This is a genomic window from Campylobacter ureolyticus (genome assembly GCF_027277485.1).
Lineage (GTDB): Bacteria > Campylobacterota > Campylobacteria > Campylobacterales > Campylobacteraceae > Campylobacter_B > Campylobacter_B ureolyticus_B.
Genome location: NZ_JAPXGQ010000010.1, coordinates 1 through 57671, shown reverse-complemented (window position 1 = coordinate 57671; position 57671 = coordinate 1). Strand labels below are relative to the sequence as shown.

Genomic DNA, 57671 nt, shown 5'->3' with positions numbered 1-57671 from the left:
ATGAATATGTTTATTTTCCAAACTCCAGCCAAACAAAAGCATTTTTTAGTAGAGAGACTCCTGATCCAATGCCTGAGTGTAAAATTACTGCAAATCCTGTAAGTATCGAATTTAATGAGTTTAGAAAACCTGTAAAAATGAAAAGTTTTAAGGTTTTTGAAAACGAAAATGAGTTTAAAAATAGTAAAATTTTAACTAAACAAAATGATCCAAATTCTATTTTTAATGAATTTCAATTTGCATTTTTTTCAAAAGATGTATTTAAGTTTAATCAAGATTATAAAGTTTTATTTTCCTACATTCAAGATAATAAAGAAAAAAACTTAGAATGGAGTTTTAAAACATCATCGCCTAAATTTCCATATTTTGTTGTAAAAGATGGTGATAAAATAGGCGTTGAGGCAAATAAATGGTATAGCATATTTTTTGAGCCCAATGATTGCAATGATGTTTTTACAAGCTACAAAACAACATATAGGTTCATGAAAAAGCCACTTATTGAGTCAGTTGATACAAATTTAATAAATATAAATTTAAGTGGTTCAAAAAATGCAAAACTTACTATAAAAACAGATAATGGAAAAAAAATAACTGTCTATATCACAAATAGTTCTGGTGGTTTTTTTATAAATAAACTTTATTTAGGCGTTATTTTAGTTATAATTTTAGCTTTATTTTTTATAATTAGGAGAAGATAAATGCAAAAAATGTGGGAAGGAAGATTTAAAGAGGCAAGTTCAAAACTTTTAGAAGACTTTAATGCTTCAATTAGTTTTGATAAAACTTTATATAAAGAAGATATTAACGGCTCAATAGCCCACGCTACAATGCTATGTGAATGTGGCATTTTAACAAATGATGAAAAAGATAAAATTTGCAATGGGTTAAATCAAATTTTAAATGAGATTGAAAATAACAAATTTGAATTTAAAATAGAAGATGAAGATATTCATATGGCTGTTGAAAAAAGACTAAGTGAAATTATCGGCAAAGAAATAGGTGGAAAACTTCACACAGCAAGAAGCAGAAATGATCAAGTTGCACTTGATTTTAGGATGTTTGTCCTAAATAAAAACAAAGAAATTTCTAATTTATTGCTTAAATTGATAAAAACATTAAATGAGATTGCTAAAAAAAATTTAAATACTTTAATGCCTGGCTTTACCCATCTTCAACATGCTCAACCAGTTAGCCTTGCGTTTCATCTATTAGCTTATGCAAATATGTTTAAAAGAGATTTTGAAAGATTTCAAAATAGCTTTGAAAGAAATAACTTTTTACCACTTGGAGCATGTGCATTAGCAGGAACACCACATCCAACTAATAGAAATATTACAGCAAAATTATTAAATTTTACTGCTCCAACACAAAATGCAATGGATAGTGTGAGTGATAGAGATTTTGCTTTAGAAATTTTATTTAATATAAGTGTTATTTTTATGCACACTTCAAGACTTTGCGAAGAGCTTATTTTATGGAGCTCACAAGAGTTTAAATTTATTGAGATAAGTGATAGATTTGCGACAGGCTCAAGCATAATGCCACAAAAGAAAAATCCTGATGTAGCTGAGATAATACGCGGAAAAACAGGTAGAGTTTATGGAAATTTAATATCACTTTTAACTACTATGAAGTCTTTACCACTAGCATACAACAAAGATATGCAAGAAGACAAAGAAGGAGTTTTTGATAGCGTAAAAACAGCTACTTCATCACTCATAATATTAAATGAGATGCTAAAAACTGCTCTATTTAAAAATGAAAATATGAATAAAGCTTGCCAAATGGGACATTTAAGCGCAACTGATCTGGCCGATTATCTAGTAAGTAAAAAAAATATTCCTTTTAGAGAAGCTCATTTTATAACTGGCAAATGTGTGGCATTAGCTGAAAGCAAAGGAATAGATTTAAGCCAAATTTCACTTAAAGAACTACAAAGTGTTAATGAAATTTTTGATAAAGAGGCTTTAAAAGTTTTAGACTTACATAACTCAAAAGAAGCTAGAAAAAGCTTTGGTGGAACAGCAAATAAAAGCGTTTTAGCTCAAATTGAATTTATAGATGAGTTTTTAAAAAATAGTGAAATTTAAATTTTTACGAGCAAATTAGAATTCCAAGAGTACTTTTGGAATTTTAATTTGATAATTTATTTGAATTTTTGTTTAACTCTTTTTTAAAATATCTGTATTCGCTTATTAAATTTAAAGGTATAGATAGCCAAATTGATAGTGGTAAAAATATAGCGACAACAACACATAGCAATGCCATAAAAAACCCAAGTTCTTTTCCCTTAATAGCATAATTATCATACAACAAGCCAATGTATAAAACAGCCATAAAAATCGTTGAAAAATTTATATATAAAAATGACTTAAATAGCGGAATTTCATTTATTAACTTGTAAAATTTATCCACTACTGAGATGGAACATAGATAAATAAATATACATGCTAAATAAATGCTTAAAGATATATATAAATTATTTAATGTGTATAAATTTATAAGACAAATATAAATTGGTAATAAATTTAGCAACATACCAAATAAATACTTTTTTGACAACTTATAATCATAAAGATAAAATGCTTTTAAAACTAAAATTATAGAAAAAAATAAAATATATATTTTATAAAAAACAGCTTCAGATAAAGATCCTATTAAAATGTCAACAATATCTATTTTATTATAGTTATATCTATTAACACAATCCAAACCACCAAAATACATAGCAAAAGCCATACCAACTAAAAATATAATAGCTTGAACTTTAACTAAAAAAATTCTTTTTTTAGTTAGCAATATTTGAGATTTTTCATTTAGCATCTTTTTCCTTTTTACGCCACAAATTTATAACTTTTAAAATTATAAATCTTTTTAGTTATTATTTGGTTGTAAAAAACATTACAATTAAAAATTTTATTTGCTTATATTTAACTCTTTTTTAAAATATCTATATTCTTTTATTAAATTTATTGGGATAGATAGCCAAATTGATAGTGGTAAAGTAAACCAAAAAATAAGCATGACTAATACAAATACAAATGTTTGTTCTATAAAAATTATCCCGAGTTTTGATAAACTATTTAATATCTCTACACCATACAATATCAACATATAAATTTCTAAGATATTTATGAATATAAATGACCTAAATAAAAATATTTCATCGATTGATTTATAAAATTTATACATTAAGCATACTGAGATAGCGTATATAAAAATACAAATTAAATACAATGTACTTACTAAATAAAGTGAATCATATGGCGTTTTATTGGTTGATATAAATAAACAAAATGGAAAAATATTTAAAAATAAAATCAATAAATATTTTTTTATTTGTTTCAAATTTTTAAAATAAAATAATTTGCAAAATAAAATCAAAGATAAAAATATAATATATATTTTATAAAAAATAGCTTCAAAAAAAGATCCTATTAAAAAGTCGAAAACACCTATTTTGTTATCGTTATAGCTATCAACACAATCCAAACCACCAAAATACATAGCAAAAGCCATACCAACTAAAAAAATAATAGCTTGAATTTTAACTAAAAAAATTCTTTTTTTGGTTAGTGATATTTGAGATTTTTCATTTGTCATTTTAGTTCCATTGCACTACAATTTTACAACTTTGAAAGTTATAAAATATTTTTATCTATTTTATCTTTTAAATTTTTTATAAAATTTTATAGTACCGCCAAGTATTTATATAATAAATTTTAGATGATAAAATAGCCCAAAAAGGGCTATTGAATTTACATCATTACAGGATATTTTGTATTTTCAAGGAAGTATTTTGAAGCTCCACCTAAGAAGATTTCTCTAATTCCAGTATTTGTGTCAATGCCTGCTACAATCATATCAACTTCGTATTTATCAGCTGCTTTTAAAAGTGCTTGACCTGGAACTTTGCCTTCTGTCTTTACGACTTCAAAATTAGGATTAATACCATGAATATCAAGATAGTTTAAAATTCTTCCTTTTGTTTCATCCATTCCATCTTGTAAATAATGTTGAGAAGTTATACAAAATACCTCTTTTGCATTTTTAATGATTGGAAGTGCATTATGCAATGCTCTTGCACTTGATGTGCTACCTGTTAAGCTGAGTAAAATTCTATCTGCTTTAAACTCGGTCATTTTTCTTGGAAATGCAATAGCTGGCTTACCACTTTTTACAACAGAAGCTTCAAAAGTGCCTGTTATAACGCCATGCGGAGGAACTGCGGCCACTACTAAATCACAATATTTAGAGTGTTTTTCAACAAGTTCAGACCTTGTTCCAAGCATATTTCTTAAAAATGCACTATTTTTAGTGTGCTGATCCTCACTATATGTTATCCCAAGCTTTTTGCATTCCTCTTTTACAATTTTTTCATTTAAACTTTGCTCTTCAGCGAGTTCCTCTTTTGCAGTTCTTAAAAACTCATCAAGCATTATTCCGCCCCTAAGAGTCATTCTAGTATTATAAACAGTCTCAGGATCAAGCTGGCAAGCAATAATGCTAAGATGAGATCCAAAATACTTATTTATAAGTAAAGCTGCATGAATTCTCTCTCTTAGCTCTTCTCCGCCACCGATTGGAAAAAATAACTTTTTAAAATCCATATTAAATCCTTTTTAATGTATTTTACTTATTCTACTTTTTATTTACTAACAATGCCCTTAACTTTTAAATTTGCTTATTTTTTAAACAAGCTTTAAAGATATTTTGTTACCTTTTTGCCCATCTACTGCAACTTTTACTATATCGCCCTCTTTTAGTTCATCTTTTATATTTGATATGTGAAGCAATCCATCAACCCCATCTCTTAAACTAATAAATACTCCAAAAGGCATAACGCTTTTAACTTCACCTTCAAATTCTTCACCTATTTCAAATTTGATATTTTTTTTATGATCTTTTTTTGGGCCTTTAAATTTATTATCTTTTTTTACAATTTCAAGAATCTTTTCCTTTGCTTCATAAACTAAATTTTTATTTTTACCGAGAATTTTCACTTCGCCGCTATCTCTATCAAGATCAATTGTAACTAAATAATCATCAACTAAGCTTTTTATTGTTTTTCCACCTTGTCCGATGACATCTACCATTTTGTTTGGATCGATATTAAAAATTTCAGTTTTAGGCAAAATTTCATCATTTACCTTTATTTTAAGATCAGCTTCATTCATTAGATTTAATATATGCTCTCTTCCTTCTTTTGCCTGATAAAGAGCTTCTTTTAAAACATCAAGGCTAATTCCACCAAGCTTTATATCCATTTGAAGAGCAGTTATACCATCAAGTGAGCCAGCAACTTTAAAATCCATATCTCCATCATGATCTTCAAGTCCCATAATATCGCTTAAAATAGCATGTTTTCCATCTTCGAATATAAGTCCCATTGCAATTCCTGCAACTAACTTATAGGTATTTACTCCAGCTGCTCTTAGAGCTAAAGATCCCCCGCAAACTGTTGCCATAGAGCTAGATCCATTACTTTCAAGAATTTCACTAACCAGCCTTATAACTTCTGCATTTTCTAAATCAACACTTGGAGCTAAAGCTCTTTTAGCTAAATTTCCATGGCCAAGTTCTCTTCTTCCAGGACTTTTTAAAGGACTTGCTTCGCCGACACTAAATCCTGGGAAATTATAATTTACCATAAATCTCTCGCTTAGCGGTTCACTTTGAGTTAAAACATCACTTATTTGAGCATCATTTTCACTGCCAAGTGTCGCAACTACCAAGGCTTGTGTTTGACCTCTTGTAAAAAGACAACTTCCATGAGCGCTTGGAAGAATGTTTGTTTCAATGCTTATTGGTCTAATTTCTTTTAAGCCTCTTCCATCAGCCCTAACATTTTCATTTATAATTTGACTTCTTACGATTTTTCTTTTGTATTTGTTTAAAACAGTTGAAATAACTTCTTCTTTCCAGTCCAAATTTAGTGCCATTTCACCATTTGATATTTTTTTGACTATTTTGTTAAGCTCGGTTGCTCTTTCGCTTTTTGCCATTTGGTTTATAGCGAATCTAACCTCATCTTTATAATTTTCATCAATAAATTTAGCTATCTCCTCATCTTCCATTTCTGGATTTAACTCCAAATCCAATTTAGTTTTTCTAGCATCTTTAAAGGTATCTTCATAAATTTGACTTCCATTTAATATGGCTTTTCCAGCAAAATCTATAGCCTTTACCATCAATTCTTCATCAAATTCATTCATATTCTGATTTGGAGTAAAATTTAAAGCATCAAGTGGATCGTTGGAAATTTCTTTTTTATCATTTTTTTGCGGGATTGAGCGCATTTCTATCATTAAAAGCTCATCTTTAACACCTGCAACATAAAGATCCAAGACACTCTTATCGAGTTCTTTATTTGTAGGGTTTAAAACAAACTCATTATCTATCATAGCAACTCTAACACCACAAACTGGTGCATCTACAGGAATATCACTTAGATACAGCGCCATACTTGCTGCATTTAGTGCCATAACTTGCAAATCAACTTCGCTATCAGCTGATAAAACAAAAACAACTATTTGGGTAGGATAAGCATATCCTTTTGGAAAAAGTGGTCTTAAACTTCTATCAATTATCCTTGAAGTAAGTGTTTCAAAATCCCCTGGTTTAGTCTCTCTTTTAATATAACCACCAGGAATTTTTCCTGCTGCGTATTGTTTTTCTATATATGAAACAGTTAAAGGTAAAAAATCTCCTTCTACTTTTTCATCTTCTCTTGCAACAGTTGCTAAAACAACTGCATTTTTAATTTGTAATAAAACAGCCCCCGCGGCTTGTTTTGCAACCTTATCAACATCATAAATTTCTAAATTGTTATTTATATCTACTCTATAACGCATGTTTCTTCTCCTTCTTTTTGTAACGGTAAATAATACGGACTTGTCTCTAAAATAGAAATAATTTTTTGTGGTGATAACTCAATCTTTTCTTCGTAATAAAAATCAACATTTACAAAATTTGTAATGTTTCTAACTGTGTAAATTTGATCTACCATTGAGTTTAAATTTGCTACCATATCACTTGCTATAAGTGGTGTTGCGTAACTCAAAGATTTTGGATTTAAACCAATAATTGACTTTAAGCAAACCAAAGCTGTAACGCCCGATTCACAACCTTCATCCAAAAGTAAAATATCTCTATTTTGAAAACTTTGTATTAATTTTCCTTTTCTATATTTATAAATATTTTTTAAAATACTTTCTTCATATTTTCTGTTTGCCTCTCCATAAACATAATCCATGCTAATATTAAATGAATTAACAAGCTCTTCTAGGTAAACAATTTCTTCTGTTTCACTAACCATACCTATAACGCAGTCTTTATTTAATGGAGAGTAAATTTTTTCAGTAAATAAAAATTCATAGTTAAGCTTTAACATTTTTGCAAGCTCATCAACTAATAAAACTGAAGCTAAAGATGGCACGATTATCAATGGCTTTGTTCTTAGTATATCATCAACTGGCAAGATATCATACAGTGCCTTTGCTGCCTCAATCTGATCTTTAAAAATTAGATTTTTTCTTGGAATTATCATTTTGATATATCTTTATCATAATCTATATTTTTAGATACATCATATCCAACACCACCAAAAGGATAGAAATTTATAAAAAAGTAAAATGCTCTTTTTCTGTTTGCTTTTTTATAGTAAAAATTACTTGAAGTTTTTGGCTCTAAATCCTCTTGGTAAACAAATGTGTAATTCCAACATTTTCTATTGCGAGTCAGACCCAAACGCCACATTTTACTATATGAACGCTCTAAATCATACTCATATTTAGCAAAAAGCTTGTAAAAATATGGTAAATTTAAAGATGTATCTAAAATCAAATAATTATCTTTATCGTATTTTTCAAATCTTTTTATATTTTCATACGAGTGAGAAAGTCTGGCACTAAAAGTCTTGTCTGAGTATCCAACATAGCTTTGAACTTTTTCAAAGCGTTTATTTTCATTTGAGTACTCAAATTTATTACCCAAATTTAAACCATTTGAAAAGTACAAATCAAGTCTATGAATTAAATTTCCAAATTCTTTATCTTCAAAATCATATTTTTGTTTTAATGAGTGACGAAGAAATTTTCGACCGTTTTTATTATAAAGATACTCTGTAAAATTTGCCATTAAATTTCTTTGGGTATAGTCTTTGCCTAGCTCGCCCAAAAAATTATCTTCATAATAAAGTCTATTAGCCATATCTTTTAAGGCATTGCTATTTACAATATTTTTATCTTTATCATAGTTATATTTAAATTCTTTAAACAATCTTTGATTTATATCGCCACTTTGATATCCTGGAATCAAGTATGAAAGATCTAAATTCATCGTATGAAAATAGCTTTCATACGATTTTGCAATATCTGTACCAAGAAAAAATTTATGGTAGTTATTTACATAATCGCTACTTTTGTCCTTGTAAAATTCACCATTTTGATATATGTAATTTTTACTATAGTCAATATGAGTTGCATAAAGTGCTTCTGTAAATTTGAAATTTAACCAATCATTAAGTATTGGAGTTGTAAAAACAAGTGGAAGATTAAACTCATATTGTTTGGCTGTGACACCAACTTTTCTAGTGTAATTATGAGCTTTAAAATCAGTCGAGTAAAGCAAATTATCTAAAAAAACAGAATTTGCAAATTTATGATAATGTAAAGTTGGAAGCTCTTGTAAGGTATCATCGTTTTTAAAATTATTTTTACTATTTAATTTATCAGTATCGATATAATATCTTGCATAAGTTCCGAAATAATGTTCATCAGTTGTTAGATAGTAATTAAGCTTTGAAGTAGCAAGTGAATCTCCATCTTCATTGTTTCCACTTTTTTCTTTTAAATCATAATATTCCACATCGTTTATATTAGTAAATCTAATCCATAAATTTTCTTTAAACTCTCCATTTACTAAATACCCTAAGAGCTTGCTTCTATCGTAGTCAAACTCATATCCATGATGTTTTTCGTTTTTATACTCTAATCTTTCTTGCGCTCTTTTAAAATTATCAAAAACCCCACCTCTAATTTCTCCATAAGAATAAGGCGAATCAGCAAATCTAAAAGTAGCATAAATTCCAAATCCGCGAGTTGTTCTAACCTGTGGGTCAAGTTGTAAATCCCAACTTTCATAAGGAGCAAAATAAATTGGTTGTTTATAGTAAAACCCTTCTTTTGAGATATAGCCAATTTCTGGTATTAAAAGCCCTGTTCTTCTTGTTTTATCAGTTGGAAAACCAAAGTATGGAAGATACAAAACTGGAACATTTCCTACATAAAAAACAGGATTAAAAAGATGCAAAAATTTAGTTTCTTTGTTTAATTTCCCACTAGTATATTTTATCTTCCAGTCAGGATTATCTATATTGCAGCTCGAAACAACTGAGTTTTTTGTTCGGTAGTATTTTTGATCAGTGCAGCTTGTTTTGTTTTGCATCCAAATCTCAGCTTCTTTATCCATCATAAAATTTTCTTTGGCAAAATTTTCTTTATTTTTTAAATCTAATTTTAGATAAGTTGTTTTTGAGGTTTCGTTTTTACCTTTAAGTAAATTTACATTTCCAAAAAACTCAGCAACTTCATTTTTTTCATCATAAATAGCCATATCAGAAGTTACTAAATAATCTTTTGAATACATTATAACATTTCCATTTGCATGGATTTTTGTATCAATTTTTTTTACATTATCTGCTAAAAACTCTACATCCTGAACATTGGCGCAAATAGATGAAATTATAAAAAAGATTAAAAAAAATATTCTTTTATTCAACATTTACCACCAAAGTCTTAGCTACTTTATCGTGCCAAGTTTGTCTTAAAGGATCAAAAAAAGCCCAAGCAAAACCTAAATAAAAAATCGCCTCGCTAAAAAATCTAACTAAGGCTCTTGAAAGCGATGCCCAAAAGCTAGGATTTTCTTTATCTTGGTTTATACACTTTATCTTTAAAGCCTTTTTGCCAAGAGTAGCGCCATAATAATAGATAAAAAAAGTGTGGTAAATAAGTCTTATCACAGTTTGAGGCACCAAAAAAAGAGGTGCAAGATTTGCAATATCTTCAGGTGTTGAGGCATTTAAAATTTGATTATAAAATATAACTATTATCAAAAAAGATACTATAAGCTCATCTATTAAAAAAGCAAATGATCTTTTGCCAAATGAAGCAAGACTTACTTCATCATTCATTTATTCACCTGATAGGCTATGTCACTTCTATACTGCATGCCATCAAATTTTATTTTTTTGCAGAGTTCATAAGCATTTTTAGTAGCTTGCTTTATGGTATCGCCTTTTCCAACACAAACTAAAACCCTACCGCCATCTGCATAAAGCTCCCTATTTTTAGAACTTACCCCTGCGTAGCAAATATGAGAATTTTCAGGTATTTCTTCTATTTTTATAAGTTTTTCAGGTGAACTTTTATATGGATAATTCTGGCTTGCCACCACAACACCAACTGCAAATTGATCTTTTAAACTTATCGGTTTTAATCTTCCAACTGCTGCCTCATATAAAATTTCACTTAAATTTCCATCTATCAAAGGCATTATAACCTCACACTCAGGATCACCAAATCTAACATTAAATTCCAAAACATAAGGCTTGTTATCAACAACCATAATTCCCACAAAAAGCACTCCACAAAATGGAGAACCTTCTTTTTGCATACCACTTAAAGTAGGTTTTACAACTTCATTTTCTATTTTATTTATTAATTCTTTTGTTGCAAGAGGAGTTGGAGCATAAGCACCCATTCCGCCAGTATTTGGCCCCTCATCTTTATCTAGAAGTTTTTTATGATCTTGAGCTACTGGCAAACTTACAAAATTTTTACCATCACAAATTGCGAAAAAACTTAGCTCAAAGCCATCTAAAAACTCTTCAACTACAACTTTTTCTCCAGCATCGCCAAAACTTTTACCCTCAAGCATCTCTTTGGCTGCGTTTTTTGCTTCATCTTTATTATTGGCTATTATCACGCCTTTTCCAGCACACAATCCATCTGCTTTTACAACAATCTTGCCATCCATTTTATCTATAAATTTTGAAATTTCATCATAATTACTGCTACTTAAATACTTTGCAGTTTTTATGCCGTATTTTTGTAAAAAGTCTTTCATGTAAGATTTACTTATCTCAAGTCTAGCAGCAGCCTTGCTAGGCCCAAAAATAATTAAATTGTGTTTTTTAAAAATATCAACAACGCCTTTGCCAAGAGGCATTTCAGGCCCTGCAATTGTAAGATCAACGTTGTTATCTACAGCAAATTTTGCTAATTTTTCATAATCATTTATTTCTATATTTTCACCTAAATTTATAGTAGCACCATTTCCTGGGGCAAAATATATCTTATTTACAATTTTTTCTTTTTTAAGTTTTAAACCTATCGAATACTCACGCCCACCATTTCCAATAATTAAAATATTCAAACCAAGCTCCATAAATTTAGTAAAACCCAAGTGGTCGATGCATAGTTTTAGATTCGGCCCTATAAAAGCCAATCTTGCAAATAGGAGCTTTTTTTAGGTTGCAAATTCTCACTTTTTCAAGCTTAAACAAAATCACATCGCACCAAAAGCTCACATCTTCGCCATACTATTAGTGTTGGACCCTCATTTTTAACGCTGTCGATCCACTCAGGCAAAGAAATTATAACAAAAAAATACTTAAAAAATAGTTGCGTTTAATGATTTGTTAAATTTTTAGCTAAATTTATGCACTCATCTATACTTTGCTTTTGTGAAATAATTAAATTTTTGTGAGATGATAAAAGCTTTGCGGTGGCATTTCCAATTGCAACTATTTTATAGTTTTCATCTATTTTTCCAAAGTTTTTTATAAAACCTTCAACATTTGAAGGAGAACTAAATATTAAAGTACTTCCAAGTGGTGGCTTTAAGCTTTCATCTAAATTTAAAAACTTATTTTTATATGCAGTTATTTTTGTAAGAATTGCTCCATTTTCACTAAGGATCTCACCAACATCTGAAACTGTTTTTTCAGCTTTTAAAAATAGAGTTTTTTTACCTTTTAAAAAAGAAGCTATTTCATTTGCAAATTCATTTCCGTGAGAATTTTTCGCTGTATAAATATCACTAAATCCATACTCTAAAGCCTCTTTTGTAGAACCATCACCTATACTAAAAACTTTTAAATTTGCTTTTTTTATGTTGTTAAATTTTAAAGCCTTAATAGAGTTTTTTGAAGTAATAACTAAAGCTTCAAATTTATTTAAATCAACACTAAATTTTAAAAACTCTATTTCACAAACTTTTAAATTTTTAACTGCTTTCTTTTGTGTGTGAGATATGAGATAAATTTCATCCATTTATTTTGCCTTTTTTATTAGTTTTTACAGCAATATATGAGCTTATTATAGATACAATTAATAAATTTAAACTTACACTTAGCCCAAAGCTACAAACTGCAGAAGTATTGCTAAATGAAAGCATAAAAAATGAAAGAATTGATGTAAAGCTAGCTGTTACTATGCCAAAAACTCTTTTTGTAAAATCAAGATAAGAATTAAAAGCAAAAAGCATATAGTCAATTCCTGCTGCACTTGCCAAAATAAATCCAAAAATCGCAAAAATATCTATATTTTTACCAATAATTGTAAAAATAAATGCGGCTATTACCGAACTAAAAATTATGTAATATACTATAAAAAATGAGTTTTTGATATTTAAAAAAATGGCAAGAGCTATAAAAGCCACAATAAAACCAAATATTTTTATAAAAATAGCATCTAATTTAACTAAATTTAAATTTTCATTAATATCGCTTAAATAATCTACATAATCTGCATTGAAAGTTTTTAAAATTTTATAAAATTCATCATTTTTTATAAAATTTGAAGCTTTTATTATCTCCTTATTTTCTATAAAAAATTGTTTTGGATTTAAATTTAAAATTTCAAATATATCATTATAGTAAAGTATTTTTTCATTTATAACTTTATTAAATTCACCTAAAATATCTTTTTCGTCAAATCCTAAATTAGTATATAAATTCAATGTGCTTATATCGTTTTTTGCCATTTCAAACTGATTTTTTATCAATAATTGAGTTTTTTCATCGTTTATAAAATTTGTTATATACAAAGGATCTTTAATCAAATTTTTAGCCTCTAAACTCTTAACCAAATCAAAAGAAAATTCTTTATCGACTAAAATAAAATCACTTTTTATATTAAGCTCTTTAGCAAAAACAACTGTATCATTCATCAAGGTCGCAGGTAAATTTGCATACTCTTTAACATTATCTTTTAAATTTGGATTTAGAAAATATATAAATAGCGACATCAAAATAAATATAATAATACTAAATTTGAAATTTAAGTTAGTGTTGCTTAATATAAAAATATATTTTTCAAAAACACTTCTAAAAAAAATTTTATTTTTAAAAACTGTATTTTCAACAAAATCCACAAATTTAAAATAAGTAATCAAAAATGAAAATATCAAAGAAAAAATTGAAATACAGGCTATTTGATGTAAAAACTTCATTGGTGAAAGAAAAAATAAAGCATAACCAAAAGCTGTAATAAAAAGGGCTGTTAAAAATAAATTTCTAAGAGATTTTATACTATTTTTTCTACAAGGTGTATTCAAATTTGCACTCAAAAAGTGCATCGTAAAATCAACAATAAGCCCAATTAAGCTAGTTGATATAACAAGAGATAAAAAACTCAACTCCTCTAATAATATTAAACTCATTCCAAGTCCACACACAAGGGAAAAAATCACTATAAATATAATATAAAAAGCTCTAAAATTACTAAATGCAAAATATATAAAAATTCCTGTTAAAATAAGTGAAACTATACCAAAAATTGAGCTTTCTTTTTGTGCTGAAATTTTAGAATACAAACTATAAATTTGAGATGAGCTTACATAAACTTCATTAAAATTTTTAATGTTTTTATAAAAATTTAAAAGTTTTTCTTGGTTAAAATCATCTTTTAAATTATAACTTAACAAATAATAATTTTTTGTTTTTAAAAATCCTGTTTGAATATCAAAATCAGCATTTGTAAATTTTGGGAAACTAATCATTGAAAAAAAATCATCTTTTAAATTTGAACTTGGCAAATATAATTTTTTAATTGAATTTTCAAAAAAAACTCCATCTTTTAAATCTTTTAATTCATTAAATAGCACCAATTTTAGATCATAAATTTGATCTAAATCCATTGTATTTTTTTTAAATAAATTTGATGAGATTGCTAATTCACTTATTTTATAAGCATTATCTTTATTTTTTACTAATATGTTAAAAGTATTTTTAGTAGAATTTTGCAAATTTTTAATTGCAGCTGTTTTATATGATGAACTATCAATATCTAAAAGTGAAAAAAAATCAGTTTTTATTTTATGAATATTTAAAACAATACTTGCAGAAAAAAATATAAAAGTTATTATAAAAAATATATTTTTTTTCATTTTATATTAAAAAAATTATATATAGTTTGATCGCCATTTGATTCATTGAGAATTATTTTTTCCACATAGTTTTTACCATAAATTTCTATATTTTTAAAAATTTTTGCTATTATGCCAGTTGGTTTTAATACCACTTTCCAGCCATCTTTAAACTCTAATTTATAATCAAAATTTTGTTTTAATTTATCAAAATTTAAAGTAAAAATATTTAAAAAAAGCTCTTCGTCAAAATTTGAATTAATTTTAATGAAATTGCCATCTCTATACTCAAAAACTCCATCTTTATTAACCTTTATGCTTGCCTTAAAAGGCTTAGTGGTATTTTGCTCAAAAGTTTTATCATAAATTTTAAAAACGCCTTCACTTTTTATTGGATTTTTAAAAGATGCTAGAACTTTAGTTTGATTAAAATCTCCACTTATATCACTAATTTTAATCATACTTCTAAGTTTATCTTCATCGCTTGAATAAGAATTTACTAAAAAAATTAATATTAAAAAAATTTTTTTCATAATATACCTTTGATTATTTTTTTTAAAGTTTGTGGTGGAGCATAACAAGTTTGCATATTTTTTATATCAATACAAGCTTGCGAAGTTGTGGCTTTGCAGATGTTGATTGAATCTTTTTTAATTAGATATGAAAACTTTAAAAAACTCTCTATTTCTAAAAGAGTAATTTCTACTTCAAACTCATCACCGAAAAATAAAGGATTTATAAACTTAAAATCCATTTTAACTATTGGATATGCAAAACCATCGTTTTTCATCTTTATGTAGTCATATCCAATATCTTTCAGAAAATTACATCTTGCAACTTCTAAAAATTTAACATAATTTCCATGCCAAACAACATTTAAGCTATCTACGTCATAAAACTCAACTCTATTTTTATAAACTTTTTTTATCATCTTTACTCCAAAAGTCATAAAAATTAAACCACATACTTGGAAATTTTTTACAATTTTGTTCTAATAATTTTACATATTTTTCCAAATTTGGCCTTATATCTTTTTTTTCTATTTTTTTTGAAATTTCATCTACTTTTACATGATAAATTCCATCTTTTTTTATACACCAAAGTAAATTTACAGGGCATTTTAAAAGATATGCTAAATCAAATGCCCCAGTTGGAAACAAAGCATCTTTTCCTAAAAAATTAACTCTTAAAATTCTGTTTGAATCAATCGGCACCCGATCAGCCATAATGCATAAATGCCCGCCAGTTTGTAAAAAATTATCAAGCTTAATCATCTTTTCAATGTCTAAATCTTTAACTTCAAAAATTTCTATTTTTTTAGAGCTTATTTTATTTATTAAAGAATTAAATTTAAGCATATTTTTTGTATGAGCTAAAATCGCTAATTTTACATTATGTTTTTTATCGCTTAATGCCCTTGCTATTTCAACATTACCAAAATGACTTGCAATTATTATTGAACCATTTTTAGGCAAAACAAGTTTTTCTAAAAGATTTGTTTCATTTTCCAGCACTATATCTTCAAATTTAATTTTTCCAATCCAAACAGCAATTTTATCTGTGATACTAAGTGAAAAATTATAAAAATTTGAAAAAATTATTTTTAAATTTAAATTATCATATTTTAAGTTTTTATAAAAATTTTTTATGTTGTTTCTTTCATCTTTGCTAAGTGCAAAATATATTAAACTAATAGAAAAAATAATTGGTTTAAGTAAAAAGCTAGGAGAAAACTTTACTAAATAAAATGTTATTTTCAGTAAAAAAATAGTTCCTTTTTCTTTTTGATTATACCAAGGCATTTTTTAACCTTTTGAATAAAAACTTTGGTAGTGAAAAAAAACATCTCGCATGCATTTTACTTATTAAAATATTATCTCTAATCATTTTAAAATGTGAAATACTTTCATAATTAATCATAACCTCAACCCAGGCGAATTTATAATCAAATTTAAAATAATTAATCAAAACTTCTATGTCAAATTCCATCCTATTTGACTTGGTTTTTTTAAAAATTTCCTCATTTAGCGGATAAATTCTCATGCCTATCATTAAATCTTTAAAATGTCCCCCAAAAGTATTTATAAAAGCCCAAAAATTGGTAATTTTTCTACCATAAACTCTTGCTTTTGGAGCTGTTTGATTATATTTTCCATAACCACAAATTACAATATCTTTATTATTTTTATAAATTTCTAAGAACTCATCTATTTTACTTAAATCGTGCTGCATATCTGCATCTATTTGAAAAGCGTGAGTATAGTCATTTTTTATAGCATAATTAAATCCTGTTTTTAAAGCAGCACCTTTTCCTTTATTTTTATCATGTTTTAAAACCTCAATATCTAATGTTTCAAAATTAAAATTATCACTACTTCCATCATCAACTAAAATAATTGGTAAATTATATTGTTTTAAAATTTTGCATAGCTTTGAAATCTTTGCTGGATGATTATAATATGGTATCAAAAAACAAATTTTATTCAAATTTTACTCTTTCTTATCTTCAAATTTAACTCTTGCACTAGCATAAATTTTATCTCCTTTTATCTGACAATTAAAAATATTTTTATCTTTTTTAATTGTTAAGATAACTTTTTCAAAAGGTCTAAGAAGTGCTGTAAATTTAATATTTTCAATTGCTTTTATCATATTTATATTAAACTCTAAACTTTCTAAAGCATCATATATAAAGCCTATTTCAATAAATCCAGGAGTTATTGGAAATGTATTAAAATGTCCTTCATAAAAAAAAGACTCTTCACTTGTGTAAATTTCAAACTCAAATAAAGATGAGTTTTCATCTATTTTTTTATCAGTTATTTTTTTAATAAAAGGCGTTTTAAAAGTTTTGAAAATATTTAAAAAATCGTCTTTTTTAAATTTTCCATTTTCATTATAAGGAATTTCTTCTATTATTTTAAAATGTCTTAAATTTGTTTTAAAATCGTTTTTGCTAAGAGCTTTTAGTTCATCCACAATAAACTTTTTTCCACCTTTTAAAAATGCTTTTTTTCCAATATTACTCAAAGTTATAATGGTAGAAACTCTATTATCATTATTTAAAATTCCACATTTTGCATCGCTTATAAACTCATGAGTTTTTAACAAATTTTCAGCATCATCAAGATTAAAACGTACATCATTTAGTTTAACTATTCTATCTAATCTACCACTCAAAATGAGTTTGTTCCCATCAACTTTACCAACATCGTTACTTAAAAAATCTTTGCACCACATAGAATTAATAAAAAACCTATCATCTTCTTTGGTGCAAATTTCAACTTCGTCAAAAATTTCGAATTCGTCTTCAAATTTCCTAGCAATTACACCAGTTTCACTACTTCCGTAAATTTCCATAATTTTTATATTGTATTTTGAAATAAGGTTTTTTCTAAGATCGTCATTTAATTTTGATCCAGCACTTATCATAAATGAAATTTGGGCTAAATTTGGTAAATTATTGTGTCTATGAATAGCTTTTAAAATAGTTGGTGATGTTATAAAAATACCATTTTTAAAATTTATTTTTTGCATAATTTCTGGATAATTTAAGGTTGTTGAATAAATTTTTCCACCACTTATGAGAGGTAAAAAAACTCTAAAAGTAAGCCCAAAAAGATGTAAATGTGGCACACTTGAAAAAAAAGTTTTTTCTTTTAAATTTAAAAATCTGTCTAAAGCTTTAGCTTCATTAATCATTTGATAAAAAGTTTTTTTTATATTTTTACTTTTTGAACTACTTCCTGATGTTTTAACAAAAAATTCAAAATTTTCATCTAATAAAAGCTCATCTTGCGTGTGAACTAAATCTATCTTTGCAAAATCAGCGTCATTTAAAACATATCCTTCGTTTGCATTTATAAAACATTTTGCCTTAGCATTGCAGGTACCAAAAAAGGCTATAAAAAATTCATAAATATTATTTAAATTTATTGAAATTTCTTTTATTTTATTGTCATTTAACCATTTTGAAAAAGAAACCGATAAAGCAAATACTTCTTTTAAACTTTTTTTTTCTAAAATAAAATAAAGTTCTTTACTAAACACCTTTTATAAAAACCTTTCTAAATAAAATTTCTCCAAAAAACAATACACCGACTAAAACATAACTTATAAAACCACAATAAATAGCCCAAATATTTTTATCTATAAAAAATAATATCAAACTTAAAAAGCCATTTATAGTAAAAAATATACACCAAATTTTAGTCAAATTTTTTGTGTAAATTAAAGCTTCCTTTGTAAGATTTGGGTTTTTTGTTTTAGCAAATTTAGTTATTATACTTTCACTTTTTAAGCTATTAAAAAACAAAATAAACATAAATAAATTTACCAAAACTGGATAAAAAAAAGCAAAATTTCTAAAAAATGAGACCAAAATAAAACACATAGCTATTAAAAAATAGCTATTATTTTTATCAAGATACGCTTTTAAACTCCAAAGCACAGCTAAAAAAAGTGCTATTATAGGCAAAAACTCACTTTTAAAAACTACACCAAATGGATAAATTACACTAAAAAAAGTCAATATTATTTGATTAAAGAGCCTTGTTTGCGACTGCTTCAACAATATCTCCAAGTGTGCGAACATTTTTAAAATCATTTGGTTCAAGCCTATAGCCTGTTTTTTTCTTTATACTGTCTATCAAATCAATCGCATCAATACTATCAATATCTAAATCTTCATAAATTTTTGCATCAAGTGTAATAAGCTTTTCATCAATTTCAAAAAGCTCTATTAAGTTTTTCTTTAGAATTTCAAATATTTCATCTTTATTCATCTGTCTTTCCTATTTTTTTCTATAAATTCATTTAAATTTTTAGGATTTTTAAAAATTTCTTTCAAATCAGAACTCTTTGGATCTAAGGTAATTCCATAAGTTTTTGAAATTCCTAAGCCAAGTTCTAAAGCATCAACGCTATCAAGTCCTAAACCATCATTAAACAAAGGCTCTTCATCTCCTATATCATCAGCCTTCATATCTTCTAAATTTAGGCAATTGATTATAAAATTTTTGGTTTCTTCTATCATTTAAACTCCTTTTTATAAAATTTATTAATTTCTTGTGTAAGAATTCTAACTCTTAAAGTATCTGGTTTGTTAGCATAAAATTTTTCCAAATCAATCTCACTGTCTATTTTAAAGTCGTATTTTACCTTTATTTTTGGGGTCTCATACCATTTTTGGCCTTTTTTTAAAGACCTTGGATTCATAGTTAAAGTTGTGATTATTAAGTTCTTAGCACCTTTTATAGCGATAAAAAAAGCGGCTTTATGCATCAAAATTTCATCTTTTGTTCTACTTCCTTCTGGAAAAACAATCAAACTCTCTCCACTTTTTAAAGATTTGATGCTATTTTCTAAAAATAAATCATCATTTAAGATATATCCACTTGCCTTAATCGCTGGATATAAAAATATATTTTTTTTAAGCTCTTTTTTAACCACGCAATTTGCATTTTTTACTTTTGCTAAAAAAAATACAACATCAAGCAAAGATGGATGGTTGCAAATTATCATAGAATTTAATCCATTAAGATTTTGCAAAATATGATAATTAGAACTTTGATAGCCAAAAATCTCAGTACATTTTAAGAAAAAATTCCATGAAATTCTCACTAAAAATCTACTAAAATTTTTAACAACTATAAATCTTTGTAAATTTAGTAAAATTATTGGAATAAAAATCAAATTTCCAAATAAACAAATAATGCCAAACAGCAAGAATAAAAATCCAACGTTAACAACTTTCACAGTTGAGTCCTTAAAATTTTTTTCAAATCCTCTATTTCATAGTTTTTTAATTTATCCAAATCTATAAGAAAACCATCTCCTTTTTTAACCATAAAACCAGCACAAATAAAACTATCTTTAAATGGCACTTCCTCATAACAAACAACACAAATTTTTTCAAACTCATTAAGCTTTGAATATGCACAAGCAAAAGCATCACGCACGACAAATTTTGAACTTATAGCAAAAATAGGAGAATTTGCTTTTTTCATAATACCAAAAGTTGCAAGACCAGAGTTTAAAACAGATAAAGAAAACGATGTTGGAGATACAAAATTATCTATACTAAGCTCTTTTAAAAGAGATATGCATCTTGAAAACTCACCCTGGCTTGATGAAAAAATAAATGCTAAATCATCATCAATTTCAAGACCATTTAAAACTGTAAAGATAGACTTTGCTGCATTTCCAAGGCGTCTTTTTTCAAGCGGTTTTAATCCTTCTAAATTAAAACCGCTTTTATCATCGCAAAATTTAATATCACAAATATCAAATTTTATCACTTAGCAATATCTCCTCTTAATGTCACTCCTGCCATTATAGAACCAACTGCACATTGAAATTTATCTTTTGAGTCATAAGGTTGTTTTTTAAAATATCCTGTTAAATTTACAACTTTTGCTCCACCCTCTTTTACGGCTCTATCTTGAAAAGTTTTTAAAGCAGATAAAAGTACCCATTTACAAGCTTCTTCATCACTTTTATTTACAGAGTTTGTTTTTTTATTTGCTTGCAAATTTTTGGCAATAATATTTGCTTTTGTTCCGCTTCCAAAACTTAGTTTTATGTTTGGATCAAGTGCTTCTTTTGCCTCTTTTGAGTTTAAAACATCGCTAATTGGAAGATATAAAATCTTATCTTTTGCACTCAAATTTGTAAAACCAAAAGCTATAAAAATAGCTAAGACTAACTTTTTCATTTTTTCTCCTTTATTTTAAATTTCCTTGCAGTGAAACTGTTGTTACAAATTTACCAACTGCACATTGAAATTTATCTTTTGAATTATATAATTGATTTTTAAAATTTCCTTGTAAATTTATAACCTTTGCTTTATTTTCTATTTTTGCTTTTTCTTCAAAAGCCTTCAAGACTGCTATAAAAGCGTATTGGCATGAAGTTTTATAGTCTTTATCTAGTAAAACATGTTCTTTTTTTAAAGTATCATAAATTTTTCTATATCTACTGGTTGCTTTTGATATTTTTAGTTGCTCATCATCCAATGTTTTATTATTATAAAATTCAAAATCTACATCATTTTTTAAATATTGTTTTGCGAATTTTGAATTTAATGCCTCTTTTATATCGTGATAAAAAACTAAGTCCTTAGCATTTGCAAAATTAAATATAATAAATATTATTAAAAAAATCTTATTCATTTTTATCCTTTAAAATATTTTTTAAATATCAGACTTGTATTTACACCACCAAATGCAAAATTATTACTCATAACATAATCAGTTTTGATATTTGTTATATATCTTAAATAGTTTAATTTTGCACACTTCTCATCAATATTCTTTAAATTTATCGTTGGATAAAATAAATTTTGTCTCATCATCTCAATGCTAAAAATTGCTTCTATTCCACCACACGCTCCAAGAGTATGGCCTAAATAACTTTTTGTGCTAGAAATTGCGATATTTTCACCAAAAATTTCATTTGTTGCTTTGCTTTCAGCAATATCACCTAGAGTTGTAGCTGTCGCATGGGCGTTGATGTATTTTATATCTTTGGGGTTTAAATTTGCTGATTTTAAAGCCAAAGCCATAGCTTCTTTCATTGTATTTGGATTTGGCTGAGTTATATGAGTACCATCACTTGTACTACCAAATCCAACTACTTCAGCTATTGGCACAATCCCTCTTTTTTTAACACTCTCTTCACTTTCAAGCACCAAAAAACCAGCACCTTCTCCAAGCACCAAACCATCTCTATCTTTGTCAAAAGGACAAGGAGTTAAATTTGGCGTGCTGTTTTTTGTGCTTGTTGCATAAAGAGTATCAAAAACATAAGCTTCACTTGGGCAAAGCTCCTCAGCACCACCTGCTATCATCATATCAATAAGTCCATATTTAATGGCTTCAAACGAATATCCAATAGCATGACTTGCTGAGGTGCAAGCTGAACTTGTTGGAATAATCCTACCTTTTAATCCAAAAAATAGAGCAATATTTGCAGCGGTGGTGTGAGGCATCATTTTTATATATGTATTTGCATTGCAATCACTTTCACCCTCTAACAAAAGCCTTGCCATAGATGCAACTGCATCAGTACTTCCTGTACTTGAGCCACTAGCAACACCCATTCTTCCATCTTTGATTTCATCTCCTAGTTTTGCCATATCAAAAGCCATAGAGCTTGCCTCAACACTAAATTCACTAACTCTTCCCATACTTCTAGTTTGTTTTCTAGTCCAATTCTTAGGATGAGTATAATTTAAAATAGGAGCTGCAAGACGAGTATTTAAATCAGAATATTTATCCCACTCATTCATAATTTTAACGGCATTTTCTTTTTTTTCTAAAGCTATTTTATTATCTTGCCATGATTTTCCAAAAGCCGTAATTAGTCCATATCCTGTTACAAAAACTCTTCTCATTTTTATCCTTTTATATCATTCCACCATTTACACCAACGACTTGCCTTGTTATATAGCTTGCCTCATCGCTTAACAAAAAATTTACCAAACCACTAATATCTTTTGTTTTTCCAAATCTTCTCATAGGGATAGCCTTTTTTATCTCATCAAGTGGCAAATTTTCATCTATCATATCAGTTTCTATAAGTCCAGGAGCGATAACATTGACAGTTATATTTCTACTTGCAAGTTCAATCGCCAAAGACTTTGCAGCACCTATTAAGCCTGCTTTGCTTGCAGCATAGTTACTCTGACCACGATTGCCCAAAACTCCACTAACTGAGCTAATAACAACAATTCTTCCTTTTTTAGCCCTTGCCATTGGCATGATAAGTGGATTTAAAACATTGTAAAAACTGCCTAAATTTGTATCAATAACACTTTTCCACTCATCGTAACTAAGCCCTGCAAAGGTGCCATCTTTCGTAATTCCTGCATTTAAGACGATACCATAAAATGGCTCTTGAAATTTACTCAAAGCTTCTTTTGCCTCTTCGTAGTTAGAAACATCAAAAGTTATATAACTAGCTTTTAATTCATCTGCCAAACCTAATAGCTTTTTACTCTTGCTTCTTCCATGCAAAACAACTTCATAGCCACTATTTTTTAGCTTTCTAGCAATTTCTTCACCTATACCCCTGCTTGATCCAGTTATTAAAACTTTATGCATTTTTTATCTCCACTAATTTTTCTTTATCTGGGTTAAACACACTAATAGTTGCTTTTGCAATTAATAAATCCCCTACACTACACTCACAATCATAAACTCCAAATCCACTCTCATCTTGCATTGAAAGTTTTGCATATGCTAATACCTCATCTGCTATTTTTAAAAATGGTTTAAAAATTTGAAATTTTCTACATCCTATTAAAAATGCTAAATCTTTTGAATTTGTTTTATCGTGATAGCTTTTGTATAACCCAAGACTTTGTGCCATTATCTCAATTAACCCATAAGTATAAAACTTACCATTTCTTAAAAATGGAGAATCTTTAATAACGCTTTTTGTTTTAATTTCACTTTCACTTACAAAAATTATCTCATCAACTAAAATCATAACCCCACTATGAGGTAATAAATTTTCTAAATTTTGATTTATTTTAATATCAAAACTCATTTTTCTAGCCCTACTATCATTGCAGCATTGTCTCCACCAAAAGCAAAAGATAAACTCATAGCATTTTTTATTTTATTTTTAATTGGAGTTTTTAAAAGATTAAATTTAGGCAAATTTTCATCAATTTTTTCTATATTGTGAAAAGGTAAAATATTTTCCTCAGATAAAAGCTCTAGACAAATTCCTATTTCTATCGCACCAGCTGCACCTAAAGTATGTCCAATTATTTGTTTTATTCCACTTGCTGGTGTATTTGGCAGTGTTAAATTTATCGCATTACTCTCCATTTCATCGTTTGCTAATGTTCCAGTTGCATGTAGATTTATATAATCAACTTCATTCAAATTTGCTGTTTTTAGAGCATCTTTTATAAGTTTTGCTTGAAAAAAGCCATCATTTCTTGGAGTTGTTATATGAAAAGCATCACAATTGCTGGAAAAACTTTTTATTAAAAATGGACTTACTTGTTCTTTATCAAGCAGCATAAAACAAGCACCCTCGCCTAAATTTGTACCTTTTCTATATTTTGAAAAAGGCATACATTTTTCATCTGATAAAATAGACAAACTATCAAAACCAAACAAAGTAAGTGCATTTAAACTATCAACCCCACCAACAATAGCAGCTTTACAAATACCAGATTTTATTAAATTTACACCTTCATTTATAGCCTTAAGACCAGAAGTACATGCAGTAGAAATAGTATAACTTACATTATTTAAGTCAAAAAGAGTTTTTATAAACTCACTTGGATTATAAAGTGCATTTTTTTCTATTTCAAATTTAGATCTATCAAACTCCCCTTTTTTGAAAATCTTAAAATTTTCATCAACACCGCTTGTTGTTGTAGCTACAACAACTCCAATATTTTCTTTTCCATATTTTTTTATAGTTTTATTAATCTCGTCTTTTATTTTCAAAACTGTATTAAGTGCTATTTCATTAGTTCTTGAGTGCATTGAGCTATCAAATGAATTTGGAATTTTTTCAAGTTTTTCTTTTATTTTAGAAACCATAAACTCTTTATTTAAAAAACTTTCTTTATACAGTGAATTTTTATTATTTAAAGATGCATTAATTATATCTTTTTCATTACCAATTCCTGTTAAAATTGCCGGTTTTGAGATATAAATTTTCAAAACTCATTCACTTTACAATTTAATTTTTTATCTTTAAAATCAAAATTTAAAATATTTTTTTTTATCATTTTAAGAGTATAAAAAAATAAATCATCAAATTTTGAGCTAGGTGGAAGAAATTTGGTATTTTTGAATTTACCATTTTTAAAAAGTTTTTGAGATATTGGCGTCATCATACTATCAAAAATTGCAAAATTTTCACCGTTTTGATTAACTATCATAATGTAATTTTGATTTTTGCAATTTAAATTAAAAGATTTTTGAGAAAAATTTAAATTTAAATTTTCATCATATTTTATAGCACATCCGCTAATAAAAATAGTCATAATTAAAATCCTAACAATACTCATAAACAGCTTTTAATGCCTCATTTGATCTTACAACAAATGGGTTGTTCATGTCCCAAGCATAGCCAGCCAAAATTGAACTTATTTTTCTTTTTATATCATAATTTTGATTTTTAGAGTAAATCACATCTTGAAAAATTCCGCTATACCAACCCTCAACATAGGTTCTAAAACAATTTACCCCAAGCATTAATTCATCAGCATACTCTTTTTGAAAATCAACACTTTTATTTTTTAATTTTTTATTTATACACTTTGCGGCTAAACTAGCTGATTTAAAAGCAATTGTAATTCCACTGCTAAAAACAGGATCTAAAAACTCTCCAGCATTTCCTAAAAGAATAAATTTATCACCATAAAGCTTGCTAACATTTTTAGAATAACCTTCAATTGTCCTTGCATCCTTAAGCCACTGAGCATCTTTTAAAAGTCTTTTTAACATAGGCGCGTCATAAACATGTTTTTTTAAAGTTTCTTTATCATTCAATCCAATATTTAAATATCTATCTTCTGCAACAACACCGATACTGCAAGTTCCATCACTAAAAGGGATAAGCCAATACCAAATCTCTTTATTTTTTGGATGAGTTGTTATTAGAATTTTATTTCTATCATAAAGTGGTTCAGAGATATTGTCTTTAATATGTGTAAAATATGCTTTTTTGCTACTTAGTGTGCTTTTTTCTTCTAAATTTAAAAGTCTTGGCAAAACTCTTCCATATCCACTTGCATCAACTATAAATTTAGTCTTTATTTCGCCATTTTGAGTTTTTACCAAGGAAAAGTTTTGATGAAATTTAATATCTTGAACCTCTGTATCAAACTCAACTTTTACACCTTGATTTTGAACTTCTTCTATTAAAAGCTTATCAAAATCGGCTCTTTTAACTTGAAATGTTGTTCCAAAACCAGGTGTAAATTTATCACAAAAATCAACATAAGTGTAGTTATCTCCACAACTAAAAGCTGCGCCATTTTTATACTGAAACCCTGCTTTTTCAACTATTTCTAATAAATTTGCCTCTTTTAAAAAGGTCATGCAATGAGGAAGCAGACTCTCACCTATTACAAATCTTGGAAATTTCTCTTTATCAACACATAAAACTTTAAAACCATACTTGCTTAGTAGGGAACTTGAAATTGCTCCACTAGGACCAGCTCCAATTACTAATATATCAAATTCTCTCACTAATATATTCCTTATTCATTACAGTAAAATTATTATACTTTTTAACAGCTTAAAAAGATATTATAAATTTAAAATACAATTGTTATAAAAAAACCATTCAATAAAATATGAAATTTAGTTATATTTTTATCAAAATAGCTAACACCTTTAAAATTTTCAAAGCCTAAATTTTTAAGTTTTATAATAGCTTCTTTGGTTGTAAAAATTTTATAAAAAGTAAGTTTTTGATTTGACGAATTATAAAAATATTTTTTTTCATTTTTATCAAAACAAAAATCAACCACTTTTATAAAGTCTCTTTTTTTATAAATTTCCATATCTATGGCAATTTTTTTATCAAATGTTGCTAAAACACTAAAACCATTTTTATGAGAAATGCAAAATTTTCTTTTTTTATGGTCAAATTTTAACCACCTTGATGAGATAAAATTTAAGTTATTTAATAAATTTGGAGAATTTTTTACTCTTCGTTTATCTTTCCTATCTAAATTTCTAAAAGAAATTTTATTTTTTTTATTACTAAAATAAAGATTTATTTTCATATTTTGTAAAAAGGTTAAATTTTACTTTAACCTTTTTTACTACTATTCCCACTCAATAGTTGCTGGTGGCTTGCTTGAAATATCATAAACTACACGATTGATACCATTTACTTCGTTTATGATGCGGCGGCTTATATTTTCAAGCAATTCATATGGAAGCTTTGAAAAACTTGCAGTCATTCCATCACTTGCATCAACCACACGGACACAAACTGCATTTTCATAAGTCCTATTATCACCCATAACTCCTACAGAATTTACATTTAGCAGTACACAAAATGCTTGCCAAGTTTTCTCATACCAACCACTTGATTTAAGCTCTTGTCTTAATACAACATCTGCTTTTCTCAAAAGTTCAAGTCTTTCGTTTGTAACCTCTCCCATTATTCTAATTGCAAGCCCAGGTCCAGGGAATGGATGCCTAAAAACTAAATCACGACTAAGCCCAAGCTCAAGTCCTAAAGCTCTAACTTCATCTTTAAAAATTTCCCTTAAAGGTTCAATTAATTCAAATTTCATATGTTCAGGAAGTCCGCCAACATTGTGATGACTTTTAATAGTTTTACTAGCTCCACCAAAACTACTGCTTTCTATAACATCGCTATAAAGTGTCCCCTGAGCTAGATATTTTACATCTTTATGCTTTTTAGCCTCTTCTTCAAATATCTCTATAAAGGTATTTCCTATAATTTTTCTTTTAACTTCTGGCTCTATAACACCACTTAATCTTTCTAGAAAAATTTTACTTGCATCTATGCTTATTAGATCGATTCCAAGCTTTGTTTTAAATGTATCACTTACTTGCTTTGCTTCGCCCTCTCTTAAAAGCCCGTTATCAACAAAAACAACTATAAGGTTTTTAGGTACTGCATGAGCTAAAAGTGCTGCAACGACTGAGCTATCCACACCGCCACTTACTGCGCATAAAATTTTATCTTCACCGACTAGATTTTTGATTTTCTCACACTCATTTTTGGCAAAACTCCCCATATTCCAAGTGCTTTCACAACCACATATAAATTTAGCAAAGTTTTTAAGTATTGCATCACCAAACTCGCTGTGAGCAACTTCTGGGTGAAATTGCAAAGCATAAATTTTAGCTTTTTCATCTGCGTATGCACAAAATTCACTGCTTTTTGTCTTGGCTAATAATTTAAAATTTGAAGGAAGCGCTTCAACTTTATCTGCATGACTCATCCAAACAACTTGATCTTTAGGTGTATCTTTAAAAAGATCACTTTCACAAGCAAGAGAAATTTCAGCTTTTCCATACTCTTTGCTTGCTGCTGGAACAACACTTCCACCAAATTTATGAGCAATTAACTGCATTCCATAACAAATTCCCAAAATTGGCAATCCAAGTTCAAAAATTCCTTCATCACAAAAATACGCATCCTTTGCATAAACGCTTGCTGGCCCACCACTTAAAATAATGCCTTTTGGCTTTTTTTCTTTTATAACATCGAGTTTTGCATCAAACGGCAAAAGCTCGGCATAAACACCTTGCTCTCTTAATCTTCGTGCGATTAACTGCGTGTATTGTGATCCAAAATCTAAAATAATAATATCTGCTGTCTTCATATAAAATCCTTAAAAAATATCAAAAATTATACCAAATTTAACTAAATTTAGCTTGATTTTGTTGTGTTTGTATCGCTTGGCGTATAAACTGGCGGTCCTTTATAACCACATCCACAAATTCCAATTATAAGAAAAATTAATAATAATTTTGCTAAAATGTCCTTATGAAAAGTGCTAAGAATATAATTGAAGAAATTCAAACTTCACCCCTATTTAATGATGTTAATGATAAGCGTAAATTTTTGAGCTTATTAAGTAAAACGCATCAAAAATTAATTGCTTTTATCTACTTAAAAGATCAAATTCTTTACTTTGCCTGCAAACATAATGTAGGTCTTCAAGAACTTAAAAAAGATAGTAATATAAATTTGATAAAAGAGTTATTAAAAACATATATAAAATTTCACCCAGATTCAAATTTAAATGGAATTAAGGATATAAAATTTTTTGTTGCAAGTAAATTTATGAAAAAAAAAGAAAAAATTAAAGAAATTTTTAAGATAAATTTACCACCTAAATTTATAGATCCAAGTAATGGCGAATTTAAAAACAATATTAAAGATAAAAAAAACCATGCTTTATTTGAAGAAATAAGGAAATTAATCCTTGCTAATAAATGATATAAAATCACTCCCAAATTTACCTGGAGTTTATGAATATTTTGATGAAAATGGAAAGCTATTATATGTTGGAAAAGCTAAAAATTTAAAAAAAAGAGTAAGAAGTTATTTTTCTTTTACGCCAAAATTAGCTCCAAACCCAAGGGTTAGCTTAAGAATACAAAAGATGATAAATGAAAGTATTCATCTAAAATATATTGTAACAAAAAGCGAAGCCGATGCATTAATTTTAGAAAATTCGTTCATAAAACAACTTAATCCAAAATACAATATTTTACTAAGAGACGATAAAACTTATCCATACATTTATATTGATTTAAATGAAAATTTTCCAAGATTTAATATAACTAGAAAAGTAATAAAAGGTTCAAATATTAAATATTTTGGACCATATTTCAAAGGATCGCGTGAAATTTTAGAAACTTTATATATGAAATTTAAACTAATTCAAAAAAAAGGATGTTTAAAAAATAAAAAAGCTTGCCTATTTTATCAAATAAATCGTTGTTTAGCACCTTGTGAAGAAAAAATAACAAAAAAAGAGTATGATTTAATAATAAAAGATGCGCTGTATGCCATTAAAAATCCAACTTCAATGGTTGAATACTTAAAAGAGCTTATGTTAAAATATTCACTAAATGAAAATTATGAAGAAGCTGCAAATTTAAGAGATAAAATAGAAATACTTAAAGAAAATGATCAAAAAATAGAAGTCGATTTAGCAAAACTTGAAGATTTTGAAGTATTTGCTATAAATTCTTTCCAAAGCTTTGCTTGTGCAGTAAGACTTAGCATAAGAGATGGAAAAATAACAAACTCAAACTCAAAAATCATAAATTTAAAAAACTTTGAAAATTTAGAAAAAAGTGAGATTGATGAACTTTATAAACAAACACTACTTGATGCTTTTCCTGCCGAATCACCTGTAGCAGTTTCTAAAATATATGTAAATGATGATTTTTTAGATATTGACCTAGTAAGTGAGATTTTAGAAGCTAGACATAGTAAAAAATTTGAGATAATTGTTCCGAAAATTGGAGAAAAAAGAAAAATTTGCAATATTGCGCACCAAAATGCGAAAATTAATATTCAAAAACACTTAAAAGCTTATGATTTTGAATTTCTAAACTCCATGAAAGAGTATTTTGGGTTTACAAATTTACCAATAAATATAGAAGCTTATGATAACTCACACATGTTTGGAAGTGCTGTAGTTGGAGCTATGATAGCTTATAATGAAGATGGATTTAACAAGCAAAACTATCGTCACGCTCATCTTAAATCAAATAATGACTATGATCAAATGAGAGAGTATTTAACAATGCGAGTAAATAGATTTGATAAGTTAAATCCACCAGATTTATGGGTAATTGATGGTGGAGCTACACTTTTAAATTTAGCTGATGAAATACTAAAAAGCGTTGGAGCAAATGTAGATATAATAGCCATTTCGAAAGAAAAAATTGATGCTAAAGCATACCGCTCAAAAGGTTCAGCAAAGGATAAACTCTATACAAAAAATAGAGAATTTTTACTACCGCCAAGTGATAAAAAACTTCAATTTTTTCAAAAACTAAGAGATGAAGCTCATAGATTTGCTATAAGTTTTCATCAAAAAACAAAAAGAAAAATTGACTTGCAAAAATCAAATTTAATAAAATCAGGATTAAGCGAAGGAAAAATAAAAAAATTGCTTGATTATTTTGGTAGTTTTGAAAAAATTTATGATTCAAATTTTGACGAAATTTCAAATTTAATAGGAAAAACTGCTGCAAAAAAAATATTTTTATAAAGAAAACAGAAAATATATGGTAAAATGTATCTCATTAATTTTAAGAAAGGTATTTAATGCTGATTTATGATGCAAATTTTAAATTACTTGGAATGAGCGAACATGCTTTAAATTTACTAGGCTACCCTAGTTTTAACGCATTTTATTCAAACCATAGTGATATTTCTGAATTATTTGTAGATAAAGAGGATTTTTATATATACGGAAAGAGAGTAAGCTTTCAAGAATATATGCTTAAAAGCAAAAAACCTTTTTTAGTTTTATTAAAAAACTCTAAAAATTTAGAAATAGAAATTAAATTTGAATTAAACAACTTATTTTTCAGTGATGAAAATAATGGCTATGTGATTTTTTTGAATTCTCCAAGTGTCAAAAGTCAGAACACACAAGATGATTTTTTACCAAAAAACACTATAAAAAGATCAAATTTGTTATCAGTTGATAATATTTTTAAAAAAACATATGATTTAGAGCTTCAAAATATCAAAAAGATAAAACTCAATGATTTAGAAGAAAGTAACCTAATAAACGATGAGTGGCTTAAAAACACATCAAATAACCTTTCTATAAATTTATGTAAATTTATAAATAGCTTAAAAAGCTTAATTGGTAAAGCATATGAGAAAGAAGAAATTTTATATGAGGCAATTGTTTTGGGTGATTTAAATGAATCAGTAAAAAATTTAAGCGAAATAAAAAAGTTAGCTTATTCTTATAACATTAAACCTCTTACAAAGGCTATTTATAGGCTCGAAAATTCGCAAATAGATGAAATTTCAAAAAATTTTAGACAGTACAAAGATGTTATTGAAAAAATTGATAAAACCATTACAAAAAGGAATGAGATATGAAGCTAAATACGACTTCTATACTTAGATTTATAACAGGTATACCGTTACTAATCATTATGTTGATTGGATCGTTCTATCTTTACAGTTCATATAATAACTATAAAGAAGCAGATACTCTTAACAAATCAGTTGCTAATCTTAATAGTATTAGCGAGCTAATTGAACAACTTGGAAATGAAAGAGGACTAAGTGTTATTTACACCGCAAGTGGTGGTAGACTTAATGTTTCTGATCTTTTACAAAACCAAAGAGTGCAAACAGATGCTGAAATAAAGAAATTTAATAATCTCATAGCAAATTATGAAAGCATTGTTGGTGGTAATTTCTTAAACAAAAATTCAGGTGTTCCAAATGAACTTTTAAAAATGTCATCTCTACTTAAAAAGATTAACGAAGCAAGAACTAAAATAGATAATTTAGATGCTGATTTCAATACTATTTTTACAAATTTCTTTTCAATTGTTGATGAAGAATATTTGGAATATGCAAGATTTGTTCAAAGATATGCAACTTCACAAGACATTGCATCTTTAGGTTCAAACTTGGTAACTACTTATGAGATAATGAGTGCTTCAAGCTATCAAAGAGATTACGTTATATCTTTACTTGGAACAAGAGAGGCTATTGATTATTCAACTCTTTCAAAATGGAGTGAGATAAGCAATAAAAGTGCATTTATATCTTATACATCACTTCCTGAGTCCCAGGCAAAAACAGAAATTTTAAAACTTCTTTCTTCACCTGATTCACAAGCTATAATTTCATCAGCCAATACTCTTAACGCTCAACTTCAACAAGAAGCGCTATCTGGTGAATATAGCGTTGGTCTTATGGAGTGGTTTAGTGCAGCAAGTAGCAAAATCAGTCTAGCAAAAGAAATAACTCAAAAGCTAAGTAAAGAGCTTATGATTCAAACAGACACATATAAACACGAACTACAAAAAGTCTTGTTTATAGCAATTGGACTATTTGCTATAGCCATACTATTCTTATTTATAACTCTTAGATTTATCAGCAGATTCCAAAGAAATATATCTGAACTTGATGATGTTTTAAATAGCATAAGCCATATCTCAGATCAAGATATTAAAATAGATTTAAGAACATCAGAAGGTATGTCAAGAGCATATACAATCATACAAGATGCGATTGATGTTATTGCTGACCAAAAAGAGATTGCAGAAGAGGCAAATAAAGCAAAATCAATATTCCTAGCTAATATGTCACACGAAATAAGAACCCCATTAAATGGAGTTATTGGTTTTACTGAGCTTTTGAAAAATACAGGCTTAGATGATGAACAACAAGATTATGTTGATACAATAGAAAAAAGCTCTGAAAATCTACTTACGATTATAAATAATATTCTTGATGTTTCTAAAATTGAAAGCAATAAGGTTGAGCTTGAAGATATTTTATTTGATCCAATTAATGACTTTGAAGGCGCTATAGAGGTTTATGCAGCAAAAGCAAGTGAAAAAAATATAAATCTTTTATCATATATTGACCCTAGTCTTGTAAATCTACTTTATGGTGATATTACAAAAATAAAAGAAGTTTTAATAAATTTAATGAGTAATGCTGTTAAATTTACTCCTGTAAATGGTAGTATTATAATTGATATAAGAAGACTTCCTTCTGTAAGCGAAAATGAAACAAATATTAAATTCAGCGTTAAAGATACTGGTGTTGGTATAGCAAAAGACAAACTTGGAAAAATATTTAGTGCATTCTCACAAGCTGATTCTACTGTAACAAGACAATATGGTGGAACTGGACTAGGACTTACAATTTCGTCTAAATATGTTGCTATGATGGGTGGCATGCTTCAAGTTGCTTCTGAGGTAGGACAAGGAAGTGAATTTTTCTTCACTCTATCATTTAAGGAAACTAAAAAATCAGATTCAGACACTCTTTACAATAACATAAAAGGTAAGAGGTTTGCACTTTTAACTGATGCACCAAAAGATATACACAATGTAATTGTAAAAGACTACCTTACATACATGGGTGCAAATATAAAAATTCTCGAAAGCGATAGAGAGATAAATAGAAATTATTTTGACATATTAATAGTAAGACTTGAAGACTATCCAATGATTAGTAGAGAATTGGATATACCAATTGTAGTTTGTGCAAATCTTAGAGAAATTCAAAATGCAAAATTTGATAAATCAAATATCTATACTTTATCTGAGCCTATTAATATAAGTAAACTTTTAAGAATGACTCAAAGAGTTTTAGAGGCTAACTCTGCTGCAAACACTACCAAACCGCAAGATGTGGTATATAGCGAGACTACAACACCTATAGAAAGTGAGCCTGTTGTAAAGCAGCAATCTACAGTATCTGAACCTGCAAAAGAAGAAGCTACAATAGAAGAACCTGCGAAAGAAGAAAAATCAGAGCTTAGCTTGAGAGATAAACTAAGAGCTAGAATTAATCAGGGAGCTACTCCTAGCGAATCAAAAACTACTATAAAAATAGAAGAGCCAAGACTAGAAAAAACAATAGTTCAACCTGAAATTCAAGAAGAACCTAAAATCAAACCAGAGCAAGAGGCAAAGGTGGCAATTCAACCTGAAATTCAAAAAGAGCCTGAGATAAAAATTTCTATTGAAGAGCCTATAATAAGAGAGGAAGTAAAAAAAGAAGAAGTTGAACCAAAAATATCAACTAGTGAAAATATTAAGATAGATATTGATGAGCCTAAAATAGTAATTGATGAGCCAATCATTCAAGAGACTACAATTAAACCAAGCACAATTAAAGAGCCTGAGATAAAAATTTCTAATGACAAATCTGATGTAAATGAAGAGCTTGAAATTGTAAGTAAACCAGAACAACAAGCGCCAGCTGCAATAGAAAATGCAGTTAAAGCTCCTGAAGTAAAACCTCAAGTAAAAATTGTTGAAGAAACAATTATGGTTGATGAATGGGTTGATCAAGAGGTAACTGAATATGTTGAGGTTGAAGAAGAAGTAACTGAATATATTGATAAAGAAGTAGAAGAAGAGGTTGAAGTTGAAGTACCAGCACCAAGTACAGCGCCATCAGCTGGTGGTATGGATAAGTATAATGCAAAAGTTTTAGTTGCAGAAGATAACGAAATTAACCAAAAACTTATGAGGCATACTCTTGGATTGTTTGGACTAGATATAACAATAGTAGGAAATGGTAAACTAGCCCTCGAAGAAAGAAAAGAAAAAAATTACGATATGATTTTTATGGATATCGCAATGCCTGTAATGGACGGTGTTGAAGCAACCAAACAAATTAAAAACTATGAACTTGAAAACAGTATTCCACATATACCAATTGTTGCTGTTACAGCAAACGCATTAAAAGGCGATAGAGAAAGATTTATGTCTCAAGGGCTTGATGAGTATTGTACAAAACCAATTAAAAAAGAGGCTCTATCAGCAATGCTTAATATGTTTATTCCTGAGAAAAAAGAAGGGGCTAGTGCAGGCGGAACCATAAAGAAAAAAGAGATAAGAAAAGTTATCAAAAAAGTTCCTCAAACTGTTATTAAAAAAGTTTTAAAACCTAAAACTGTTATTAAAAAAGTTTTAAAACAAAAACCTGTTATTGTTAAAAAAGAAATTCCAATAGAAGGTGAATTGCCAAAAAAAGAGGAAGTTAAAACTGAGAACTTGAATTTAACAAAAAAAGATATCTTAATTTGTAGAAAAAGCCATTTAGAAAATAGAATTTTTGATACCATTTTAAAAAGATTTGCTAAAGAAATTGACAAAACTAATAATGTAGATGAAATCGTAAATTTACTTAGTGCAAATTCATACAAATTAGTAATGCTTGATTCTAAACTTGAAAATTTTGATGCTGAGCTTTTACTAGATATTATAGATCAAGTAAGTCCTAGCACAAAAGTTATTTTATTTAGCAATCAAAATGACAACATCAGCGAAAACGTTAAAAATAGATTTGCTGAAATAACTGATAGCAAGGTAAACAAAGCTGAACTTGAAGAATTAACTAAAAAATATATAGGATGAATGAATGGAAAATTTAGTAAATGTATTAGCAGTTGATGACGATGTTATTAACTTAAAATTGGTAGAAATGATGCTTAAAAAACATGGTGGCATAGGTGAGATTATTAAAGCCCCTAATGGGCTTGAAGCTCTTAATATTTTAACTCAAAGGAAGGATATTGGTATAATTTTACTTGATATTGTAATGCCCGTTATGAACGGGCTTGAGTTTCTAGACAATACTCAAGTTAAAACACTTATAAAAAACATACCTGTTATAGTTTTAACAACAGATGAAACTACTAAAAAAGATTCTCTTAGCAAAGGTGCTAATGATTTTTTAACAAAACCTATAACAGAAAAAGTTTTGTTTGAAAAAATAAATAATTTTATTGGACTATAATGATTTCCCGCCAATTGATGGCGGAAAATCTTTTTATATTTTATAATAGTAGATATTAATAATACTATCTTTATTTGAACCAACCTTTTATTTTGTCAAACATACTCTCTTCAACCATCTTATTTGGTTCTATTCCAAAACTTTTTCCAAGTTCTTTTATAAGTTTTTCTTGATTTTCATTTAATTTTTTTGGCATTTTAATTGAAATTTGGGCTATTAAATTTCCTCTTTTTTTAGTTCTTAAATTTTCAATTCCTTCATTTTCTAAAACAAACTGCTCTTTATCTTGTGTACCAACTCTAAGCTTTAACTCTTTTTCACCATCTAAAGTTGGTATAATAATAGTTTCTCCTAACATTGCTTGAGTTATAAAAACTGGTACTTCTAAATAAACATCATCTCCATCTCTTACAAACCTATCATCTTCTTTTGCTCTAATTACAGCATATAAATCACCATAACTTCCATCTTTTGAAAGATTTCCTTTTTGGCTTATTCTTATTTTTATACCAGTATCTACGCCTTTTGGTATATTAAATTTAAAATTTTGCTCAATCTCCTCATATCCTTTGCCACCACATTTTGGACATTTTGATTTTAGCATTTCGCCATGACCACCACATTTTGGACAGGTTTGAACAAAACTCATAAAGCCTTGTCTTTGGCTTATTTGCCCTCTTCCACCACAATAATCACAAGTTGTTTTCTCACCACCTGTGCCATCACATTCTTTGCACGGTTTCTTTATTTTATATTTTAATTCTTTTTGGGTTCCAAAAACAGCCTCTTTAAATTCTAAATCAACTAAAATTTCAATATCTAAATCATAATTGTCAATAGGTTTTTTTCTTCTTCTTGAGCTTGTTCTACCACCTCCAAAAAATGAATCAAATATATCTCCCATAACATCTTCAAAACCGCTAAAACCTTCCCCAAATCCACTGCTGAATCCGGCATTGTTTAAGCCATCTTTTCCGTATCTATCGTAAATTTCTCTTTTGTTTTTATCGCTTAAACATTGATAGGCTTCATTTATTTCTTTAAATTTTTGCTCAGCCTCTTCATCACCTTGATTTCTATCTGGGTGATACTTCAATGCAAGTTTTCTAAAAGATTTTTTAATTGTTTCAGAGTCTGCATTTCTTGAGACTTCCAATATTTCATAATAATCCAATTCTGTAGCCACTTTTTAAATACTCCTAAAAATTTTTAATTTTTAATTCTATCAAAATTATTTTAAGCATTTATAAATCTTTACAAATTTCAGCTATAATTATCATTAAAAAAATTGAAAGGATTAACATGGTTAATGTATTAATGATAGAAGATGATACAGAATTCGCACAAATTTTATCTGAGTATTTAAGTCAATTTAATATAAAAATAACAAATTTTGAAGATCCATATTTGGGACTAAGTGCCGGTATAAAAAACTACGATTTATTAATACTTGATCTCACCTTACCAGGACTTGATGGACTTGAAGTATGTAAGGAAATAAGAGAAAAGTATGATATTCCTATAATTATATCATCTGCGAGAAGCGATGTAAGCGATAGAGTTGTTGGACTTCAAATTGGAGCTGATGATTATCTCCCTAAGCCTTATGATCCAAAGGAGATGCATGCTAGAATAATGAGCTTAATAAGACGCTATAAAAAAACAGCTCAAGTAGAAGAAAACGATGTTGATAGCGCTTTTAGAATTGATGAAAAAAGACATGAAATTTATTTTCACGATGAAGCTTTAGTTTTAACTCCAGCTGAATATGAGATTTTGGAATATCTTATCAAGCAACACAGCTTTTCAGTCTCAAGAGAACAACTTGTATATCATTGCAAAAGCCTAAAAGATAAAAATTCGAAAAGCCTAGATGTTATAATTGGGAGATTAAGAACAAAAATAGGTGATAACTCTAAAAATCCAACTCACATTTTTTCAGTTCGCGGAATCGGATATAAACTTTTAGGATGAGATACTCACTAAGCACAAAAATAAGTGTTGTATTTGCAATTGCCTTTGGTTTGGTATGCATTCTTTTCATAACTTTTGGAAGAATTCAGCTAAACCAAGCATTTGATAGAATGACAGTTGCACAGATAAATTCTATAAATTATCTTTTAGGACTATATGAAAGAAAAACTCCGCCTGAAAACCTAGATGAGTATTTTAGTAATTTTAACCTAATCGCTACAAAAGATAAAAATTTAATATCCAATGTTCTAACAAGAGGCAATGTGGTATTCACTCGCCAAACTCCAATTGGAGATATTGTTTCGTTAAAATATCAAAATTCGATGTTTATGCATATAAAAAATTCAAATTTTAGTGCAACTTTTGAAAGTAGCGGTGGCAAAAATTTAAATGATCCACTTTGGGTTGGATTTTTTATAACTATTATTTTATTAGGATCACTTTATTTTTCAGTTTTAAAAAGTTTAGCTCCTCTTAAAAAATTAAATAACAATATTAAAAAATTTGCGACAGGAAATTTAGAAACCGCAACAGTAAATGTCGAAGGTGATGATGAAATAGCACAAGTTGCAAAGGAATTTGATAAAGCAGTTATAAAAATAAAAGAACTTATTAGATCGCGACAACTTTTTTTAAGAACAATTATGCACGAATTAAAAACACCTATTGGAAAAGGTAGAATCGTATCTGAAATGATACCAAATGAGCTTCAAAAAAAACGCCTTATAAACATATTTGAAAGACTTGAAATTTTAATAAACGAGTTTGCTAAAATTGAACAACTCTTATCAAAATCTTACTCTATAAATTATGAAGATTATCATTTTAGTCTTATTTTAGAGCAAGCAAAAGATTTGCTAATGCTTGATGATTGGAATAAAAAAGTTGAATTAAATTTAATAAGCGACCCAATTTTAAAAGCCGATTTTCAAATGTTTTCATTGGCACTTAAAAATTTAATTGACAATGCTTTAAAATATTCAAATGATCAAAAAGTTTATATCACTTCAACGAATGAGCAAATTTGCATTGCAAATAGCGGAGACCCGCTTCCAGTAGATATAGCTCATTACAAGCAAGCTTTTGTTAGAAATATAAATGAAAAAGTTTCTGGAATGGGGCTTGGACTTTATATAATTGATAGAATTTGCGATATGCATAAATTCTATTTAGATTATTACTATTCAGATGGAAAACACCATTTTTGCATAGTTTTTAACAAAAATAAAGCGAGTTGCGAAATCACTAAAAAAACAAAATTTTTAAAAAAGAAAAAATGAATATTTCTAAATTTGATGAGCTAGTAGAGGCTTTTATGAAACTTCCTGGAGTTGGAAAAAAATCGGCTTTAAGATATGCATATCATGTAAGTATAAATGACTCTTTTGCTGGATTAAATTTAGCTCACTGCATAGAAGATGCAGTTAAATTCTTAAAAAGATGCTCAAAATGTGGAGCTTTAAGCGAGGATGAAATTTGTGAAATTTGTGCAGATGATCAAAGAAATAGAGAAATTCTTTGCATTGTAGAAAGCCCAAAAGATATTTTGATAATAGAAAAAAGTGCCACTTATGATGGGTTATATTTTGTTTTAGATGATGTAGATAATATCATTTTAGATCGTTTAAAAAAATATATAGAGGAAAATCAAATAAAAGAGGTTATTTTTGCTTTAACACCCGGAATTAATAGCGATGGAATTATGCTCTATGTAGAAGATAAATTTAGTGATTTTGATATAAATTTCAGCAAGATAGCTCAAGGAATTCCAACTGGCGTAAGCCTTGATAATGTTGATATGCTCTCTCTTATCAAGGCTTTAAATAATAGAATGAAAACTTAATTTTTTCTATTTTTAGCAATATTTTGGTAATATTTAATCTGATCTTGCTTGATAATTCTTATATAGTTTGTACTTCCAGCAACTCCTGTTGGAAAACCTGCTGTCATTATATATGTGTGGTCAAGATCAATATATCCTTTTTCAAAAGCCTCTTTTATTGTATCTGCGATTAAAAAATCAACATCGCTTTTATCTTTTACTATTACAGGACTTACTCCCCAAGCAAGTGTTAAAAAGTGAGCTGTCTCTTCATCATGCGATATAGCATAAATTTTAGTTTCTGGACGATTTCTAGCCATTTTTATAGCTGATCTTCCAGATCCTGTTATAGAAAGTATAGCTCTTGCATTTATATTTTTAGCTAAACTTACAGAACTACAAGCTACCATATCTGTTTCATCAACTGCATCAAAACTCTTATAATAAGGATAAATTTTTTCAATTTCTTTTATTGTGTTACTCATTGCTTCTACAACTTTTACAGGATGTTTTCCAACTGCACTTTCTTCGCTTAGCATCACAGCATCAGTTCCATCAAGTACGGCATTGGCAACATCGCTAATCTCAGCTCTTGTAGCTCTTTCATTTTGTGTCATTGAAAGCATCATCTGAGTGGCTGTAATAACTGGTTTTGAGTACAAATTTGCTTTTTTAATTATCATTTTTTGTATATTCGGCACTTCGTAATAAGGTACTTCGATTCCCAAATCACCCCTTGCAACCATTATTCCATCACTTACTTTTATGATTTCATCTATATTCTCAACAGCATCAAATTTCTCAATCTTTGCAAAAACTCTTGCTTTGCTTCCGTAGTTTTCAAGTATTCTTTTTACTCTTAAGACATCACTTGCTTTTTGCACAAACGAAACAGCTACAAAATGAACACCGTTTTTTGCTCCCCATTCCAAATCAAGCTCATCTTTTTTTGTAATAACATCAATATTTAATTTTGTATTTGGAAAATTTACACCCTTATTTGATGTTAAAATTCCACTATTCTCAAGTACAGCATGAACTTCATCTTTACTTACATAATCAACTTTTGCTCTTATAGCACCATCACAAAGATAAATATATTCACCATTTTTAATAAGTTCTAAAATCTCAGGATGATTTATACAAAGCCTATATGTTTTTTCACTTATTTTTTCACCAACTATCTCATCTTTTACAAAAATAAGCTTATCTCCTGAATTTAACTTAAACATCTCTTTTAGAGTCTTAACCCTAACTTTTGGACCACTTATGTCTTGAAAAATTCCAATTCTTTTATTAAGTTTTTTTTCAATATCTTTAATTTTTTCCAAATTTGACTTATGATAGCTATGATCACCATGACTAAAATTCATCCTAAAAGCATTAACTCCTGCTTTTACTAAACCTTCAATTATGTCAATGCTATCGCTTGCAGGACCTATGGTTGCTAAAATTTTAGTTTTTTTATCCATTTTAACTCCTTAACTTTATCCATTCCTTTGAATTTTGTAAAATAATATCATATTTTTATAACTTTTTAGATACTTTTATAAATTTTAATATTTCAGCTTTTTTAATGCATAGTTTTGATAAAATCAATCCTAAATTAGTTTGACAAAAGGGCAAAAAAATGGCAAAAAAATTTATTGATGTTATGGATACAACTTTTAGAGATGGTTTTCAGTCTGTTTATGGTGCTAGAGTTTTAATGGATGATTTTTTACCGGCAGTTAGCGCGGCAAAAGAAGCAGGTATTACGCATTTTGAATTTGGTGGTGGAGCTAGATTTCAAAGCTTGTTTTTTTATCTTAATGAAAATGCATTTGATATGATGGATAAATTTAGAAGCATTGTAGGAGATGAGGCGAATCTTCAAACTCTAAGTCGTGGTGTAAATACAGTCACACTTGATACTGGTAGCCGTGAAATTGTTGATTTACACGCTAAAATGTTTAAAAAACACGGCACTACAACAATTAGAAATTTCGACGCATTAAATGATGTTAAAAATTTAGAATTTAGTGGTCAATGTATAAAAAAATATGGATTAAAACACGAAATAGTAATTACTATGATGGATTTACCAAATGGGTGTGTTGGAGCTCATGATGCATCATTTTATGAGAAAGTTCTAAAAGAAATTTTAAAAAGTGAGATTCCTTTTGATAGTATATGCTTTAAAGATGCAAGTGGAACATCAAGCCCTAATAAAGTCTATGAGACTATAAAAATGGCTAGAAAACTACTTCCACAAAATACTCACGTTAGACTTCATACCCACGAAACTGCAGGTGTTAGCGTAGCATGTTATTTAGCTGCACTCGAAGCAGGAGCTGATGGAATTGACCTTGCAGCAAGTCCTGTGAGCGGTGGCACAAGCCAACCAGATATTTTAACCATGCTTCATGCTGTAAAAGGTAAAAACTATGATTTAGGTGGACTTGATAGTGAAAAGATATTGAAATACGAAGATGTTTTAAATGACTGCTTGAAAGAGTATTTTTTACCACCTGAAGCTACAAAAGTAAGTCCTATTATTCCATTTTCTCCAATGCCAGGTGGAGCTCTTACTGCCAATACTCAAATGATGAGAGATAATAATATTCTTCATAAATTTCCAGAAGTTATAAAAGCGATGAGAGAGGTTGTTAAAAAAGGCGGATTTGGAACAAGTGTAACTCCAGTTAGCCAGTTTTACTTCCAACAAGCATTTAATAATGTCATGTTTGGAAAATGGAATAAAATAGCAGAAGGATATGGCAAAATGGTGCTTGGATATTTTGGAAAAACTCCTGTTAAGGCTGATGAGAAAATTATAGAACTTGCTAGTAAACAACTAGGCTTAGAACCAACTACAAGAGCTGCTATTGATATAGCCGATGAAGATTCTACAAAAAGCATAGCATATGCTAAAAAAATACTTGATCATGCAAATATAGAAACAACCGAAGAAAACATTTTTATAGCTCTTGCATGTAAAGAAAAAGGAATTACATATCTAAAAGGCGAGGCAAAAGTAAATGTGAGAAAAGGAAAATTTGAACCAAAACCAGCTAAGCAAGGTGATTATACAATAATAGTAAATGGTGAAAAATACAATGTTCAAATTACAAAAGGTCATAATCAAGACTTAAACATTAAAAATATTGAAAAATTAAACTCAGGCAAAACTCACAAAAAAGAAGAAAAAAGGCAAACATCAAACAAAGACATAATTTCTGAAATTTCAGCAAATGTTTATAAAGTACTTGTTAAAAATGGTGAAACTGTAAAGAAAAACCAGCCAATTGTTGTTTTAGAGGCTATGAAAATGGAAATAGAAGTAAATGCTCCAAGCGATGGCGTTATAAAAGAAGTTTTTGTAAAAGTTGGTGGAAATGTAGAAAGTGGTGATATAATAGCCTCTTTGGAATAAAAAAGTAAAGCCAAATTTAATTTGGCTTTACAAATTTTTTAATTAATTTTGAAGCCAAACTCCATTTTTTATATAATAATTTATTGGATAATAAGTTAGTAAAATTACTAAAATAAAATTTGCGAACATAGAAATTTTATACCACAAATTTGAAATTTTTACATTTAACAAATCCATTATAAATATAAAAAATCCAGGAATTCCACCTATAAAAATAAGCGCATAAATAAAGTATCCAATATAATAATAATCTGCTTGAAGCATACAAAATGGACATTTATGAGTAGGAAGTTCATAAATGTATGGTGAAAAAAACCTAATGATTGCATAGATTGTAGATGGTATAAACAAAAATGTAAAAATACTTATCAAAAGATCAGCTTTGTAGTGTGCAGATATAAAATTTAAAAAAAATAAAATGTAAAAAATACCCAAAATAAAACTATCTTTATGCCAAAATTTCATATCGTGAAGTCCAGTTTGTCTAAAAATATCACTACAACAAACCACAGGTTCACTTAAATTTATGCCACTAAAATGTAAAATTTCTAAAATAAATTCTAAAACTAAAAGCAAGAATAATGGTATAAAAAATTTAAATTTAAGCTTTAAAAAAATGGAATTCTTAGTTTTAGAGTCTTCTTTATTTATTAATATCCAGCCACTTAAAAAGAAAAGATTCAAAATTTTTACTCCAAACATAAAAACACCATAATTTGTTGCATCAACTATTCCAGCAGCACACATAGCGCCTGGAACCAAAAATGAAATATCATCCATAGTCCAAACAAAAAATAAAAATAGTGGAATTTTTACTGCTAATATAAAAAATATAATGGTTGAAACCAAATATCCATTTTTTGCTAAGTTATATTGAGAATTTGAAAGAATATTTGGGTTGTAGTTTTTGACAATTTTAATTGCAAATACAAAAGCTATTGTTCCAAAAAAAATTATTAAACTCTCAACAACTAAAAAAGCTATTATAAAAGGTGACAACATAAGCATTTTAATCCTTGTTTAGTTCATAAAAATCATTACCTAAGCCACTTTCTAATAAAAATGGATCATGTGTTGATATGATTATTGTTTTATCTTTCATTAAAGAAAAATATTCTATAAGTTTTTGACTTAATGCTTTATCTAAATTTGCAGTTGGCTCATCGGCTAAAATAATACTTGGATTATTTACTAAGGCCCTAATTATAGCAACTCTTTGCTGCTCTCCACCGCTTAAATTTAAGGCTTTTGATTTGATTTTTGAATAAATTCCAAACCTGTCTAGAAGCTCTTTTATATACTCTAAATTTCCATTTTTATCAGGCAAAGTTGGGAGTAAAATATTATCAATCACACTTAAGGTTGGAATTAAATTAAAATTTTGAAAAATAATGCCTATATTTTTTCTCCTAAATTTAGAAGCATATTTTAAAGACAATTTGGATATACTTTCTCCGCCAATTACAATATCTCCAAAAGTAGGCTTATAAAGCCCTGCAATAAGACCTAAAAGTGTGCTTTTTCCACTTCCGCTAACCCCTTTTAAAAAAAATGTCTCATTTTTTTTAATGTTAAAACTTATATTTTTAAGTGGAGTAAATTCTTGGCTTGTATTTTCATTAAAAGTTTTAGTAATGTTTTTTATTTCTATAAAATTTTCCATTTTACCTACCTTAAAATTTCACCCGCATCACTTACGGCTATTTTCCATGCCGGTATTATACAAACTGCCACATATAAAGGCACTGTAACAAAAAACAGAAGCGCTATTATTTTAAAATTTAAATTAAAAACAAGTTCAAATGGAAATTTTAACTCACTATATCCTACAAAAATTTGTTTTAAAAAAGGTGCTTGCAAAATATAGACAAAAAATATTGCCAAACTTACGCCAACAACAAAAGCAAAAACCGATAAAATTAAACTTTCCATCAATTTATAATTTATAATATGTGAAATTTCCCAGCCAAGAGCCTTTAAAATGCCTATTTCTCTTTTTTCTTCACTTCTTAAACCACTTGCTTTATCATATAAAACGGTTGCAAATGTTACAAAACATATCATAAAAAGCATTAAAAAAAGCCCACTTTTATAATCGAATAAAAGCTGATATTGTTTTAACATAGAATCTTTTGTAATGACCTTTAAATTTGAGTTTGAAATGGCTATTTTTTTGGCTATAAAATCAACCTCTGAAGGATTTGAAACATCTATGGTTATATCACTAAAATATGGTTTTTTAATACCTAAAATTTCTCTTGCAACATCTTCATCAAGCAGTATTATGTCGTTGTTTTCCAAAGAGTGGTTAAATTTATAAACCCCGCCAACATTTACTTTTATCATACTGTTTTCTGGTGTAAAAAATGGCACACTTTTATAAAGTTTTAAATCTGCTTCTAAAACTTTTAAAATACTTTTTGAAGTTATCATAAAAGGTGGATTTTTACTTTCGTTAAAAACTTCGGCTATTTTTTCTATCTCTTTTTGGTACTGCTCTTCAAAGCTTTTTATGCCAAAAATACTTAAATAAACCCTATTTCTTTCAAAATAATATTGCCCCCAGACACGCCCTTTTGCACTTTTTACTCCAGCAATTTTCAAAAACTCATTGGTTAAATTTCCCTCTATTAAATAACTTCTTCCACCATAACTCTTACTTACCAAAATATCAGGAAATTCTTTTGAAATGCTTTTGTATTCATTATTTAGTGAGTTTGTTATCATCAAAACTGATGATAAAAGCCAAACTAAAACTCCAAAAATAAATGTAATAGTTAAGTTTTTATAACCATATCTTGTAATTGAAGCTAAGGTATAGTTAAATATATTTTTCATACTTACTCTTTATTGTTTATAAATTTTTTAGCATAGCCTGAGTTTACAAAAGTGCCAATTTCTACTTCTCTAAAGCCAGGATGAAAACTAAAAACATCATTTATCTCATAAGAAAACTGATGCCTTAAATATGGAGTTTCGTTATAAAATGCAAAACTATTTGTTTTGGTTAATTTTACAAATTCCAGCTTTTCATCCAAATGTTCATCTCTTGAGTTTAAATAAACTACCTCAGCAAATAAAAATCCAAATACAAAAATAACTAAAAAAATAAATTTATTATTCACAACTTCTTCCATCTAAAGCACAAGTTACTGAGTTTACAATCTCATCAAATTTATAAATTTCAGTTCCGCCATGTTCGAGCCTAAAAGTTCTTGCACTTTCATACGTTTCAAAAGCAATTAGCTCATTTCCCATAGGGCCTAAAACATCGCTTCCTGCAACAAAAAAAGCTTTTTTTGCATCAATCACTTTTTGAGTGTAATAATCTCTTATTAAAATGCTAGCTTTATTTTTTATATTTTCATTTTTTAAGATAAATTTCATCATGTCTTTTGCACCATCAAAATGAAAAGTTTTATCTTCCAAATTAACTACAACTACCCATTTTGGATATTTATAGACAAACATTCCACAAATTGGACATCTATCAGTTTTAGAAAATTCTATTTTTAATTCATCTTTTTGCTTTTCAAAAAACCAAATATATTTTGCTACAAGATCTGCTTTTTTTTCATCAAAAATATCCTCTAAAATACCACTTAGATTTTCAAAATTTTCTAACTCATCATCATGGTATAAATTTTTACACTTTTTTAAAATATCAATTTTTAATTCATTTATAAATTTATAATCACTTTTTGATAGCTTTTCGCACCTTTTTTCATAAATTCTCTTAGCCATTGCTTGATTAAATTTATCTTCTTTTGTTTTACTTTGTCTTATATAGGCTTTGTCAAATGCATTATCAAAATCAGTTATTTCGCCACCAAATTTATTTGCAAAACTAAATGCGTCATCTTTATTTAAAAAAGCAAACTCACCTTTTTCATTCGCTACATAATTAGCTTTTAAAGCAGGTATTAAGGACAAGGTTTTATTATCAATCACTTTTATAGAACTAAATAAAATATCCTCATCCATAGAGTGAAATGAAAGCTCTCCAAGGTCGCAATACTGTAAATTTTCACCACTTTTTAGCTTTGCAAAATATGCCGTTTTAACGCAATTTTTTAAAGGTTTTGCACTAAAGGATGAAAAATCATCTAATTTTGTAGATAAATTTTCATCTAAGCCTAACTGTAAATTTGGCTCATCTGCAAAAACAAATAAAGAAAAAAATAAAAAAATAGTGAAACTTCTTATCATTTTATACTTTTGCAATAAGCTCTATTTCTACTAAAACATCTTTTGGAAGTTTTGAAATCTCAATCGTGCTTCTAGCTGGTTTATGCTCTCCAAAAGCTTGTGCATAAATTTCATTTACTATAGAAAAATCATCCATACTTTTTAAAAAAATTGTTGTTTTTACTGTATCTTTTAGTGATAAATCAGCCTCTTTTAAAATCGCTTTTAAGTTTTTTAAAACTTGTTTTGTTTGAGCTTTTATATCATCCCCTGCAAGTTCGCCATTTGGAGTTAGTGGAATTTGTCCCGAAACAAATAAAAATCCATTTGCCTTAATAGCTTGCGAATATGGACCAATTGCCGCTGGTGCTTCTAATGTTTTTATAACTTTCATTTTTTCTCCTTAGTTGAAATTTTGTATTAAATCTTTAAAAATTTTACATAAATTTTTATATTCATCTATGCTAACTCTTTCATCTAGACTATGAATTCTATCATTTATCACACCAAACTCAGCACACTCAACGCCAAATTTTGCAAAATATTTTGCATCACTTGTTCCGCCAGCTGTGTTTAGCTTGGGCTTAATGCTAGATATTTTTTCCACACTTTTACTTAAATTTTTAATGATTTTAGAGTTTTTTGAGGTAATAAAAGGAAAAGATGAAGCTGAAATTTTTAAATCTATTTCATAACCATCATATAAATTTTTGATATAATTTTCAACTTTTTCTAAATTTGTAAGCATTCCATTTCTTACATTAAACATAATTTTTACTTCATTTGGAGTGACATTACAAACTTCCATGCCACCACGAATATCGGTAATTACAATTTTGCTTGGCTCAAAAAACTCATCACCATTATCTAAATTAAATCCAGCAAACTCATTAAATTTAGTTGCTAAAATATGAGCTGGGTTAATGCATTTATTTGGATAAGCAGCATGTCCTTGTTTGCCTTTTATAGTTAATATGCCATTAATTGACCCTCTTCTTCCAACTTTTATTGTATCTCCAAATTTTATATCAGAAGTTGGCTCAGCCACAACAGCATAATCAGGAAGTTCACCTATCTCATCTAAATATTTTAAAACCTCCATAGTTCCATAAATAGCTTCCCCTTCTTCATCGCTTGTTAAAAGTATGCTTAAAGTTCCATCAAAATCATCTGTTTCTAAAATCGCTGATAAAAATGCAGCAACGCCACTTTTCATATCTTGCGAACCTCTAGCATAGATATAGCCATCTTTAATTACTGGTTTAAATGGATCGCTTTGCCAACCTTGTCCTGGTGGCACAACATCGACATGCCCTGCAAAACAAAGGTGATCGCCATCACCAAATTTCTTTTTTAAAAAAAGGTTTTTAACTCCATTTTTTTCTATAAATTTAGTTTCAAAATCCACAAAAAGCATAGCTATATAGTTTAAACAACCATCGTCATTAGGAGTAATTGATTTAAATTTTAAAAGTTCTGTTAAAAGCGAAAGTTCTTGATCTATCTCTTTTTTCATAAAATTTCCTTAAAAAAATGCTGATACAATAAATTTAAAGCAAAAAACAACAACACAAAAGCTGAAAAATAAGCTAGTGCTCTCATAATTTTTTTACTTATGAAATTTTTACTTTTGTAAATAATAAGTGGAAAAACTAAAATCCAGCTTAAAATTCCTACAATAAGTCCAAAAAGTGTTAATGATAAATTATTTGTACTAGTTATAATTGCTGCCATACTAAACCAAAAAATTATCACATAAGGATTTGTTAAATTTAAAAAACATCCTTTAAAATAAGTATTTAAATATCCTTTTGACTTTAAATTTGATTTTGTATTGATGTCTTTATTTGCATCTTTTATAAGACCAAAAGCCATATAAATCAAAAACAAACTTCCAAAAATAGCAACTATTTTTAAAGTTATTGGAGTGTTTAATAAGTGCAAAACTCCAAAACTAATAAGTATTAAATAAAAAACATCAGTGCTCATCGCTCCAAGCCCCAAACAAAGAGCTTTTGAATAACTTGTAAAAGCATATGACATTATTAAAATATTTAAAGGACCAATTGGCACTGCTACACCAAAACCAAGCAAAACACCTTGTAAAAATGAACTCATTTCAAATTCTGCTTTTAAGATTTAATTTAAAGTTTTTTATCATAAACTAACTACTTTTGATCCAAAACCGCCCTCGTTTGGTGCTCCATCTCTATATGATTTTACACTCGGATGAGAATTTAAAAAATTTTTAACCGCTTTTGATAGTTTGCCTGTTCCTATTCCATGTTTTATGATAACCTCATCAAACCCCATTAAAAGGCTATCTGAGATAAATTTATCTAAATTATTTAAAGCCTCTTCAACTCTTTGACCATGTAAATCTAAAACTAAATCTGGTTTTTGTGGTTTCTCTATACTTATTTTTATCTTTGATTTTTGATTTATAGGTTTAAAGTTGCTTTTTTTAAGAAGCTTTAAAGGAACTCTAAGACTTAAATCATCCGTTAGAATTATAGCATCTGTTCTATTAAGCTTTGAAATAGTTCCTTTTAATAAACCATATTTTACATAATCACCAACTTCAAATGTCTCATTTTCAGCTTTAAATTCAGGTTTTTTTATAGCTTTTTTAAACTCGTTTGCTTTATTAATACTTCTTTGTTTGTCTTTTGTATCTTGTAAATTTATACCTTTTTTAGCCTCATTTATGGCTTTATAATATTCTAATTCAAGTTTTGAAATTATCTCTTTTTGAGCATTTTCATAATTTTCTTTTTGATTTTTTAGACTAGTTAATAAATCATCTAATTTATTTTGCTTTTGAGAGGTTTTTTTTAGCTCCTCTTTTAGTTTTAACTCCAAATTTAAAGTCTTACTGATAGCTTCGTTTAAATTTTCTTTTTCATCTCCGTAAAGTTCTTTTGCATTTTTTACAATATTTGGTGAGATTCCATATCTTAAAGCTGTTTCAAAAGCATATGATTTTCCTATCGTACCTTCTAAAAATTCATATTTTGGAAGAGATTTTTTTTCATCATAAAGTGCAGCGACAAGCCCCACATCGCTATTTTTAGCCAAAATCATAGCTAAACGCTTATGATGAGTTGTAATAACCATTTTTATATTTTGTTTTAAAAGATGCTCGATTATAACAGCATAAAGGCTTGCTGCTTCTTCAAAATCAGTTCCAAGTTCTATCTCATCAATCCCTAAAAGAAAGTTTTTTTTACCAAAAAGTTTTGAAAAACTTAGCATTCTTCCAGCAAAAGTTGAAATATCATTTTTAGAGTTTTGCGGATCTTCCATGATAAGCGAAAACTCTTTAAAAGAGCCAATTTTGCTTTTATTTGCATCGATTCTCATAGGAAGTAAATACTTTGAGAGTAGTGCTACGCTTAAAATTGATTTTAAAAGCATACTTTTTCCACCCGCATTTACACCAGTTATTAAAAGTATATTTTTAGTAAAATTTACACTTACTTTTTTTGGATTTTTAAGTATTGGATGAGCAAAATCCTTTATAATAATTTCGTTTGAATTTGACGGCAAAATAAACTCATAGTCTTTGCTTTTAGCAAAATTTGCCCTTGCCACAACGCTATCAATACGATCAAATGATTTATTTATAAATCTTAAAAAGCTTAAATTTTTATTAAAAATACCTGAAATTCTCTTGCAGTGTTCATAGGTTATTTCCTCAATTTTATCTAAAATTTCAGCTTGTTCGCTTTTTAGTTTTGATATTGCACTAGGCAAAACATAAAAATACCCGCCACTACTTCTTGCTACAACACTTCCTTTTAAAGCGTGATTAAACCCACCCCTTACTAAAAGTGTTTCACTATCATTTATATAATGAATTTGAGTATCTACTAAATATGGCGTTAAACTTTTTGTATAAATTAACTTTTTAAGTTGCGAGTTAATCTCATCTTTTTTAATGTTAAAAGCACTTTTAAAAGCAAAAAACCTCTCGTCAACACTATCTTTAAACTCACCTTTTTCATCAAAATAATTTGATATTTCCGTTATAACTTCTGGAATTTCTATTTTTAAAAGCCAGTTTGCAAAACTTCCATTAAACTCAATTTTTTTTATATAGTTAAAATATTTTATAATTTTTGAAATTTCATAGATTTCGCTTATATGTAAAATGCCCGATTTAGAAATTCTCATTAACGCGTCATCTAAATTTGAGATATTTTCACAAAGTGAAATATCAAATTTTGTTATTTCTTCTATCCAATCATAATAAGTTTTACTATCACCTTCTAAAAAAAGTGATTTTTTTCTTGCAAGATATGAATTAAACTCAGCTAAATATTCATCTAAATCAAGTTTTTTAAATATTTCCATCTAAAACCTTGCAATCTTTTATGTCAAATATTAAATTTTTAAAATTTTCAGACACATCTCTTTTAGCACTTAAACTTTTCGTTGCAGGAAGATAGTCAAAATTTGTTAAATTTGCATCTATTTTTCCGCATTTTATTGTCTGGCCTTGTAAAAATGCAGTTATTATTGTGTCTAAATTTGAACTTTTTTCTTCGCTATTAATCTCAAAAAAATACCCAAATAGTGCAATTAAAACTAAAATTGATATAATCAAAGCTTTAATTTTTTTACTTAAATTTTCTAAGCTTAAAATTATTAAAATAAAAATTATTAAAGCTATAAAAATAATATATCTCATATTTTTTGCCTTAGCTGATTTGATATATCTCCAGCACCAAACCCAACAACAATACCTTCATTTAAAATATGCTTAACATCATAAATATCACTAAATTCTATATGATTATCTACTCTTTTTACAAAGTTTGCAAAAAGTGGATTTAAGTGTGAAAACTCATCTTTTAATGAAATACCATTATCGCTTTCTCCAGCACTATAAACTGGCAAAATAACTAAATCATCACATTCTTTAAAGCATTCTTTAAAGCCATTTAAATTTGCTTTAAGCCTTGTAAATCTATGTGGCTGAAAAATAGCTGTTATTTTATTAATCCCTAAAAGTTTTGCATATTCTTTTACACTTTTTAAAGTTGCTTTTATTTCAGTTGGATGATGGGCGTAATCATCTATTAAAACAAAGTCTTTTTTTGCAACCAAAATGTCAAATCTTTTTTTTATGCCTTTATAAAATGTTAAATTTTTTCTAATTTCTTCAAGCCCTATTTGAGAACTTGCCGCCAAAATAGCAAGGCTTGCATCAATTGCGATATGCTCGCCAATACCAAAAACTTCAAATCTTCCTAAATTTTTAAGCCTAAAACTCATATATGGCTCATAATCCCTTAAAACAAGTTTAATATCTTCTATATCCTTGCTTGGAAAAAGTTTAATGCACTCTTTTTTTAAACTTCCTAAAAACTCATCCTCTGCGTTTATAACACAAATTTCAGCTCTTTCTAAAAAACCCTTATAAGCAGCATGAAATTTTTCTATACTAAAATCATAATGTTCCATATGCTCTGGTTCAGCATTTGTTACAACAGCCAAGTAAGGATTTGAATTTAAAAAACTGCTATCGCTTTCATCTGCTTCAAAAACTATCTTATCGCTTTCAAAATATTTCATATTTGAGCCAAACTGCTTTGAAATAGCTCCGATTATAACACTCCCCTCAATCAAGCTTGAAAGCATTGCTGAAGTGGTACTCTTACCGTGAGCTCCAGCAACTGAAAAAACCTTTTTATCTTTTAAAACAAAAGGTAAAATTTCTTTTCTTGAATAACATTTTATCCCCTTTTTATTTGCCTCTAAAAGCTCTTCATTATCTGATTTTATGGCAGCTGAATAAACTACAAAATCTTGATCTGTAATATTTTTTTTTGAATGGGGAGTTGAAATTTTCATCCCTTCATTTCTTAAATCTCTTACAGTTTCACTTTCACTGATATCAGAACCACTTATAATAAAATCTTTTTCTTTTAAAAATCTTGCAATTGCTGAAATTCCAATTCCACCAATACCTATAAAATGAACTTTTTTCAAAATATTTACCTTTAAAAAATTATTAGAGATGCCTATTTTATCTAAAACTTTTTAATATTCATCTATTTTATATACTTATTTTGATTATTTATGCTATAATTTTGAAAATTTTAACAATTGAAATTATCAATATTAAAAAACTAAAAAAGGTGTTTTTTGGATTTTTAAATTTCGCAAGTGTTAAAATAATTTTTTTATGAAAAGGTACTTTTATGAGAGTATTAATTTGTATTTTATTTGCTATTGTTTTTGGAAATGCTGAAATCATTGAGCGTTTTACAAAACCTGAAAACTGTAAATCCTGTCACAATGAGCAATTTAGTGCATGGAAAACATCACTTCACTCGCTTTCGCATGAAAAAAACAATGAGCTTTATGAAAAAAGCGTGAAATTTGTATCACTTGAAATAAGTAAAGGTCATGCAGAGGTTTTAGTGTCTTGTTCAAATTGTCATAATCCAAGGCTTGAGATAAAAGAAATTGATGATGTTTACACAATAGCAAAAACTTTTGATTTAAAAACCCAAAAAACTGAAAAAATAGATGAAGCTTTGGGTGTTGAGCACATACAAAATGGAATAAGTTGTTATATCTGCCACAATGTTGATAATATAAAAATAAAAAATTCTGAAAACCAAGTAGGATATAAAAATTTTGAATGGACAAAAGATGAGACTATTGTTGGCCCTTATGAAGATCCAGATAATAGAGCTGGCTTTCACAAAAGTTCACAAAGAGAATATTTTGTAAATGGAAATGATTTATGTTTATCTTGTCATCAAGGAACTGCTTTAAATAATCCTTTGGCTATTTACAATACAGGTGATGAGCATTTACAAAGTGGTGATGCACAAAGATGTGTAGATTGCCATATGAAACCTACTACAAAAGGAGTAATATCTCCTCATTCAAAACCAGAAACAGCCAAAGTAAGAAATCTTAGAGCTCACCTTTTTGCAGGTGTTAGAAATAGTTCTGAGATTTTAAATGATTCTTTAAAAATAGATCTTAAAAAAATAGCTCAAAATAAAGTAAATTTAAATGTTACAAATTTAACATCGCACAATCTTCCAAGTGGTTTTAGTGGAAGAAATATAACCATAAAAATTACATTTTTTGACAAGAGTGCAAAAGAAATAAAATCACAAAATATAAATCTTGAAAAAATTTATCATAACAAACTTGGAGTTATAACTCTTTCATATAGCGCGGATAAACTTATATCTGATACAACCTTAAAAGCATATGAAGATAGAAATATAGAAATTGACGCTCCTCTTCATGTAAGCTCTGCAAAAGTTGAGGTTTTATACTATGTTCTATCACCAAAACTTCAAGAAAGAATTATAGTAAATGATGAAAAATACACAAAACCTTATCAAATTTACAAAGCAACATTTAGCTTAAAATAAGACAAGTTTTTTAAACTTGTCTTAAAAAAATTTTTAATTAATATTAATTTTTTTTAAGACATAGATTTTTTACCGACTTTATGTATATTTTTATATTTTTTTAGTATAATTAACTATAAAATTAAAATTGAAGGAAATTTTATGCGCTTAATATTTTTATTTTTTATTATGGTATTTTCTTTAAATGCACAAGTTATTGAAAAATTTACAGATCCAAAAGCCTGTAGCCAATGCCACAATTCCCAGTATAGCATGTGGAAAACATCAGTTCATGCACTCTCACATGAAAAAAACAATGAACTTTTTGCAAAAAGTGCAAAACTTGTAAGTATAGATAGCTTTCAAACATACGAACAAACATTGGTTGGTTGTTCAAACTGCCACAATCCAAGACTTGATGTAAAAGACGTAAGTAGTAATTATGTTTTGGCCAAAACTTTTGAATTGAACACAAAAGAAACTGAATACGTTGATAGCTCACTTAAAGTAAAACATATTCAAAACGGAATTAGTTGCTATATCTGTCACAACGTAGATAGTATAAAACCAAGAGAAGATGATTCACAGATAGGGTATCAAAATTTTAATTGGGTAAATGGAGATATTATAGTTGGACCGTTTGATGATGATCACCAAAGAGGCAAAGAGTTTCACTTAAGCTACAAAAGGGACTTCTTTAAAGATAACAATGACTTATGCCTATCTTGTCATCAAGGAAAGGGAGGAAAAAGTAAATACTCAATATATAATACAGGAAATGAGTTAGCAAGTGCTGGTTCAACAGAGCTTTGTGCAGACTGCCACATGGGAAAAGAAGGAAGAGAAATAATATCACCAAACATTGAACCTGATAATGCAGTTTTTAGAAAAACAAGACCACATCTTTTTTCAAGCGCAAGAAACAATCCAAATATTCTATCAAATGCCTTTGATTTTAAAATTAATCAAATAGACAACAAAACAGCCAAAATGAGTGTTATCAATAAAATTGCCCACAATATGCCAAGCGGATTTAGTGGTAGATCTTTAGAACTTAACATAGTATTTTATGATAAAAGCTCTAAAGTGCTAGGAGAAAAAAAACTGAGCTTTGAAAAAACATATAGAAGTAAAACAGGCTTTGTAACTCTTTCATATAGTGCTGAAATGATGGATAGAGATACCACTTTAAAACCAAATGAATCAAGAGAATTTGAGATTGTATTTCCAAAAGGAACAAAAACAATCAAAGCCAAACTTGATTATTACTTAATTCAACCTGAACTTCAAAAAAGACTTTTAGTACAAGATCAATCTTTTACTAAGCCATATCCGATATTTGAACGTGAATTACAAATAAAGTAATTTTTACAAAACTCTCTATTGACATAAGATATTTTATTATCTTATGTCAATTTTAAAATCTTTACAAGAAAAAATATTTTTATTGAGTGCTTATAAAGTAATTCGATATTATTTAAAATATATAATATTTGTTTATAACTTTCTATTTTTTGATTATTTCAATAGTTTATTTTTTAATTTTTTTATTAAAAAATTTAATATTATCATCTTCAATATAAGAAATTAATATAGTTGTAAACTCTTTCTCTATTGATACTTTGGATAATTGAACATCCATTATTTAACAATGATTACTAATTTTTTATAGTAAAATTCTTAGAAATAATTATTGATTTTATGCCTAAGCCAAAATAGCTATTGGATGTTTTCACTCTCACTAGCTAAATCTATTGAGTTATAATTTTTTTATAATACTCAAACGCCTTTATTAGTCCTAGTTCTAAGGAGTTTTTATCCGGTCTGTGTCCGCCTGGAATTCTTGTATAATTTAAAACGCCATAAAATTCTGCTGAAAAATTATCTTTAAAATAGTTATAAAAGTCAAATAATTCATCTGATTTGGCAAATATCCCAAAAGTAAGCTGCTTATTAAGTCCTCTTAAGTTTATTTTTTTATTAAGATCAAGATTAATAACCAAAGGGTAAGTAACTGAAACATAAATTCTATAAAATTATATAAAATAATATATATATTTTATATAATTTATATTGATAAATATTTTTAAATTTGTTATAATTTCACTTATGAATAAATTACTATCAATAGGACAAGCTTCAAAAGTTCTTGGTGTAACTATACAAACACTTAGAAACTGGGATAAAAAAGAGTTGCTAAAACCTGATGAATTAACCAAAGGTGGGGAGCGTAGATATAAGCTTGAAACACTAAAAAATATCAATAAAAACATAACTTTTAACAATGACAACCTAAAAACTATAGCTTATGCAAGAGTAAGTTCTCACGACCAAAAAGATGATTTAATTAGACAAATTCAAGTATTAGAATTATATTGTTCTAAACAAGGCTTTAATTATGAAATTATACAAGATTTAGGTAGTGGTATGAATTACT

General features: G+C 27.9%; 58 protein-coding genes (1 of these 58 running past the window's edge). 14 read left to right on the top strand and 44 right to left on the bottom strand.

Features of this window, described 5'->3' with window-relative positions:
* A protein-coding gene (locus O6B72_RS06865) for a CAP domain-containing protein (protein WP_156847652.1) crosses the window boundary here: on the top strand, window positions 1–698 show its 3' portion. It extends 634 nt beyond the left edge of the window; the window shows 698 of its 1332 coding nt (coding positions 635–1332); its start codon lies off the left edge, out of view; the stop codon is at window positions 696–698.
* Window positions 699–2090 carry an argininosuccinate lyase gene (gene argH / locus O6B72_RS06860; RefSeq protein ID WP_156847651.1) on the top strand — a complete coding sequence of 464 codons (1392 nt, stop codon included), beginning with the start codon at window positions 699–701 and terminating at the stop codon, window positions 2088–2090. It begins immediately after the preceding gene.
* Window positions 2091–2133: 43 nt separating this feature from the next.
* Here the strand turns inward: argH and O6B72_RS06855 are convergent, their stop codons facing one another.
* The 30 genes from O6B72_RS06855 to guaA all read right to left on the bottom strand — a co-directional run bounded on the left by O6B72_RS06855 (window position 2134) and on the right by guaA (window position 28783).
* Window positions 2134–2823: a hypothetical protein gene (locus O6B72_RS06855; RefSeq protein ID WP_156847650.1), complete on the bottom strand. Its 690-nt coding sequence runs from the start codon at window positions 2821–2823 to the stop codon at window positions 2134–2136.
* 93 nt (window positions 2824–2916) lie between these two features.
* Complete coding sequence (locus O6B72_RS06850) at window positions 2917–3603, bottom strand: hypothetical protein (RefSeq protein ID WP_156847649.1); 687 nt, start codon at window positions 3601–3603, stop codon at window positions 2917–2919.
* Window positions 3604–3758: 155 nt separating this feature from the next.
* A complete protein-coding gene (locus O6B72_RS06845; protein WP_018712405.1) occupies window positions 3759–4610 on the bottom strand; it encodes a universal stress protein in 852 nt (283 codons plus the stop codon).
* An 81-nt stretch (window positions 4611–4691) separates the two neighbouring features.
* Window positions 4692–6854, bottom strand: a complete 2163-nt coding sequence (locus tag O6B72_RS06840) for a polyribonucleotide nucleotidyltransferase (RefSeq protein WP_258299144.1) — start codon at window positions 6852–6854, stop codon at window positions 4692–4694.
* The gene (locus O6B72_RS06835; RefSeq protein WP_016645988.1) at window positions 6839–7549 is read right to left on the bottom strand and encodes a hypothetical protein; all 711 of its coding nucleotides are present in this window, start codon (window positions 7547–7549) and stop codon (window positions 6839–6841) included. The genes O6B72_RS06840 and O6B72_RS06835 overlap by 16 nt, the downstream gene beginning before the upstream one ends.
* Complete coding sequence (locus O6B72_RS06830) at window positions 7546–9783, bottom strand: LPS-assembly protein LptD (RefSeq protein WP_269492648.1); 2238 nt, start codon at window positions 9781–9783, stop codon at window positions 7546–7548. The genes O6B72_RS06835 and O6B72_RS06830 overlap by 4 nt, the downstream gene beginning before the upstream one ends.
* Window positions 9773–10195: an RDD family protein gene (locus tag O6B72_RS06825; RefSeq protein WP_016645990.1), complete on the bottom strand. Its 423-nt coding sequence runs from the start codon at window positions 10193–10195 to the stop codon at window positions 9773–9775. The genes O6B72_RS06830 and O6B72_RS06825 overlap by 11 nt, the downstream gene beginning before the upstream one ends.
* A complete protein-coding gene (purD, locus tag O6B72_RS06820) occupies window positions 10192–11439 on the bottom strand; it encodes a phosphoribosylamine--glycine ligase (RefSeq protein ID WP_269492647.1) in 1248 nt (415 codons plus the stop codon). Before purD ends, O6B72_RS06825 begins: the two co-directional genes overlap by 4 nt.
* A 254-nt stretch (window positions 11440–11693) precedes the next feature.
* On the bottom strand, window positions 11694–12338 hold the full coding sequence (locus tag O6B72_RS06815; protein ID WP_101636454.1) for a uroporphyrinogen-III synthase: 645 nt from the start codon (window positions 12336–12338) through the stop codon (window positions 11694–11696).
* Window positions 12331–14454, bottom strand: a complete 2124-nt coding sequence (locus O6B72_RS06810) for an MMPL family transporter (protein ID WP_269492646.1) — start codon at window positions 14452–14454, stop codon at window positions 12331–12333. The genes O6B72_RS06815 and O6B72_RS06810 overlap by 8 nt, the downstream gene beginning before the upstream one ends.
* Complete coding sequence (locus O6B72_RS06805; RefSeq protein ID WP_269490345.1) at window positions 14451–14966, bottom strand: LolA family protein; 516 nt, start codon at window positions 14964–14966, stop codon at window positions 14451–14453. Before O6B72_RS06805 ends, O6B72_RS06810 begins: the two co-directional genes overlap by 4 nt.
* On the bottom strand, window positions 14963–15364 hold the full coding sequence (locus O6B72_RS06800) for an acyl-CoA thioesterase (protein ID WP_269490346.1): 402 nt from the start codon (window positions 15362–15364) through the stop codon (window positions 14963–14965). The genes O6B72_RS06805 and O6B72_RS06800 overlap by 4 nt, the downstream gene beginning before the upstream one ends.
* Entirely contained in the window at window positions 15345–16235 is an 891-nt protein-coding gene (locus tag O6B72_RS06795) for an LpxL/LpxP family acyltransferase (protein ID WP_101636450.1), read from the bottom strand. The genes O6B72_RS06800 and O6B72_RS06795 overlap by 20 nt, the downstream gene beginning before the upstream one ends.
* Window positions 16222–16920, bottom strand: a complete 699-nt coding sequence (locus O6B72_RS06790; RefSeq protein WP_258299154.1) for a glycosyltransferase family 2 protein — start codon at window positions 16918–16920, stop codon at window positions 16222–16224. The genes O6B72_RS06795 and O6B72_RS06790 overlap by 14 nt, the downstream gene beginning before the upstream one ends.
* A gap of 3 nt (window positions 16921–16923) precedes the next feature.
* Window positions 16924–18483: an AMP-binding protein gene (locus tag O6B72_RS06785; protein ID WP_269492645.1), complete on the bottom strand. Its 1560-nt coding sequence runs from the start codon at window positions 18481–18483 to the stop codon at window positions 16924–16926.
* Window positions 18476–18964, bottom strand: coding sequence for a COG4648 family protein (locus tag O6B72_RS06780; protein ID WP_258299156.1), 489 nt, complete (start codon window positions 18962–18964; stop codon window positions 18476–18478). Before O6B72_RS06780 ends, O6B72_RS06785 begins: the two co-directional genes overlap by 8 nt.
* 10 nt (window positions 18965–18974) lie before the next feature.
* Window positions 18975–19217: an acyl carrier protein gene (locus O6B72_RS06775; RefSeq protein WP_258299157.1), complete on the bottom strand. Its 243-nt coding sequence runs from the start codon at window positions 19215–19217 to the stop codon at window positions 18975–18977.
* Window positions 19214–19468 (bottom strand): phosphopantetheine-binding protein, encoded by a 255-nt coding sequence (locus O6B72_RS06770; RefSeq protein WP_258299158.1) that lies wholly within the window; start codon window positions 19466–19468, stop codon window positions 19214–19216. Before O6B72_RS06770 ends, O6B72_RS06775 begins: the two co-directional genes overlap by 4 nt.
* Window positions 19465–20190, bottom strand: coding sequence for a lysophospholipid acyltransferase family protein (locus O6B72_RS06765; protein ID WP_258299159.1), 726 nt, complete (start codon window positions 20188–20190; stop codon window positions 19465–19467). Before O6B72_RS06765 ends, O6B72_RS06770 begins: the two co-directional genes overlap by 4 nt.
* Window positions 20187–20732 carry a beta-ketoacyl synthase chain length factor gene (locus tag O6B72_RS06760; RefSeq protein WP_258299160.1) on the bottom strand — a complete coding sequence of 182 codons (546 nt, stop codon included), beginning with the start codon at window positions 20730–20732 and terminating at the stop codon, window positions 20187–20189. Before O6B72_RS06760 ends, O6B72_RS06765 begins: the two co-directional genes overlap by 4 nt.
* Complete coding sequence (locus O6B72_RS06755; RefSeq protein WP_258299161.1) at window positions 20729–21148, bottom strand: excinuclease ABC subunit A; 420 nt, start codon at window positions 21146–21148, stop codon at window positions 20729–20731. Before O6B72_RS06755 ends, O6B72_RS06760 begins: the two co-directional genes overlap by 4 nt.
* 10 nt (window positions 21149–21158) lie before the next feature.
* The gene (locus O6B72_RS06750; protein ID WP_258299162.1) at window positions 21159–21605 is read right to left on the bottom strand and encodes a hypothetical protein; all 447 of its coding nucleotides are present in this window, start codon (window positions 21603–21605) and stop codon (window positions 21159–21161) included.
* A gap of 2 nt (window positions 21606–21607) precedes the next feature.
* The gene (locus tag O6B72_RS06745; RefSeq protein ID WP_269492644.1) at window positions 21608–22828 is read right to left on the bottom strand and encodes a beta-ketoacyl-ACP synthase; all 1221 of its coding nucleotides are present in this window, start codon (window positions 22826–22828) and stop codon (window positions 21608–21610) included.
* 10 nt (window positions 22829–22838) lie between these two features.
* On the bottom strand, window positions 22839–23537 hold the full coding sequence (gene fabG / locus O6B72_RS06740) for a 3-oxoacyl-ACP reductase FabG (RefSeq protein ID WP_156847629.1): 699 nt from the start codon (window positions 23535–23537) through the stop codon (window positions 22839–22841).
* Entirely contained in the window at window positions 23530–23985 is a 456-nt protein-coding gene (locus O6B72_RS06735; protein ID WP_101636439.1) for an ApeP family dehydratase, read from the bottom strand. The genes fabG and O6B72_RS06735 overlap by 8 nt, the downstream gene beginning before the upstream one ends.
* Window positions 23982–25124 (bottom strand): beta-ketoacyl synthase N-terminal-like domain-containing protein, encoded by a 1143-nt coding sequence (locus tag O6B72_RS06730; protein ID WP_269492643.1) that lies wholly within the window; start codon window positions 25122–25124, stop codon window positions 23982–23984. The genes O6B72_RS06735 and O6B72_RS06730 overlap by 4 nt, the downstream gene beginning before the upstream one ends.
* A complete protein-coding gene (locus O6B72_RS06725; protein ID WP_156847628.1) occupies window positions 25121–25450 on the bottom strand; it encodes a hypothetical protein in 330 nt (109 codons plus the stop codon). The genes O6B72_RS06730 and O6B72_RS06725 overlap by 4 nt, the downstream gene beginning before the upstream one ends.
* 10 nt (window positions 25451–25460) lie before the next feature.
* Window positions 25461–26660, bottom strand: a complete 1200-nt coding sequence (locus O6B72_RS06720) for an NAD(P)/FAD-dependent oxidoreductase (RefSeq protein ID WP_269492642.1) — start codon at window positions 26658–26660, stop codon at window positions 25461–25463.
* A gap of 68 nt (window positions 26661–26728) precedes the next feature.
* Window positions 26729–27202 (bottom strand): 4'-phosphopantetheinyl transferase family protein, encoded by a 474-nt coding sequence (locus O6B72_RS06715; RefSeq protein ID WP_258299168.1) that lies wholly within the window; start codon window positions 27200–27202, stop codon window positions 26729–26731.
* Window positions 27203–27244: 42 nt separating this feature from the next.
* Window positions 27245–28783, bottom strand: coding sequence for a glutamine-hydrolyzing GMP synthase (guaA, locus tag O6B72_RS06710; RefSeq protein ID WP_258299169.1), 1539 nt, complete (start codon window positions 28781–28783; stop codon window positions 27245–27247).
* 164 nt (window positions 28784–28947) lie between these two features.
* On the opposite strand from guaA, the gene O6B72_RS06705 reads away from it, so the two are divergent.
* The 5 genes from O6B72_RS06705 to O6B72_RS06685 are packed head-to-tail and all read left to right on the top strand — an operon-like array spanning window position 28948 to window position 36447.
* The gene (locus O6B72_RS06705; protein WP_258299170.1) at window positions 28948–29403 is read left to right on the top strand and encodes a hypothetical protein; all 456 of its coding nucleotides are present in this window, start codon (window positions 28948–28950) and stop codon (window positions 29401–29403) included.
* Window positions 29390–31195 (top strand): excinuclease ABC subunit UvrC, encoded by a 1806-nt coding sequence (gene uvrC / locus O6B72_RS06700; RefSeq protein WP_269492641.1) that lies wholly within the window; start codon window positions 29390–29392, stop codon window positions 31193–31195. Before O6B72_RS06705 ends, uvrC begins: the two co-directional genes overlap by 14 nt.
* A gap of 56 nt (window positions 31196–31251) precedes the next feature.
* On the top strand, window positions 31252–32046 hold the full coding sequence (locus tag O6B72_RS06695; protein ID WP_269492640.1) for a hypothetical protein: 795 nt from the start codon (window positions 31252–31254) through the stop codon (window positions 32044–32046).
* The gene (locus tag O6B72_RS06690) at window positions 32043–36065 is read left to right on the top strand and encodes a response regulator (RefSeq protein WP_269492639.1); all 4023 of its coding nucleotides are present in this window, start codon (window positions 32043–32045) and stop codon (window positions 36063–36065) included. Before O6B72_RS06695 ends, O6B72_RS06690 begins: the two co-directional genes overlap by 4 nt.
* 4 nt (window positions 36066–36069) lie before the next feature.
* Window positions 36070–36447: a response regulator gene (locus O6B72_RS06685; RefSeq protein WP_101636431.1), complete on the top strand. Its 378-nt coding sequence runs from the start codon at window positions 36070–36072 to the stop codon at window positions 36445–36447.
* Between the two features lie 70 nt (window positions 36448–36517).
* On the opposite strand, the gene dnaJ is transcribed toward O6B72_RS06685, so the two are convergent.
* Window positions 36518–37633 (bottom strand): molecular chaperone DnaJ, encoded by a 1116-nt coding sequence (gene dnaJ / locus O6B72_RS06680; protein ID WP_269492638.1) that lies wholly within the window; start codon window positions 37631–37633, stop codon window positions 36518–36520.
* 116 nt (window positions 37634–37749) lie between these two features.
* Here dnaJ and O6B72_RS06675 point away from each other — a divergent pair, with 116 nt between their 5' ends.
* From O6B72_RS06675 to recR, 3 genes are read left to right on the top strand one after another with little or no spacing between them, the layout of a single operon-like run.
* Window positions 37750–38421, top strand: a complete 672-nt coding sequence (locus O6B72_RS06675; RefSeq protein ID WP_018712446.1) for a response regulator transcription factor — start codon at window positions 37750–37752, stop codon at window positions 38419–38421.
* Window positions 38418–39701, top strand: a complete 1284-nt coding sequence (locus O6B72_RS06670; RefSeq protein ID WP_258299173.1) for an ArsS family sensor histidine kinase — start codon at window positions 38418–38420, stop codon at window positions 39699–39701. Before O6B72_RS06675 ends, O6B72_RS06670 begins: the two co-directional genes overlap by 4 nt.
* On the top strand, window positions 39698–40264 hold the full coding sequence (recR, locus tag O6B72_RS06665; protein ID WP_269492637.1) for a recombination mediator RecR: 567 nt from the start codon (window positions 39698–39700) through the stop codon (window positions 40262–40264). Before O6B72_RS06670 ends, recR begins: the two co-directional genes overlap by 4 nt.
* On the opposite strand, the gene pyk is transcribed toward recR, so the two are convergent.
* Window positions 40261–41715: a pyruvate kinase gene (pyk, locus tag O6B72_RS06660; RefSeq protein WP_050333737.1), complete on the bottom strand. Its 1455-nt coding sequence runs from the start codon at window positions 41713–41715 to the stop codon at window positions 40261–40263. The genes recR and pyk overlap by 4 nt on opposite strands.
* Window positions 41716–41873: 158 nt before the next feature.
* Between pyk and O6B72_RS06655 the strand changes: the two genes are divergently transcribed.
* Complete coding sequence (locus tag O6B72_RS06655; protein ID WP_269492636.1) at window positions 41874–43658, top strand: biotin/lipoyl-containing protein; 1785 nt, start codon at window positions 41874–41876, stop codon at window positions 43656–43658.
* A gap of 42 nt (window positions 43659–43700) precedes the next feature.
* Here the strand turns inward: O6B72_RS06655 and O6B72_RS06650 are convergent, their stop codons facing one another.
* Genes O6B72_RS06650 through murC form a run of 11 tightly spaced genes read right to left on the bottom strand, consistent with a single transcriptional unit; the run spans window position 43701 to window position 53843 of the window.
* Entirely contained in the window at window positions 43701–44660 is a 960-nt protein-coding gene (locus O6B72_RS06650) for a hypothetical protein (protein ID WP_258299182.1), read from the bottom strand.
* Window positions 44661–44667: 7 nt separating this feature from the next.
* The gene (locus O6B72_RS06645; protein WP_258299175.1) at window positions 44668–45321 is read right to left on the bottom strand and encodes an ABC transporter ATP-binding protein; all 654 of its coding nucleotides are present in this window, start codon (window positions 45319–45321) and stop codon (window positions 44668–44670) included.
* Window positions 45322–45326: 5 nt separating this feature from the next.
* The gene (locus tag O6B72_RS06640) at window positions 45327–46496 is read right to left on the bottom strand and encodes an ABC transporter permease (protein ID WP_258299176.1); all 1170 of its coding nucleotides are present in this window, start codon (window positions 46494–46496) and stop codon (window positions 45327–45329) included.
* 2 nt (window positions 46497–46498) lie between these two features.
* On the bottom strand, window positions 46499–46783 hold the full coding sequence (locus O6B72_RS06635; RefSeq protein WP_258299177.1) for a hypothetical protein: 285 nt from the start codon (window positions 46781–46783) through the stop codon (window positions 46499–46501).
* Window positions 46776–47867 carry a nitrous oxide reductase accessory protein NosL gene (locus O6B72_RS06630; RefSeq protein ID WP_258299178.1) on the bottom strand — a complete coding sequence of 364 codons (1092 nt, stop codon included), beginning with the start codon at window positions 47865–47867 and terminating at the stop codon, window positions 46776–46778. Before O6B72_RS06630 ends, O6B72_RS06635 begins: the two co-directional genes overlap by 8 nt.
* Window position 47868: 1 nt before the next feature.
* The gene (locus tag O6B72_RS06625) at window positions 47869–48240 is read right to left on the bottom strand and encodes a RidA family protein (RefSeq protein WP_101636420.1); all 372 of its coding nucleotides are present in this window, start codon (window positions 48238–48240) and stop codon (window positions 47869–47871) included.
* A gap of 9 nt (window positions 48241–48249) precedes the next feature.
* On the bottom strand, window positions 48250–49362 hold the full coding sequence (dapE, locus tag O6B72_RS06620) for a succinyl-diaminopimelate desuccinylase (protein WP_258299179.1): 1113 nt from the start codon (window positions 49360–49362) through the stop codon (window positions 48250–48252).
* On the bottom strand, window positions 49359–49964 hold the full coding sequence (locus tag O6B72_RS06615; RefSeq protein WP_258299180.1) for a LysE family translocator: 606 nt from the start codon (window positions 49962–49964) through the stop codon (window positions 49359–49361). Before O6B72_RS06615 ends, dapE begins: the two co-directional genes overlap by 4 nt.
* A gap of 39 nt (window positions 49965–50003) precedes the next feature.
* Entirely contained in the window at window positions 50004–52202 is a 2199-nt protein-coding gene (locus O6B72_RS06610; protein WP_269492635.1) for an endonuclease MutS2, read from the bottom strand.
* On the bottom strand, window positions 52189–52539 hold the full coding sequence (locus tag O6B72_RS06605; protein ID WP_269492634.1) for a hypothetical protein: 351 nt from the start codon (window positions 52537–52539) through the stop codon (window positions 52189–52191). Before O6B72_RS06605 ends, O6B72_RS06610 begins: the two co-directional genes overlap by 14 nt.
* Window positions 52536–53843, bottom strand: coding sequence for a UDP-N-acetylmuramate--L-alanine ligase (gene murC, locus O6B72_RS06600; protein ID WP_258299255.1), 1308 nt, complete (start codon window positions 53841–53843; stop codon window positions 52536–52538). Before murC ends, O6B72_RS06605 begins: the two co-directional genes overlap by 4 nt.
* A gap of 212 nt (window positions 53844–54055) precedes the next feature.
* Here murC and O6B72_RS06595 point away from each other — a divergent pair, with 212 nt between their 5' ends.
* Both O6B72_RS06595 and O6B72_RS06590 read left to right on the top strand, forming a co-directional pair.
* Entirely contained in the window at window positions 54056–55255 is a 1200-nt protein-coding gene (locus tag O6B72_RS06595) for a multiheme c-type cytochrome (protein WP_269492633.1), read from the top strand.
* A 141-nt stretch (window positions 55256–55396) separates the two neighbouring features.
* The gene (locus O6B72_RS06590; protein ID WP_269492632.1) at window positions 55397–56599 is read left to right on the top strand and encodes a multiheme c-type cytochrome; all 1203 of its coding nucleotides are present in this window, start codon (window positions 55397–55399) and stop codon (window positions 56597–56599) included.
* 386 nt (window positions 56600–56985) lie between these two features.
* Here O6B72_RS06590 and O6B72_RS06585 read toward each other — a convergent pair whose 3' ends face one another.
* Window positions 56986–57237, bottom strand: coding sequence for a hypothetical protein (locus tag O6B72_RS06585; RefSeq protein ID WP_269492631.1), 252 nt, complete (start codon window positions 57235–57237; stop codon window positions 56986–56988).
* 106 nt (window positions 57238–57343) lie between these two features.
* On the opposite strand from O6B72_RS06585, the gene O6B72_RS06580 reads away from it, so the two are divergent.
* On the top strand, window positions 57344–57671 hold a 328-nt coding region (locus O6B72_RS06580; RefSeq protein ID WP_269492630.1), incomplete at its 3' end, for a MerR family DNA-binding transcriptional regulator.

Excerpts from the sequence above, each read along its gene's own strand:
- O6B72_RS06690 (WP_269492639.1), top strand. The coding sequence starts at position 32,043 with ATGAAGCTAAATACGACTTCTATACTTAGATTTATAACAGGTATACCG.
- O6B72_RS06625 (WP_101636420.1), bottom strand. The coding sequence starts at position 48,240 with ATGAAAGTTATAAAAACATTAGAAGCACCAGCGGCAATTGGTCCATAT.
- O6B72_RS06675 (WP_018712446.1), top strand. The coding sequence starts at position 37,750 with ATGGTTAATGTATTAATGATAGAAGATGATACAGAATTCGCACAAATT.
- O6B72_RS06655 (WP_269492636.1), top strand. The coding sequence starts at position 41,874 with ATGGCAAAAAAATTTATTGATGTTATGGATACAACTTTTAGAGATGGT.
- O6B72_RS06810 (WP_269492646.1), bottom strand. The coding sequence starts at position 14,454 with ATGAAAAAAAATATATTTTTTATAATAACTTTTATATTTTTTTCTGCA.
- O6B72_RS06770 (WP_258299158.1), bottom strand. The coding sequence starts at position 19,468 with ATGATAGAAGAAACCAAAAATTTTATAATCAATTGCCTAAATTTAGAA.
- O6B72_RS06715 (WP_258299168.1), bottom strand. The coding sequence starts at position 27,202 with ATGAAAATAAATCTTTATTTTAGTAATAAAAAAAATAAAATTTCTTTT.
- O6B72_RS06855 (WP_156847650.1), bottom strand. The coding sequence starts at position 2,823 with ATGCTAAATGAAAAATCTCAAATATTGCTAACTAAAAAAAGAATTTTT.
- O6B72_RS06825 (WP_016645990.1), bottom strand. The coding sequence starts at position 10,195 with ATGAATGATGAAGTAAGTCTTGCTTCATTTGGCAAAAGATCATTTGCT.
- O6B72_RS06615 (WP_258299180.1), bottom strand. The coding sequence starts at position 49,964 with ATGAGTTCATTTTTACAAGGTGTTTTGCTTGGTTTTGGTGTAGCAGTG.
- O6B72_RS06640 (WP_258299176.1), bottom strand. The coding sequence starts at position 46,496 with ATGAAAAATATATTTAACTATACCTTAGCTTCAATTACAAGATATGGT.
- O6B72_RS06840 (WP_258299144.1), bottom strand. The coding sequence starts at position 6,854 with ATGCGTTATAGAGTAGATATAAATAACAATTTAGAAATTTATGATGTT.
- O6B72_RS06590 (WP_269492632.1), top strand. The coding sequence starts at position 55,397 with ATGCGCTTAATATTTTTATTTTTTATTATGGTATTTTCTTTAAATGCA.
- O6B72_RS06725 (WP_156847628.1), bottom strand. The coding sequence starts at position 25,450 with ATGACTATTTTTATTAGCGGATGTGCTATAAAATATGATGAAAATTTA.
- O6B72_RS06845 (WP_018712405.1), bottom strand. The coding sequence starts at position 4,610 with ATGGATTTTAAAAAGTTATTTTTTCCAATCGGTGGCGGAGAAGAGCTA.
- O6B72_RS06685 (WP_101636431.1), top strand. The coding sequence starts at position 36,070 with ATGGAAAATTTAGTAAATGTATTAGCAGTTGATGACGATGTTATTAAC.
- O6B72_RS06800 (WP_269490346.1), bottom strand. The coding sequence starts at position 15,364 with ATGATAAAAAAAGTTTATAAAAATAGAGTTGAGTTTTATGACGTAGAT.
- pyk (WP_050333737.1), bottom strand. The coding sequence starts at position 41,715 with ATGGATAAAAAAACTAAAATTTTAGCAACCATAGGTCCTGCAAGCGAT.
- O6B72_RS06605 (WP_269492634.1), bottom strand. The coding sequence starts at position 52,539 with ATGAGATATATTATTTTTATAGCTTTAATAATTTTTATTTTAATAATT.
- O6B72_RS06775 (WP_258299157.1), bottom strand. The coding sequence starts at position 19,217 with ATGAATAAAGATGAAATATTTGAAATTCTAAAGAAAAACTTAATAGAG.
- O6B72_RS06835 (WP_016645988.1), bottom strand. The coding sequence starts at position 7,549 with ATGATAATTCCAAGAAAAAATCTAATTTTTAAAGATCAGATTGAGGCA.
- dapE (WP_258299179.1), bottom strand. The coding sequence starts at position 49,362 with ATGAAAAAAGAGATAGATCAAGAACTTTCGCTTTTAACAGAACTTTTA.
- O6B72_RS06735 (WP_101636439.1), bottom strand. The coding sequence starts at position 23,985 with ATGAGTTTTGATATTAAAATAAATCAAAATTTAGAAAATTTATTACCT.
- O6B72_RS06745 (WP_269492644.1), bottom strand. The coding sequence starts at position 22,828 with ATGAGAAGAGTTTTTGTAACAGGATATGGACTAATTACGGCTTTTGGA.
- O6B72_RS06645 (WP_258299175.1), bottom strand. The coding sequence starts at position 45,321 with ATGGAAAATTTTATAGAAATAAAAAACATTACTAAAACTTTTAATGAA.
- O6B72_RS06750 (WP_258299162.1), bottom strand. The coding sequence starts at position 21,605 with ATGAATAAGATTTTTTTAATAATATTTATTATATTTAATTTTGCAAAT.
- guaA (WP_258299169.1), bottom strand. The coding sequence starts at position 28,783 with ATGAAGACAGCAGATATTATTATTTTAGATTTTGGATCACAATACACG.
- O6B72_RS06695 (WP_269492640.1), top strand. The coding sequence starts at position 31,252 with ATGCTGATTTATGATGCAAATTTTAAATTACTTGGAATGAGCGAACAT.
- O6B72_RS06755 (WP_258299161.1), bottom strand. The coding sequence starts at position 21,148 with ATGAAAAAGTTAGTCTTAGCTATTTTTATAGCTTTTGGTTTTACAAAT.
- O6B72_RS06705 (WP_258299170.1), top strand. The coding sequence starts at position 28,948 with ATGAAAAGTGCTAAGAATATAATTGAAGAAATTCAAACTTCACCCCTA.
- O6B72_RS06595 (WP_269492633.1), top strand. The coding sequence starts at position 54,056 with ATGAGAGTATTAATTTGTATTTTATTTGCTATTGTTTTTGGAAATGCT.
- O6B72_RS06630 (WP_258299178.1), bottom strand. The coding sequence starts at position 47,867 with ATGATAAGAAGTTTCACTATTTTTTTATTTTTTTCTTTATTTGTTTTT.
- O6B72_RS06850 (WP_156847649.1), bottom strand. The coding sequence starts at position 3,603 with ATGACAAATGAAAAATCTCAAATATCACTAACCAAAAAAAGAATTTTT.
- O6B72_RS06650 (WP_258299182.1), bottom strand. The coding sequence starts at position 44,660 with ATGTTGTCACCTTTTATAATAGCTTTTTTAGTTGTTGAGAGTTTAATA.
- O6B72_RS06795 (WP_101636450.1), bottom strand. The coding sequence starts at position 16,235 with ATGCCTTGGTATAATCAAAAAGAAAAAGGAACTATTTTTTTACTGAAA.
- O6B72_RS06670 (WP_258299173.1), top strand. The coding sequence starts at position 38,418 with ATGAGATACTCACTAAGCACAAAAATAAGTGTTGTATTTGCAATTGCC.
- O6B72_RS06815 (WP_101636454.1), bottom strand. The coding sequence starts at position 12,338 with ATGGATGAAATTTATCTCATATCTCACACACAAAAGAAAGCAGTTAAA.
- O6B72_RS06805 (WP_269490345.1), bottom strand. The coding sequence starts at position 14,966 with ATGAAAAAAATTTTTTTAATATTAATTTTTTTAGTAAATTCTTATTCA.
- O6B72_RS06830 (WP_269492648.1), bottom strand. The coding sequence starts at position 9,783 with ATGTTGAATAAAAGAATATTTTTTTTAATCTTTTTTATAATTTCATCT.
- O6B72_RS06610 (WP_269492635.1), bottom strand. The coding sequence starts at position 52,202 with ATGGAAATATTTAAAAAACTTGATTTAGATGAATATTTAGCTGAGTTT.
- argH (WP_156847651.1), top strand. The coding sequence starts at position 699 with ATGCAAAAAATGTGGGAAGGAAGATTTAAAGAGGCAAGTTCAAAACTT.
- recR (WP_269492637.1), top strand. The coding sequence starts at position 39,698 with ATGAATATTTCTAAATTTGATGAGCTAGTAGAGGCTTTTATGAAACTT.
- fabG (WP_156847629.1), bottom strand. The coding sequence starts at position 23,537 with ATGCATAAAGTTTTAATAACTGGATCAAGCAGGGGTATAGGTGAAGAA.